General features: G+C 61.4%; 50 protein-coding genes, 4 pseudogenes and 1 other annotated feature (1 of these 55 cut by a window edge). Of the genes and pseudogenes, 32 read left to right on the top strand and 22 right to left on the bottom strand.

The features are described 5' to 3' along the window. The 5 genes from F7Q96_RS18250 to F7Q96_RS18230 form a co-directional block, all read left to right on the top strand. Positions 1-1,308, top strand: the final stretch of a protein-coding gene (locus F7Q96_RS18250) for a heavy metal translocating P-type ATPase (protein ID WP_170265910.1). 1,728 nt of this gene lie to the left of the window's left edge; only the last 1,308 of its 3,036 coding nucleotides appear in the window; its start codon lies off the left edge, out of view; its stop codon occupies positions 1,306-1,308. Continuing rightward, positions 1,298-1,792, top strand: a complete 495-nt coding sequence (gene lspA / locus F7Q96_RS18245) for a signal peptidase II (RefSeq protein WP_053821794.1) — start codon at positions 1,298-1,300, stop codon at positions 1,790-1,792. The genes F7Q96_RS18250 and lspA overlap by 11 nt, the downstream gene beginning before the upstream one ends. Beyond that, the gene (locus F7Q96_RS18240) at positions 1,749-2,612 is read left to right on the top strand and encodes a helix-turn-helix transcriptional regulator (protein WP_082371465.1); all 864 of its coding nucleotides are present in this window, start codon (positions 1,749-1,751) and stop codon (positions 2,610-2,612) included. Before lspA ends, F7Q96_RS18240 begins: the two co-directional genes overlap by 44 nt. After that, positions 2,609-3,034: a Cd(II)/Pb(II)-responsive transcriptional regulator gene (gene cadR, locus F7Q96_RS18235; protein ID WP_053821795.1), complete on the top strand. Its 426-nt coding sequence runs from the start codon at positions 2,609-2,611 to the stop codon at positions 3,032-3,034. The genes F7Q96_RS18240 and cadR overlap by 4 nt, the downstream gene beginning before the upstream one ends. A gap of 680 nt (positions 3,035-3,714) precedes the next feature. Beyond that, positions 3,715-4,233, top strand: coding sequence for an OmpH/Skp family outer membrane protein (locus F7Q96_RS18230; RefSeq protein WP_082371466.1), 519 nt, complete (start codon positions 3,715-3,717; stop codon positions 4,231-4,233). On the opposite strand, the gene F7Q96_RS18225 is transcribed toward F7Q96_RS18230, so the two are convergent. Together F7Q96_RS18225 and F7Q96_RS18220 are read right to left on the bottom strand one after the other, a co-directional pair. Further along, positions 4,124-5,373, bottom strand: a protein-coding gene (locus F7Q96_RS18225; RefSeq protein ID WP_085960508.1) for an IS3-like element ISRme15 family transposase whose coding sequence is annotated in 2 segments (ribosomal slippage) — positions 4,124-5,079 and positions 5,079-5,373 — 1,251 coding nt in all. Because the reading frame shifts where the segments join, the coding sequence is not laid out codon by codon here. The genes F7Q96_RS18230 and F7Q96_RS18225 overlap by 110 nt on opposite strands. Continuing rightward, positions 4,964-5,080, bottom strand: a sequence feature (AL1L pseudoknot). Its footprint overlaps the gene before it by 117 nt. A gap of 39 nt (positions 5,374-5,412) precedes the next feature. Then, positions 5,413-5,730: a hypothetical protein gene (locus F7Q96_RS18220; RefSeq protein ID WP_151023056.1), complete on the bottom strand. Its 318-nt coding sequence runs from the start codon at positions 5,728-5,730 to the stop codon at positions 5,413-5,415. A 417-nt stretch (positions 5,731-6,147) separates the two neighbouring features. Here F7Q96_RS18220 and F7Q96_RS18215 point away from each other — a divergent pair, with 417 nt between their 5' ends. After that, entirely contained in the window at positions 6,148-8,073 is a 1,926-nt protein-coding gene (locus tag F7Q96_RS18215) for a cytochrome c/FTR1 family iron permease (protein WP_053823089.1), read from the top strand. Between the two features lie 182 nt (positions 8,074-8,255). Continuing rightward, positions 8,256-8,432, top strand: a pseudogene (locus F7Q96_RS27225) (DoxX family membrane protein); the annotation flags it as partial. A 23-nt stretch (positions 8,433-8,455) separates the two neighbouring features. On the opposite strand, the gene F7Q96_RS18205 reads toward F7Q96_RS27225, so the two are convergent. Further along, complete coding sequence (locus F7Q96_RS18205; RefSeq protein WP_004635319.1) at positions 8,456-9,961, bottom strand: tyrosine-type recombinase/integrase; 1,506 nt, start codon at positions 9,959-9,961, stop codon at positions 8,456-8,458. Beyond that, positions 9,958-10,896: a DNA-binding protein gene (locus F7Q96_RS18200; RefSeq protein ID WP_004635320.1), complete on the bottom strand. Its 939-nt coding sequence runs from the start codon at positions 10,894-10,896 to the stop codon at positions 9,958-9,960. The genes F7Q96_RS18205 and F7Q96_RS18200 overlap by 4 nt, the downstream gene beginning before the upstream one ends. Before the next feature lie 598 nt (positions 10,897-11,494). Here F7Q96_RS18200 and F7Q96_RS26860 point away from each other — a divergent pair. Beyond that, positions 11,495-11,671: a hypothetical protein gene (locus F7Q96_RS26860; RefSeq protein ID WP_004635326.1), complete on the top strand. Its 177-nt coding sequence runs from the start codon at positions 11,495-11,497 to the stop codon at positions 11,669-11,671. An 87-nt stretch (positions 11,672-11,758) separates the two neighbouring features. Here the strand turns inward: F7Q96_RS26860 and F7Q96_RS18190 are convergent, their stop codons facing one another. Beyond that, positions 11,759-12,166, bottom strand: a complete 408-nt coding sequence (locus F7Q96_RS18190; protein WP_004635327.1) for a hypothetical protein — start codon at positions 12,164-12,166, stop codon at positions 11,759-11,761. 107 nt (positions 12,167-12,273) lie between these two features. Next, positions 12,274-12,732 carry an MgtC/SapB family protein gene (locus F7Q96_RS18185; RefSeq protein ID WP_004635330.1) on the bottom strand — a complete coding sequence of 153 codons (459 nt, stop codon included), beginning with the start codon at positions 12,730-12,732 and terminating at the stop codon, positions 12,274-12,276. A gap of 249 nt (positions 12,733-12,981) precedes the next feature. Here F7Q96_RS18185 and czcN point away from each other — a divergent pair, with 249 nt between their 5' ends. The 11 genes from czcN (at position 12,982) to F7Q96_RS18125 (ending at position 28,176) form a co-directional block, all read left to right on the top strand. Next, entirely contained in the window at positions 12,982-13,632 is a 651-nt protein-coding gene (gene czcN / locus F7Q96_RS18180; protein WP_020206397.1) for a heavy metal efflux RND transporter CzcN, read from the top strand. Between the two features lie 314 nt (positions 13,633-13,946). After that, entirely contained in the window at positions 13,947-14,294 is a 348-nt protein-coding gene (gene czcI / locus F7Q96_RS18170) for a CDF family cobalt-zinc-cadmium transporter CzcI (RefSeq protein ID WP_144425793.1), read from the top strand. 75 nt (positions 14,295-14,369) lie between these two features. Beyond that, positions 14,370-15,626 carry a heavy metal efflux RND transporter CzcC gene (gene czcC / locus F7Q96_RS18165; protein ID WP_004635338.1) on the top strand — a complete coding sequence of 419 codons (1,257 nt, stop codon included), beginning with the start codon at positions 14,370-14,372 and terminating at the stop codon, positions 15,624-15,626. 17 nt (positions 15,627-15,643) lie between these two features. Beyond that, entirely contained in the window at positions 15,644-17,206 is a 1,563-nt protein-coding gene (czcB, locus tag F7Q96_RS18160; RefSeq protein WP_004635340.1) for a heavy metal efflux RND transporter CzcB, read from the top strand. 16 nt (positions 17,207-17,222) lie between these two features. Continuing rightward, positions 17,223-20,414 (top strand): heavy metal efflux RND transporter CzcA, encoded by a 3,192-nt coding sequence (gene czcA / locus F7Q96_RS18155; RefSeq protein ID WP_004635342.1) that lies wholly within the window; start codon positions 17,223-17,225, stop codon positions 20,412-20,414. A 50-nt stretch (positions 20,415-20,464) separates the two neighbouring features. Beyond that, positions 20,465-21,415 (top strand): cation diffusion facilitator family transporter, encoded by a 951-nt coding sequence (locus F7Q96_RS18150; RefSeq protein ID WP_004635344.1) that lies wholly within the window; start codon positions 20,465-20,467, stop codon positions 21,413-21,415. 1 nt (position 21,416) lies between these two features. Next, on the top strand, positions 21,417-22,094 hold the full coding sequence (gene czcR / locus F7Q96_RS18145; protein WP_008646724.1) for a heavy metal homeostasis two-component system response regulator CzcR: 678 nt from the start codon (positions 21,417-21,419) through the stop codon (positions 22,092-22,094). A gap of 4 nt (positions 22,095-22,098) precedes the next feature. Then, positions 22,099-23,529 carry a sensor histidine kinase CzcS gene (czcS, locus tag F7Q96_RS18140; protein ID WP_011229349.1) on the top strand — a complete coding sequence of 477 codons (1,431 nt, stop codon included), beginning with the start codon at positions 22,099-22,101 and terminating at the stop codon, positions 23,527-23,529. Positions 23,530-23,637: 108 nt separating this feature from the next. Further along, positions 23,638-24,039 carry a copper-binding periplasmic protein CzcE gene (czcE, locus tag F7Q96_RS18135; RefSeq protein ID WP_011514820.1) on the top strand — a complete coding sequence of 134 codons (402 nt, stop codon included), beginning with the start codon at positions 23,638-23,640 and terminating at the stop codon, positions 24,037-24,039. A 725-nt stretch (positions 24,040-24,764) separates the two neighbouring features. Beyond that, entirely contained in the window at positions 24,765-25,187 is a 423-nt protein-coding gene (flgB, locus tag F7Q96_RS18130) for a flagellar basal body rod protein FlgB (RefSeq protein ID WP_008650726.1), read from the top strand. Between the two features lie 499 nt (positions 25,188-25,686). Next, on the top strand, positions 25,687-28,176 hold the full coding sequence (locus tag F7Q96_RS18125; protein WP_011514822.1) for a heavy metal translocating P-type ATPase: 2,490 nt from the start codon (positions 25,687-25,689) through the stop codon (positions 28,174-28,176). Between the two features lie 57 nt (positions 28,177-28,233). On the opposite strand, the gene F7Q96_RS18120 is transcribed toward F7Q96_RS18125, so the two are convergent. The 4 genes from F7Q96_RS18120 to F7Q96_RS18105 form a co-directional block, all read right to left on the bottom strand. Continuing rightward, positions 28,234-28,512: a zinc ribbon domain-containing protein gene (locus tag F7Q96_RS18120; protein ID WP_223277440.1), complete on the bottom strand. Its 279-nt coding sequence runs from the start codon at positions 28,510-28,512 to the stop codon at positions 28,234-28,236. Positions 28,513-28,768: 256 nt separating this feature from the next. Beyond that, positions 28,769-29,890, bottom strand: a complete 1,122-nt coding sequence (locus F7Q96_RS18115; RefSeq protein ID WP_008650723.1) for a glycosyltransferase family 2 protein — start codon at positions 29,888-29,890, stop codon at positions 28,769-28,771. Further along, on the bottom strand, positions 29,887-30,270 hold the full coding sequence (locus tag F7Q96_RS18110; RefSeq protein ID WP_008650722.1) for a GtrA family protein: 384 nt from the start codon (positions 30,268-30,270) through the stop codon (positions 29,887-29,889). Before F7Q96_RS18110 ends, F7Q96_RS18115 begins: the two co-directional genes overlap by 4 nt. Beyond that, positions 30,267-31,874, bottom strand: coding sequence for a glycosyltransferase family 39 protein (locus F7Q96_RS18105; protein ID WP_008650720.1), 1,608 nt, complete (start codon positions 31,872-31,874; stop codon positions 30,267-30,269). Before F7Q96_RS18105 ends, F7Q96_RS18110 begins: the two co-directional genes overlap by 4 nt. A gap of 849 nt (positions 31,875-32,723) precedes the next feature. Between F7Q96_RS18105 and F7Q96_RS18100 the strand changes: the two genes are divergently transcribed. Beyond that, positions 32,724-33,050 carry a helix-turn-helix transcriptional regulator gene (locus F7Q96_RS18100; protein WP_049768032.1) on the top strand — a complete coding sequence of 109 codons (327 nt, stop codon included), beginning with the start codon at positions 32,724-32,726 and terminating at the stop codon, positions 33,048-33,050. Between the two features lie 98 nt (positions 33,051-33,148). After that, positions 33,149-33,712 (top strand): mechanosensitive ion channel family protein, encoded by a 564-nt coding sequence (locus F7Q96_RS18095; protein ID WP_012435773.1) that lies wholly within the window; start codon positions 33,149-33,151, stop codon positions 33,710-33,712. Between the two features lie 145 nt (positions 33,713-33,857). On the opposite strand, the gene F7Q96_RS27220 is transcribed toward F7Q96_RS18095, so the two are convergent. Beyond that, positions 33,858-33,935 carry a YHYH domain-containing protein gene (locus F7Q96_RS27220; protein WP_223819874.1) on the bottom strand — a complete coding sequence of 26 codons (78 nt, stop codon included), beginning with the start codon at positions 33,933-33,935 and terminating at the stop codon, positions 33,858-33,860. 297 nt (positions 33,936-34,232) lie between these two features. Here F7Q96_RS27220 and F7Q96_RS18085 point away from each other — a divergent pair. After that, positions 34,233-35,645, top strand: a pseudogene (locus tag F7Q96_RS18085) (phage integrase family protein); the annotation flags it as partial. 21 nt (positions 35,646-35,666) lie between these two features. Here the strand turns inward: F7Q96_RS18085 and F7Q96_RS18080 are convergent. After that, entirely contained in the window at positions 35,667-36,836 is a 1,170-nt protein-coding gene (locus F7Q96_RS18080; RefSeq protein WP_151023054.1) for an NAD(P)/FAD-dependent oxidoreductase, read from the bottom strand. 625 nt (positions 36,837-37,461) lie between these two features. Between F7Q96_RS18080 and F7Q96_RS18075 the strand changes: the two genes are divergently transcribed. Both F7Q96_RS18075 and F7Q96_RS26855 read left to right on the top strand, forming a co-directional pair. After that, positions 37,462-37,788, top strand: coding sequence for a four-helix bundle copper-binding protein (locus F7Q96_RS18075; protein ID WP_012435770.1), 327 nt, complete (start codon positions 37,462-37,464; stop codon positions 37,786-37,788). Continuing rightward, positions 37,715-38,005: a hypothetical protein gene (locus tag F7Q96_RS26855; RefSeq protein WP_162491053.1), complete on the top strand. Its 291-nt coding sequence runs from the start codon at positions 37,715-37,717 to the stop codon at positions 38,003-38,005. Before F7Q96_RS18075 ends, F7Q96_RS26855 begins: the two co-directional genes overlap by 74 nt. A 281-nt stretch (positions 38,006-38,286) precedes the next feature. Here F7Q96_RS26855 and F7Q96_RS18070 read toward each other — a convergent pair whose 3' ends face one another. After that, the gene (locus F7Q96_RS18070) at positions 38,287-38,508 is read right to left on the bottom strand and encodes a hypothetical protein (RefSeq protein WP_144425794.1); all 222 of its coding nucleotides are present in this window, start codon (positions 38,506-38,508) and stop codon (positions 38,287-38,289) included. 135 nt (positions 38,509-38,643) lie between these two features. Continuing rightward, complete coding sequence (locus F7Q96_RS18065) at positions 38,644-39,009, bottom strand: hypothetical protein (protein WP_144425795.1); 366 nt, start codon at positions 39,007-39,009, stop codon at positions 38,644-38,646. 1,421 nt (positions 39,010-40,430) lie between these two features. Here F7Q96_RS18065 and F7Q96_RS18060 point away from each other — a divergent pair. Further along, on the top strand, positions 40,431-40,628 hold the full coding sequence (locus F7Q96_RS18060) for a hypothetical protein (RefSeq protein ID WP_151023052.1): 198 nt from the start codon (positions 40,431-40,433) through the stop codon (positions 40,626-40,628). Positions 40,629-41,366: 738 nt separating this feature from the next. Here F7Q96_RS18060 and F7Q96_RS18055 read toward each other — a convergent pair. The 3 genes and pseudogenes from F7Q96_RS18055 to F7Q96_RS27490 form a co-directional block, all read right to left on the bottom strand. Beyond that, positions 41,367-42,440, bottom strand: a complete 1,074-nt coding sequence (locus tag F7Q96_RS18055; protein WP_151023050.1) for a porin — start codon at positions 42,438-42,440, stop codon at positions 41,367-41,369. Positions 42,441-43,334: 894 nt separating this feature from the next. Next, the gene (gene copK / locus F7Q96_RS18050) at positions 43,335-43,619 is read right to left on the bottom strand and encodes a periplasmic Cu(I)/Cu(II)-binding protein CopK (RefSeq protein WP_053821801.1); all 285 of its coding nucleotides are present in this window, start codon (positions 43,617-43,619) and stop codon (positions 43,335-43,337) included. Positions 43,620-44,174: 555 nt separating this feature from the next. Next, positions 44,175-44,850 (bottom strand): annotated as a pseudogene (locus F7Q96_RS27490) (copper resistance protein B). A 320-nt stretch (positions 44,851-45,170) separates the two neighbouring features. On the opposite strand from F7Q96_RS27490, the gene F7Q96_RS18040 reads away from it, so the two are divergent. The 5 genes and pseudogenes from F7Q96_RS18040 (at position 45,171) to F7Q96_RS27215 (ending at position 48,606) form a co-directional block, all read left to right on the top strand. Then, complete coding sequence (locus F7Q96_RS18040) at positions 45,171-45,641, top strand: CzcE family metal-binding protein (protein WP_158507260.1); 471 nt, start codon at positions 45,171-45,173, stop codon at positions 45,639-45,641. 131 nt (positions 45,642-45,772) lie between these two features. After that, the gene (locus tag F7Q96_RS18035) at positions 45,773-46,009 is read left to right on the top strand and encodes a hypothetical protein (protein WP_151023048.1); all 237 of its coding nucleotides are present in this window, start codon (positions 45,773-45,775) and stop codon (positions 46,007-46,009) included. 663 nt (positions 46,010-46,672) lie between these two features. Next, positions 46,673-47,564 (top strand): annotated as a pseudogene (locus F7Q96_RS18030) (HAD-IC family P-type ATPase); the annotation flags it as partial. Positions 47,565-47,665: 101 nt separating this feature from the next. Beyond that, positions 47,666-48,043 carry a DUF411 domain-containing protein gene (locus F7Q96_RS18025; RefSeq protein ID WP_226994872.1) on the top strand — a complete coding sequence of 126 codons (378 nt, stop codon included), beginning with the start codon at positions 47,666-47,668 and terminating at the stop codon, positions 48,041-48,043. 230 nt (positions 48,044-48,273) lie between these two features. Beyond that, positions 48,274-48,606, top strand: coding sequence for a c-type cytochrome (locus tag F7Q96_RS27215; RefSeq protein WP_162491058.1), 333 nt, complete (start codon positions 48,274-48,276; stop codon positions 48,604-48,606). A gap of 138 nt (positions 48,607-48,744) precedes the next feature. Here the strand turns inward: F7Q96_RS27215 and F7Q96_RS18015 are convergent, their stop codons facing one another. From F7Q96_RS18015 to F7Q96_RS17995, 5 genes are all read right to left on the bottom strand, one after another. Continuing rightward, positions 48,745-49,221 carry a cupredoxin domain-containing protein gene (locus tag F7Q96_RS18015; protein WP_053821803.1) on the bottom strand — a complete coding sequence of 159 codons (477 nt, stop codon included), beginning with the start codon at positions 49,219-49,221 and terminating at the stop codon, positions 48,745-48,747. 69 nt (positions 49,222-49,290) lie between these two features. Further along, positions 49,291-50,208: a copper homeostasis membrane protein CopD gene (gene copD / locus F7Q96_RS18010; RefSeq protein ID WP_053821804.1), complete on the bottom strand. Its 918-nt coding sequence runs from the start codon at positions 50,206-50,208 to the stop codon at positions 49,291-49,293. Positions 50,209-50,215: 7 nt separating this feature from the next. After that, a complete protein-coding gene (gene copC, locus F7Q96_RS18005) occupies positions 50,216-50,602 on the bottom strand; it encodes a copper homeostasis periplasmic binding protein CopC (RefSeq protein ID WP_053821805.1) in 387 nt (128 codons plus the stop codon). Positions 50,603-50,636: 34 nt separating this feature from the next. Further along, positions 50,637-51,560 carry a copper resistance protein B gene (locus tag F7Q96_RS18000; RefSeq protein WP_053823090.1) on the bottom strand — a complete coding sequence of 308 codons (924 nt, stop codon included), beginning with the start codon at positions 51,558-51,560 and terminating at the stop codon, positions 50,637-50,639. 216 nt (positions 51,561-51,776) lie between these two features. Beyond that, complete coding sequence (locus F7Q96_RS17995) at positions 51,777-53,651, bottom strand: copper resistance system multicopper oxidase (protein ID WP_151023046.1); 1,875 nt, start codon at positions 53,649-53,651, stop codon at positions 51,777-51,779. 189 nt (positions 53,652-53,840) lie between these two features. Here F7Q96_RS17995 and F7Q96_RS17990 point away from each other — a divergent pair, with 189 nt between their 5' ends. Together F7Q96_RS17990 and F7Q96_RS17985 are read left to right on the top strand one after the other, a co-directional pair. Beyond that, complete coding sequence (locus F7Q96_RS17990; RefSeq protein WP_012435768.1) at positions 53,841-54,527, top strand: heavy metal response regulator transcription factor; 687 nt, start codon at positions 53,841-53,843, stop codon at positions 54,525-54,527. After that, the gene (locus tag F7Q96_RS17985; protein ID WP_012435767.1) at positions 54,524-55,909 is read left to right on the top strand and encodes a heavy metal sensor histidine kinase; all 1,386 of its coding nucleotides are present in this window, start codon (positions 54,524-54,526) and stop codon (positions 55,907-55,909) included. Before F7Q96_RS17990 ends, F7Q96_RS17985 begins: the two co-directional genes overlap by 4 nt. The last annotated feature ends 234 nt before the right edge of the window (positions 55,910-56,143 follow it).

Below are 56,143 nucleotides of genomic sequence, written 5' to 3'. Positions count from 1 at the left end.
TTGGAATTCGAAGTGCACTCGCGCAAGGGAGAGACCACGCTCGACCGTATCGCGCGCTCGGTCCAGGAAGCCCAAGGCCAGCGCGCGCCGACGCAGCGTTTCGTTGATCGTTTCGCGAGCGTCTATACCCCCTCTGTCTTTGCGCTGGCGATCGCCATTGCCGTGATCCCGCCGCTGTTCTTTGGGGCGCCTTGGTTCGAATGGGTCTACAAGGCGCTGGTGATGCTGGTGATTGCTTGTCCCTGCGCCCTGGTGATCTCGACACCGGTGACGGTCGTCAGCGGCCTGGCTGCGGCCGCGCGGCGTGGCATCCTCGTCAAGGGTGGCCTGTACCTGGAGCAAGGGCGTCTGCTGCGCGCGGTGGCACTGGACAAGACTGGCACCCTTACGCACGGCCGCCCGGCGCTGACCGATACGGTACCGACGGGCGCGCTCTCGGAGACGGAAGTGCTGCGCATTGCCGCCAGCCTGGATGCGTTGTCCGAACATCCAGTGGCCACAGCTATCGTCAACGCCTACGGCGACAAGCCGCACGCCTCAGTGCAACGCTTCGAGGCTCTGGCTGGCCGTGGCGTCAAGGGCGACATCGACGGCCAGACCTACTACGTCGGCAACCACCGCCTGGCAAATGAGCTTGGCGTGGCCAGCGAGCAGGTCCGCAAGCTGCTGGAGAGCCTGGAAGCGCAGGCCAAGACAGCAGTGGTGCTTGCCACCGATAAGCAGGCACTGGGTGTCCTGGCAGTTGCCGACACGGTCCGGGACAGCAGCAAGCGTGCGGTAGCGGCGCTCAAGCAGTTGGGCGTAGAGCCGGTGATGCTTACCGGCGACAACCGCAAGACCGCGGAAGCGGTGGCCGCCCAGGTGGGCATCACCGACGCGCGCGGCGACCTGCTGCCGCACGACAAGTTGGCTGCGATCGCAGAGCTTGGCGCGAAGGCGCCGGTAGGCATGGTCGGGGATGGCGTCAACGATGCGCCCGCGCTGGCCAAATCGAACATCGGCTTTGCGATGGGCGCTGCTGGCACCGACACCGCGATCGAGACCGCCGACGTGGCGCTGATGCAGGACGACCTGCGCAAGCTGCCTGAGTTCATCAAGCTGTCGCGCCGGGTGGGTGGCGTGCTGAAGGCAAACATCGCCTTCGCGATCGGTACCAAGGCGGTCTTCATGGTGCTGGCCTTCACCGGCCATGCCAGCCTGTGGCTCGCGATTCTTGCCGACATGGGCGCAAGCCTGGCCGTGGTGTTCAACGGACTGCGCCTGCTGGGGACCAGCCCCTCCACTGAGAGTGACCACCATGCGGGCTGATCGCAGCATTGGCCTGGGTTTCGTATTGGCGGCCCTTATCGTGGCGATGGATATCGGGACGAAAGTAGCCATCGTGGCCTGGGTCGACTACGGTGCAAGCCTCGACTGGCTGCCCGTCCTCAACGTCGTGCATGTGCTGAACCGAGGTGCCGCCTTCAGTTTTCTGCACGGCGCGGGGGGCTGGCAGCGATATTTTTTCATTGGAATTGCCTTGGCGGCCTCCGCGTTCCTTGTGTACATGATTCGGCGTACTGGTACCACCGATACCGAGCGGATCAGCTACGGACTGATCTTGGGCGGCGCGTTGGCCAATATGATCGACCGGGTCGCACGCGGAGCGGTGGTCGACTGGATCGATCTTCATTGGGGTTCGTACCATTGGCCGGCCTTCAATGTGGCTGACATCGGCATCACACTCGGTGCTGCCTTGATCGTGTTCCATGAGCTCTTCGGCAGAATGCAGGCACGCCCAGCCCGCGGATGAACACGAAGCATCCGACAGGCAGCCGCTGCTGACCATCGGCCGCGGCTGGGCCATTTACATCGGACCGATAGAGGCCGGTCGGTTGCACCGACATCAAGCAGCTCAGTTGGCATGGAGCAAACAGGGGATGTTGCTCCTCGAAGGGGCCTGGGGCGGATTGCAGGCCCCGGGACATTTTCTTGCGGCCGGGGTGCCGCATCGTCTCGTAGCGGCCGGCCCGGTGCGCATGGTGTTTCTCGACCCGACCATGCACAGCGTTTGCCCTACTGGCCGTCGGCCCGCAGCCACGATGGCGCCGAGCCCCGTGCAGGCGGATATGCTGGAACATGAGCTGGACCGCTGGCTGCGAGGCGCAATGCCGTCTGAAACAGCGAATGTGTCACAACCTGCCACGGAGGCTTCGCGTTGGGCTGCGGTCCTCCAGTGGCTGGAAACGTCGCTGGAGGGACCCGTGCATGTCGCACATGCCGCCGACGCCGTAGGCCTGTCGTCCTCCCGTTTCATGCATTGGTTCGCGGAGGCGAGCGGACTGTCGTTCCGGGCGTACGTGCGTTGGTTGCGCCTGCAGCGTGCGGTGCGCACCCTCTCCGATGGTTGTACGCTCACCGAGGCTGCTCATCTCGCCGGCTTCGCCGACAGCGCGCACCTGACGCGCACCTTCGTGTCCACATTCGGAGTCCGGCCAGCGCCGCTGCGTGGCGCTCGGATTGTCTGTACGGCACAGTCCAAACCTCCATTCACACTGCACGGACTTGAATTTGTCGACACCATCCGGCATGGAGGGCGTCAGACAGGAGCCCAACAAAGGGGAAAAGCATGAAGATCGGCAAACTTGCTCAAACCGCCGGCACCACGGTGGAGACTATTCGCTTCTACGAGCATGAAGGCTTACTGCCGGCGCCGGCTCGTTCCTCTGGAAACTACCGACTCTACGCTTCCCAGCACCTTGAGCGGTTGGCGTTCATCCGCCATTGCCGCTCGTTGGACATGACCCTGAACGAGATTCGGTCCTTGCTGCGTCTCAAGGATGCGCCCCACGAGGACTGTGGAGAGGTCAACGTCCTGCTAGAAGGCCACATTCGACACGTGGCGCGCCGCATACAAGAGTTGATGGCATTGGAACGTGACCTGAAGCAATTGCGCAGTCAATGCGGTCTGTCGCGAGAGGCCAAGGACTGCGGCATTCTGGAGGGCCTTACGAAAACAGCCCATCAGACACCACAGCTGTTGGGAGAAGAGTAGGGACGCGGATCCCACGAAGGACTACAGGCAGATCCGCCTTCAGCGAACGCTTTCCTGTCGCCGGCGCTAAGCGGCATGTGCGCCACCCCAAACAGCGCAGGCGGAAGCGTTCCCGACGCGCAAGGCAGCCTCTGCCATAGCCCCGCAGAAAGGCACAGACTCCCAAGTGCGCCTCCCAAGCCGCCAAAACGTCTGCCGGGAAATGCATGCCTGCGACCAGACGCGACCAGCCAACAAGGTCCACGCCAGTTTGGGCTAGCCCCTTCTAGTGCTTCATCTAGCACTGTGTAGCTGCCATAGGGTCAAGGAAAACGCTACGCGTTTGCCGAACTTTTCTCCTGAAGTGCGGCGCGGGTGCTTTGTTCGTAGCAGGCGGCATATATGCGTGCAGCCTTGTCTTGACCCTGTAGCCACTACATGGTGTCAAATCGCACCGACATATCAGCTGACAGGCTGCCAATGAGAGGCGCTGGGCTAAAGGCGACCGGCCATATCATTGGGGCATGCCTCGGCACTGCTCTATAACCTGCCGAGCGCGGGATCCAAGCCGACCGATCCAATGTGCTGCAACATCTTCGATTTCACTACACTCGAGCCCATGAATTTCTGCATGCCAAACGCCACTCCGAGAAGTAACCGGTAACCGCCATACACTCACAAAAGGTACGGCTCCGTCGCTCATGCAAACGCCAACCCCACATCCGAAAACTCTGATAGCGGCGGCGCTGTCCGCCGCCATGCTGTGCGCGGTAGGACCGGTGCTAGCGCAGCCAGCGCGCATTGCCGTAGTCAATTCCGAACTTATTCTGCCGGACTCGTTGCCAGCCAAGCAGGCCCACAACAGGCTTGCACAGGAGTTTTCCACGCGCGACCGTGAACTGCAGGACATGGACCGGAAGACCAGGGCCTTGGCTGACAAGCTCGAGAAGGAAGCGGCCGTGCTCACAGATCTTGACCATCAGCGCCGCCAGCACGAAGTGGCCGAGCTGACCCACGAATTCCAGCGCAAGCAGCGTGGATTCCGAGAGGACTTGCAACAGCGCCGCAACGAGGAACTGAATCGCCCCGGTTTTCGCGGAGGCTGTTTGGTTAAAGTAAAACGGCCTCGTCGGCGGTTTTGCCGAGTTGGTTGTAGTAGTTTGCCTCAGCCTCGGCGGGCGGGATATAGCCGATGGATGAGTGCAGGCGCTTATGGTTGAACCAAGCGACCCATTCCAGTGTTGCCAGTTCGACGGATTCCCTGGTTTTCCAAGGCGCGCGGCGATGGATCAGCTCGGCCTTGTACAAGCCATTGATCGTCTCGGCCAAGGCGTTGTCGTAACTGTCGCCACGGCTGCCGACCGACGGCTCGATGCCGGCTTCGGCCAGGCGTTCGCTATAGCGGATGCTGACGTACTGCGATCCCCTATCGGAGTGGTGGGTCAGAGAACCGTCGTTGCCAGGCTGGCGAGCGTATAGGGCCTGCTCCAGCGCATCGAGCACGAAGTCCGTCGTCATGGATTTGCTCACGCGCCAGCCGACGATGCGCCTGGCGTAGACGTCGACGACGAAGGCCACGTACAGCCAACCCTGCCATGTCGAGACGTAGGTGAAGTCCGAGACCCAGAGCTGATTGGGACGGTCGGCCCGGAACTGCCGGTTGACGCGATCCACCGGGCGACTGGCGGCGTCGTCAGCGATGGTCGTTCGCAGCCGCTTGCCGCGCCGCACACCTTGCAGTCCCTGGGCGCGCATCAATCGCTCGACCGTGCAGCGGGCAACCGTCACGCCCTCGCGGTTCAGTTGCCGCCAGACCTTGTCGGCGCCGTAGACGCGATGGTTCTCCTGCCACACTCGCTGGACTTGCGGCATGAGCCGTTCATCACGACGCGCACGGTCGCTGCGCCGTGACGGATCACGCAGCCGTGCGGCATGGCGCCGATAGGCCGACGAGGCAACCTGCAACACCTTGCAGATCGGCTCGACCCCGTAAACCTCCCGGTGCCGGTCGATGTAGGTGTTTACGACTTCAGCTTGCGGTCGAGCTCCGCCTGCGCGAAAAAAGCGCTGGCAGTGCGCAGGATGTCGTTGGCGCGGCGCAGCTCTCGGTTCTCCCGCTCCAACTCCTTGATGCGTTCTCGCTCGCTGGTGGTGACGCCTTCGCGCTGTCCGCTGTCGACTTCGTGGCGCTTGACCCAGGTCAGCAGCGTCTGCGCCGAGCAGCCGATCTTGGGCGCGATGGACTCGACCGCCACCCACAGCGACGGGTACTCGCCGCGCGACTCCTGCACCAGGCGCACGGCGCGCTCGCGCACTTCCGGGGAAAACTTGTTTGCGTTGTTCTTGCTCATGGCTCGCATTCTCTCAAGAGTGAGAGCCTCCGCAAAACCCGGGGCGATTCAGTGACCGAACACGGCAGCCGGCCGCGGGAAATCGAAGAGAAACTTTGATGCTCCAACTACAGCAAATGCCATACCGAATGCGACTACAAATCGTGCCAAGTGAGCCTGTAGCTCCAACGAACGATCTACATCCGAGGTTGTTCTTGACCAGACCCAAAAGCCTCCCATGACAACAGGCGCGGTCCAATAGTTGCCCAATAGGTAGCTAAACAGCTTGGCCAAAGGCAAGAACATTGCCGGCGTGCCTTCATTGACCAGTAGGAAGATCTCTCGATTCCAGCCGCTCCAGTCGTAGAGAACAAGTGCCCAACTCATCGGATCACCATCCTCCGCCCCTCGCATCCCACCATACGGTAAGGACTCGCGATATGGGAGCGTTGGGTTCTATTGTTCGCAATCGTGCGAACGCCTGAAAGCCGAGGCGGAGGGTCGCCCGAAGTTGTGCGCACCTCACGTAAGCGCATTGCACCCTCCCGCATCTTGCACGCGGCTGCACTTGGCTCGACCCCATACGAGCAATCCGCCGGAAGTCCCCATCGGTTTGTGTTGCGCTGACTCAAAGTAGGTCGCCAGTATTGACTAACGTTGTTATTTCTACGCCCTCTAGCGGCTATAGAGTCAAGCGCGATTCCCCATACTTCCATCACCAAGATGGGTCGCTCGCGCAAACGATATGAATTACAATCATTCGCATTTGTCCGCGAAAACTGCCGCCCGCCCGGCGTGTTCCTCATGCAAGCCCTGCGCATCCTCTCCCTCGTTCTAGTCTCCTTGGCGCTATCCGTCTCGACGGCTTTGGCCGAGCCTCTATCCACGCAAGACAAGGCCAAGCAAGTCTGGCAATTGCTGGACTACCTTGCCGTTGACTATGGCGGTTCAGTCAACGATGGCCGCATCACCAATGAGGCTGAATATGCCGAGATGCAAGAGTTCGCGCAGACGGTCGCGCGACAGCTAGGCGAATTGCCGCCAGGACCCGCCTCCGAACAACTAGGCAAGGAAGCTGGCGCATTGCGTTTGTCCATCGCAGCGAAGGCCTCGCCAGAAACTGTCGCCGAACTGGCTCGGAAGTTGGCCAGCGGCGTCCTCACAGCCTATCCGGTTCCTATGGCACCAAGCAAGGCGCCTGATTTGCAGAACGGGGCGAAGCTCTATCAAAGCCATTGTGCGTCCTGCCACGGCGTATCCGGTAACGCGGACGGCCCCCTCGCAGCGAAACTCAACCCGCCCCCGATTGCGCTGGCCGACCACGCGCGCGCGCAGGAACGCAGCGTCTTTGCCTTGCAACAGATCATCACGCGCGGCGTGGAGGGAACATCGATGCCGGGCTTTGCCCATCTCTCCGAAGACGACCGATGGGCTCTGGCCTATTTTGCTTCGACGCTGTCTTATTCAGATACTGACCGCCAGGCGGGCGCCAAGCTTTGGACTGCTGAACCGGGGCTGCGCGCGGCGGTTCCCACGCTCGACAAGCTTAGCCAGACCTCGGAGGCGGCACTTGCTAAATTCGTGGGTGCACAGACCTCTCGTGATGGTCTTGCATACCTGCGAAGCTCACCGGACGTACTGGCCGCATCGACCACCGATAGTCTCTCAATCGCCAAGGAAAAGCTGAAGGAAAGTGTCACTGCGCTTGACAAGGGAGACACGCGGGCCGCATCGCAACTGGCTTTGTCCGCATATCTTGATGGGTTCGAACCAGTTGAGCCTGCGTTGGCTGCCAAGAACCAGGCTCTCTTCCTGGACATCGAGAAGACGATGGGACTCTATCGAAATGCCGTCGCGAATGGCCAGGCAGAGCGCGCGCATGACATCGCAGCGCAACTGCAGTCAAGGCTGGACGAGGCGCAGGAAGCGCTCGCAGGCGCCAATGACGCATTCTCGACCTTCCTTGGCGCCTTTACGATCCTGCTTCGTGAAGGGCTTGAAGCGCTGTTGGTAGTCGTAGCCATGCTGGCGTTCCTCAAGAAGGCCAATCGCACTGACGTCCTTCCCTACGTTCACGCGGGTTGGGTCACTGCGCTGGGAGCCGGTGGATTGACGTGGGCGGTAGCTACCTACGTCGTTGATCTGAGCGGCGCTAGTCGCGAAATGACCGAAGGCTTCTCCGCGGTCTTCGCGGCGGTCGTCCTACTCGGCGTCGGCATGTGGATGCACCAGAAGAGTCTGGCGGGACGCTGGCAATCGTACGTGAAGGAAAAGCTGTCGTCGGCATTGAACAGGAAATCGGCGTTTATGCTCTTCCTGCTATCGTTCGTCACGGTCTACCGGGAAGTATTTGAGACCGTGCTCTTCTACGCGGCCCTGTGGTCCGATGGCAACGGTGCCTACATGCTCGCGGGACTCGGTTGCGGTATTGCTGTGCTGGCAGTGATTGCGTTTCTGCTCCTGCGATCGACGGCGCGTTTGCCGATTCGACAATTTTTCGCGTTCAGCTCCGCCTTGGTTGGCGTGCTTGCCGTGGTCCTGATTGGCAAGGGCGTGGCGGCACTGCAGAAAGTTGGCCTGTTGCAAGTGACGCCGCTCTCTATGCCGCGTATCGATGTCTTGGGCGTTTACCCCTCTGTGCAAACCATTGCCGCGCAAGTGGCTATTCTCCTCATCATCGTTGCCAGCGTGACCTATAACTTGCGATCGCAACGTACCGCGAGGGTGTGAGCCCCTGTCAGGCGCGAAGCTTTGTTCGTCGACCATTTCAAAGTCAGCGATTTGGCCCAAATGTGGCGGACTTTTTGCGACTACCTTCCATTCGCGGCAGGATCGATGGACGGCATGGACATGTAGGGCTGCCAAGGATGTCACGCAACTGTCGTGCTGTGCGGGCTGAGAAAAAGCCAACCTTCTGGAACTCGGCGATCGCCAAGCTGGCCAATTGGAATGCCGCCCTCGACCTGTTCCGCGAGGACTACCGGGTGCCGCTGGTGCCCTCGGAGTCTGCGGCCTGCCTGGCGGTGTCAATCGAGCTGACCGCCCCAGCTTTGCTGTTGCTGGGACTGGCGACCCGCGCCGTGGCGATGCGACAAGGCAACGCGCGCTGTCGCTACGGCCCATCATCCGCAAACGTGGCATCGACAAAGGCCCGCAACTGCGTCAGGTCGGTCCTGGCATAGGCCGCCGTGGTCTGCACCGAGGCGTGGCCGAGCAGCGCCTGGGCGGCCGGCAGCGGCACCTGGTGGTCGACCACCAGTGTGCGCGCATAGGCATGGCGCAGCCAGTGCGGGGAGGCCGCGCGCAGTAAGAGCGCCTGCGCCGGCTCGCGCGCCTGCAGACCATCGGCCACGGCCGCAAAGATCGCCTTGACCTCCCGGTACAGGCCTGCCGACTGTAGCGCTTCGCCCTTGTTGCCGTGGATTACAGGCAGCGCCTCGTGCGCCGGCGGCTCGGACGGCAGGCCGCGTGCTTGTCGGTAGGCGCGCAATACCGTCACGCACGGCACCGGCAGCGGAATGGCCCGTGCCTTGCGCCCCTTGCCGCAGACATAGAGCGTCCACCGCCCGGGCGCCTCGGCCTCCAGGCGGGGCAGTGCGATCTCTGTCGACCAGGCCAGTTCCGCCAGGCGCACGCCGGCGTAACGATACAGCGCCCAAATCGCGCGCCGCCGCTGCGCCGCCAGCGTGTTGGTCGTGTTGGCGGCGGCAAACTCCGGCGCCTCAAGCCAGGCATCGCACGCGGCCAGCAGCGCTGGCGGGATCAGCCGCGTCGGCGCGAAGCCGGCCCGGGTGCGGCTGCCGGCGGACAGGCCCGCGGCCGGATTGGCATGCAAGTAGCCGGTGTCGTACCAGTAGCCGTAGAGGCTTGCCACCACCGCCAGCGCGCGCGTGCGGGTCGCTTCTGACAAGGGCGGCGCGGCGTCCTCCCTGCCGGTCTCCCCGTGCTGCAGCGCGTGCCGGTAGCCGAGCAACCGCTGGCGCGTGAGGTCCGAGAGCGGCCCAAGCTCGTGCGCGCCGCACCAGCGCATCAGGCGGCGCAGTTCGGCGCCATAGGCGCGCAACGTGTGGGGCGAGCGCCCGGTTCGGTCGCGCAGGAAGAGCGCCAGCGCCTGTGCATCGTCGGCGGCGCCGAGCGTGTTGGCCGCCGCGTGCGGCTGGGCGAAGCGGCCGGCGCGCGTGAGCCACGCGTGGTCAGCAGGGCCGTAAGCGGCCAGCCACGGGTTCGCCGCGACAGCTCCCCTCGCTTCCGCGGCGGTCGGCACCGTTGCTTCGCTCGCTAAGGCGGCGGTGGACCGGATGCGGCGCCGGTGCGTGTGCAGCAGCCGCGCGAGGACCGTCTCCGGGCGGGGCGCCAGATCCGCCGTCACCGTGCGCAGGCGCCCGCGCTCCCAGTATTCGACTGCCCCATCGTGCGCCAGCAGCAGCTTGAGCACGGTCGGCTGCGCGGCCTTGGCGTCGGCCAGCGAGCCATAGCGGCGCTTGACGCGCGCCAGCGTCCAGTGCGCGTAGACCGGGTGCCCGAGTGCCTCCGCCAGGTAGGCGAGGGCCGCCGCGACGGTGGCCGGCAGTGGGCGCGGCGGCACCGCGCCCGTATCGATCCAGTCGGCCGGCTTCATGACTGGGCGGTCCGCTTGGCGGCCGCCTTGCCCGTCGATCTGGGCACGCGCGTCTTGGCCGCTGGTGGCGCCGCGGCCAGGGTCGCACGCAGCAGCTCGTCGAGCTGGGCGCGCTGGCTGGCGGTGACGGCCTTGAGTGCGCTCGCCTCGCCCGCGGCGGTCTGGCGCGCGGCCCGCTCGCTGGCCAGGTCGGCGTCGAGTCGTGCGCGCTCGTCTTCCAGCGCGGCGATGCGCCGCTCGGCGAATTTGAGTTGGGAGGCCAGTTGCGCGCGCTCGGCCCGCACCGCGTCGCGCTGGTGCGCGGTTTCCTGCAGGAGCTGCTTCGACAGCGCCTCGTAGCGCGCCTGGGTGGTGGCGATCGCCTCGGTGTGGGTGCGCTCGCCCGCCGTGGCGCGCTCCTGGGCGGTCGCCAGCGCCGCCTCGAGCTCGCCCCGGCGTGCGGCTTGCTCATCGGCGCGCGCGCACGCCGCCGCCTGGGCGGCGCACGCTACGGCCAGCGCGGTGTCGCGCGCGGCGAGCTGGCCGCGCACCTCGCTCAGTTCGGCCCGCAGCAGCTCGACCCGCAGTTCGGCCTCGGCGCGGGCGGCCTCGGCGGTGTCGGCTGTGGCTTGCGCCTCGCGCTTCAGGCGCACCACGTCGTCGAGCTGCACCGCGACCGCGGCCTGCCACAGCGCGCGCATCGCTTCGGCGATCTCGACCGGAATCTCGGGCAGGGCGAGGTCGGCCAGGCCCGAGCGCACCACCTCGGCCTCGATCGCGTTGAGCGTACGCGACAGCGTTGCAGGGTCACCGCCGCCCAGGCGGTCACGCAGCTTGCGCACCGACACCACGCGGCGAAAGCGTGCGGCCGTGGGCGGCGCCGCGTCGCCGGCCTCGGTGAGCATGGCCAGCACGGTGGCGCGGATCTGGTCGGGGGTGGCGGCGAGGCGGGGCATGGCAGTTTCCGGAGGCGCATTTCAGCCTATCTTACGCACATACCTAACGTTAGAAAAGCCATTTATGTGTTGCTTGGGAAAACCAAAGACGGATAAATCTAGTTATCTTGCGGAAACAATGGCTTCCAGCCACAGGGCGCGCTTGGCCGCGCGGCGGGGGCGGTCAACGTTCCAAAACCAAGGGGAAAAGGACCAGTCAGCAAGTGACTGATTTGACTAGGGTTTTAGGGTGGGCATCACCCTGGAACCCGCATGGCTGCTACGGGTGGCTACCCCGGTAAATTGCGGCGAAATCAAGGGGACCCCTGATCCAGACATTCGTCTATTCGCTGGCCTGGCCGCATATCCAGTGGGCGGCGATGCTGGTGGTGCGGCTGCGCCCGGGTGCGGGTAACTAGTCGCTGGACGAACTGTAGGGGGCGAGCACTAACCGTCTCGCGCGGCGGCTTGCGAACCATAGGTCGGCCCGCGGCCGGAAAAATGCTTGACCTTCCCTGCCGTGGGAACGTCCATATTAACCATGGGGGACAGAAGCCCCTGCGGCGTGGCAGGACCAAGTCGGCAGAGAGCATCGGATTTTCCGCCGGAGGTTAGTCAAATGGGCGTTCCGGGGCGCACGTTGTATGAAGAGGTCTTTGCGGTGTTCGAAAGGGCATGCCAGGAAAGCGATTTCGAGCTGGCCGAGGACCTCCTGCTCGCCCTAGAAGCGATGGATCGCCGGCAGGAAGCTCATCGGCAACTCGACCGCGCCTACCTGCTGCTAGCCGATCTCTGAGAACGGGAGTCCCCCGACTTTGGTTTCTACCTGCTTGCCATCGGCTGGCCAATGCCCCTGGGGACAGCAGTGGTCCTCTTCCATGCCTTAGCGTGCAATATTTTCCGTTTTCTGAAGTGACCCCTTCTTTACGGAGTCCCGCGTATACCAGTCGTTCTTCTCGACAACCGGCTCTTTGCGATAGTGCCGCATGACCCGAAGAAAGCACTCGAGAGGCTGTTCTTCTTTCGTAACCATCGGGCCTAACGTCGTCGGAGACAATTGCACGTTCCGGCTAATTCGAGAAACATCGTCTATTTTGCAGAAAGCGGCCGCTAACCGATCGAGCGGGGGAGTATCCGAAGGTCTTGCGAGCGCCGAGGCAATTTCTTCCATGTGCGCCGGGCTGCAAGGAAACTCATGTCGATCGGACAGTGCGCTCACTTTGGCTTGCAGAGCCGGGTTCGTGCCCTCGTGAAGGTACGCAAACAGGTTGTAATCCAGGTAAATTCTCATGCGATGGAGTTTGCGTATTGTTAAGCGCGCTCATACGTTTGGGAAATGCTGGCCGAACCTGAAGTTGGCGCATTCGCGCTGCACGTGGCTTGGGAGCACTGGGAGTCTTACTTCTTCGACATTTGAAGGATTCTGAGCACGATGAGTGCGAAGGCAGTCGCGACGATGGCCGTCACCGCATGGCCCATGCCGGCGGCCACGCCGATCGCGGCAGCAATCCAGATGCTCGCGGCAGTTGTGAGCCCCCTGACGTGTGTCTCATTGTCCGGCTTCAGGATCGCCCCTGCACAAAGGAATCCGATGCCTGACGTGAGACCCTGAAGCACGCGGCTCATGTCGGCAAGCTGCACGCCCGCCTGGAGGGGAACCACGACAAAAACGCATGCCCCCAGCGCGACGAGCATGTGAGTGCGCACGCCTGCGGATTTTCCCGAGCTCTCCCGCTCGTACCCCAGCAAGCCCCCCAAAACGATAGAGACGGTCATTCGAACGACGGCACGTACTGCCTCGGCAGCATTAGCGAGATCGGAGAATTCCGAGCTCAATGTGCGGATGATGTCGTTCATTGCGGAGCGTCTCTGGGTGTGTCCTGAAAATGGCCAAGACAGTCTATGTCGCAGAAGATGACTGTCAGATTGCCGAGCTATGACACAACCGGATTCGCTGGCCCGGGGGCAAGATTAACAACGTATTACATTTCGGCAATAAAGCCTGACAACGGAAGGGCAACCTTAGAATGCCGGCCATTAGTGCTCGTTTTCGCGCCAGTGTGTCCACTCGAAGTGCGCGACATTCTCCTCCAGCCCCCGAACCGCATGACCGATTCTTCAATCTCCCCGTCCCAACCCGCTGGTCTCTCGAGGGCGCTGGACAATTTCCTGACACGCCACCGCATCGGCGTTTGGCGTGTTGTCGTAACGTTTGTCCTGGCAAGTCTGGTCTTTGGCCATTCTCGCTGGGACGGTACCTGGGTGTCGCCGCTGCTGCTGACGCTGGGGATGTTGGGGGTGAGCCTGGCCACGGTCGGGCGGCTCTGGTGCGCGTTGTACATTTCCGGGCGCAAGAACAATACCTTGGTGACCTCGGGTCCATATTCACTGTGTCGCCATCCGCTCTATGTCTGCAACTTGCTAGGCATTATCGGACTAGGGGCGATGACCGAGTCGCTGGCGGTTACCGCAGTCCTGGCGCTCGCATTTGCGCTGATGTACCCGGCTGTCATCCGGACGGAAGACCGCTTTCTGGCTTCCGCCTTCCCGGAATTCGCCGAATACGCACGCCGTACACCAGCGTTCTTTCCCCGTCTGTCGCTGTATAGGGGGGAGTCGACATGGACGGTCCATGTGTCTTCCTTTCAACGCAATATTGCGGACTCGGTCTGGTTTCTCGGCCTGTCGGTGGTCGTGGAGTCGTTTGATTTGTTCCATGACGCCGGCGTCCTCCGGGCGGTCGTGACGCTTGCCTGATGCGGGCAACTCCGCATACACGTACAGCCATGCACTACGCTCACGTCTCCGATTCTGTTGTCGAGAGCATGCTCGTGATGCTGGTCGGCCTGATCGTCCTGTATGTGGGGTTCGCTGTCTATTTGCGGTGGAAGCATGGGCCCGCCCCCAAGCGTAAGACTGATGAGGGGCGAAAGCGGCACCCCAAAACGAGCAGGCGAAAGCGATAATCGTAATCTGCTCTTAATGCTGGTGATCGAGGATTCATGTAAACTTCGGCGACGGCCCAGCCGTTAGTACTTCAACCCCAAGCCCCCCGCACAGTCTCCCAAGGAATGCGACGTTTCGTTCTGATCTTCGTGCTGCTCATTTTGCCGTTCCAGTTTTCCTGGGCGGCAGCGGCACGCTATTGTCAGCACGAGAAAGCCACGGCCACTTGGCACCTTGGGCACCACGAGCATCGTCATCAGCAGCCGGAAGGTAAAACGGATGCCGAGAAAAAGCCATTCGTGGATACAGACTGCGGGGTATGCCATCTGGTCTCCCTCCCGTTCGCCTATGGACAGACGCAGGACGTGTTGATAGCGAATCGGGTAGAAGTGACCGATACTCAACATGCGTCCGAGTTCTCGTCTCTGAATGCCAGGGCTCCCGACCGTCCTCAGTGGCAGCGTCTCGCTTGATCGGCGAGACGACGACTCTTTTTCTCCTTTCGTCTCTCGCCGAATTCTCCTGGTCACATACCTTGGTGCAATTCGATGCGAAGACTATTTCTGCCGCTCGGGCTGGCGGTAGCATTTCTCAGCCCAAACTTTGCCGTAGCGCAATCTGACACCGGCACGTCCATGGTGCCCGTCTTCCCAAGGGAAGCGGCGGGACCGTTGACCCTCGAGGCCGCGTTGTCGCTGGCGGCAGGAAGCAATTTCAACCTGTCCGCCGCCGCCAAGGAACTCGATTCCACAGAAGGTGGGATCATGCAGGCCCGGGTTATTCCGAACCCGGAACTCCAGACGCTGGTCGAGGACACGCGGAAATCCACCCGTACATCCACCGCCCAGATGAATATCCCCATCGAACTGGGCGGCAAGCGCTCGGCTCGTATCAATGCCGCGGAAAGGACGCGCGAACTGGCGCAGGCAACGCTGGCTGGCGTTCGCGGTGACATTCGGGCGCAGGTAATCGAGAGCTTTTTTTCCGTCTTGATCGCACAGGAACGCGTCAAGCTGGCAACTGGCTCCGCGGATATCGCTGCGAGGGGCGCGCAAGCCGCTTCACGCCGCGTCGCGGCCGGCAAGATCTCCCCGGTTGACGAAACTAAGGCACGTGTCGAACAGGCCAACGCCGAACTTGAATTGGCCGAAGCAACGGCGAGCCTGCAGTCCGCCCGTCAGGCGTTGACGGCGTTGTGGGGCAATGCATCGCCGCAGTTTACCGAAGCACAGGGCAATCTGGACGCGCTGCCATCCAGGCCGGCGCCTGAACTCCTTCTGAAGGAGCTGGAAAACTCACCGCTGGTGGCCGCAAGCCGCGCTGAACTTGACCGCCGCCAGGCATTGGTGGGCGTTGAGCGCAGCCGCCAGTATCCGGATCTGACAGTCAGTCTGGGTGCCAAGCGAGATACAGAAGCCAACCGCAACATGGCGGTGATCGGTGTGGCGATCCCGTTGCCGATTTTTGACCGGAATCAGGGCAACTTGTATTCGGCCATTCGCCAGGCGGACAAGGCCCAGGATGAATATCTGGCCAATCGCATCAGCCTGACCCGAAATCTCCTGATGGCATCGAACCAGCTGTCGGTATCGCGCGCCTCGGCACAAACGCTGAAGCAGACCGTCTTGCCAGGCGCCGAGCAAGCCTTCAACGCGGCGACCATTGGCTTCGAGGCCGGCAAGTTCAATTATCTGGACGTCCTGGATGCCCAGCGCACGCTGTTCCAGGCACGCATCCGCTATCTCGGCGTGCTTGGACAAACCTATCAGGCGGCGACCACGATCGATCGCATTCTGGGACGTTAAGACGGGATTCATAAAACATGGCTATTTCGAACAAACAAAAGGCTGCCATTGCGGCCATCGTACTGGTGGGCGGCGTCGCGACTGGTGGCGTTCTGCTGAGCGGGCGCTCTGCGCCGGAAGAGCAGGGTGGGCACTCGGAATCCAAGGGGCATGGCGACACCGAGCACCATGGCAAGCAGGCGGCGGAAGCCGACCACAAGGATGACAAGTCACACGGCGACGGCGAGCATCACGAGGTCAAGAAGGGCCCCAATGGTGGCGCGCTCTTTTCGCGTGATGGCTATGACGTCGAAATTGGCACGGCCGAATCCAAGGGCGAGGCCCGTATTCGGCTCTGGGTTAGCAAGTCTGGGAAGGCGGTGGCAAATGGCGTGGCAGCGACAGGCCAGCTCGTGCGGGCTACGGGCGAGTCTCAAGCGCTCAAGTTCGTGGTGTCTGGCGACGCGCTGGAAAGCCAACAGCCAGTTGCCGAGCCCCATGTCTTTGACGTGACCGCAAATGTGACCTTGCCCGGTTCGTCTTCGCCACTCGCCGTGCGGCTCTCGAAAGAGGAAGGCAAGATTGAGTTGACAGCGGACCAGCTGGCCAAGACAGGGGTAGTGGTTCAAACCGCGGGCTCGGCAAAGGTCCAGGCTGGCGTCCAGTTCCCCGGCGAAATCCGTTTCAACGAAGACAAGACAGCCCACGTGGTGCCGCGACTGGCTGGCGTCGTAGAGAGCGTTCCGGCCAATATTGGGCAACAGGTTAAGAAGGGACAGGTTCTCGCGGTCATCGCGAGCACCGGACTTTCTGACCAGCGCAGCGAACTGCTCGCAGCACAGAAACGTCTGGATCTGGCGCGTGTCACTTATGACCGCGAGAAGAAGCTCTGGGAACAGAAGATCTCTGCGGAGCAAGATTATCTGAGCGCCCGCAACGCGCTGCAGGAAGCGCAGATCAGTGTCCAGAACGCGCAGCAGAAGCTGACCGCCATTGGCGCCAGCAACAGCTCGACGGCACTCAATCGCTACGAGCTGCGCGCACCGTTCGACGGCATGATCGTTGAAAAGCATATCTCGCTTGGGGAAGCGGTGGCGGACAACGCCAACGTGTTCACGCTGTCGGATCTGTCGTCCGTCTGGGCCGAGTTCGTGGTGTCTGCCAAGGATGTCGAGCGGGTGCGCATCGGCGAAAAGGCGTCGATCAATTCGGCATCGTCCGATGTGAAGGCAGATGGCACCGTTTCATACGTGGGTTCGCTGCTGGGCGAGCAGACGCGGACGGCGAAGGCCCGCGTAACATTGACCAATCCACAGATGGCTTGGCGACCGGGTCTCTTCGTCACGGTCGACGTATTCGGTGCTGATGTCGAGGTGCCCGTTGCGGTGAAGACCGAGGCCGTCCAGGACGTCAATGGCGAGAGCGTAGTCTTTGTCGCGGTTCAAGGTGGATTCGTGCCGCAGCCGGTGAAGGTCGGCCGGACAAACGGCAAGGTCATCGAGATTGTCGAGGGCCTGAAGCCGGGCGCACGTTACGCCGCCGCCAACAGTTTTGTTCTGAAGGCCGAACTTGGCAAATCCAGCGCCGAACACGGCCATTGATACGGGGGAAACAGCAATGTTTGAACGTATCATTAGTTTCGCCATCCAGCAGCGATGGCTGGTCCTGCTCGCCGTGTTTGGAATGGCCGGGTTAGGGATTTTCAGCTACAACCGACTACCGATCGACGCGGTCCCTGACATTACCAACGTTCAGGTTCAGGTCAATACCTCGGCACCAGGCTATTCACCGCTCGAAACCGAACAGCGTGTTACGTATCCGATCGAGGTCGTGATGGCCGGCCTGCCGGGACTCGAACAGACGCGTTCCCTGTCCCGCTATGGCTTGTCGCAGGTGACGGTCATCTTCAAGGATGGCACGGACGTCTATTTCGCGCGCCAACTCGTCAACCAGCGCATCCAGGAAGCCAAGGACAATCTGCCTGAAGGCGTTGTGCCGGCGATGGGGCCTATTTCGACCGGCCTCGGGGAGATCTATCTATGGACCGTTGAAGCCGAAGAGGGTGCTCGCAAAGCTGACGGGACTGCCTATACGCCGACAGATTTGCGCGAAATCCAGGATTGGGTGGTACGGCCGCAACTGCGTAACGTGCCCGGTGTCACCGAGATCAATACTATCGGTGGTTTCAACAAGCAGTACCTGGTCGCGCCGAGTCTTGAACGGCTAGCGTCGTACGGGCTGACGCTGACCGACGTCGTCAATGCGCTGAACAAGAACAACGACAACGTGGGTGCGGGCTACATCGAGCGTAGGGGCGAGCAGTATCTGGTTCGTGCGCCGGGTCAGGTTGCGTCCGAAGACGACATCCGCAACATTATTGTCGGTACAGCGCAGGGGCAGCCGATCCGCATTCGCGACATCGGGGATGTGGAGATTGGCAAGGAACTGCGTACCGGTGCGGCAACCGAGAATGGCAAGGAAGTTGTGCTGGGCACGGTATTCATGCTCATCGGCGAAAACAGCCGGGCTGTGTCAAAAGCGGTCGATGAAAAGGTCGCTTCCATTAACCGTACGATGCCGGAAGGTGTGAAGATCGTAACGGTATACGACCGGACACGTCTGGTCGACAAGGCCATTGCGACCGTCAAGAAGAACCTTCTTGAAGGCGCGGTGCTCGTCATCGTAATTCTGTTCCTTTTCCTGGGTAACATCCGCGCGGCGCTGATTACCGCGACGATCATTCCGCTGGCGATGTTGTTCACCTTCACGGGGATGGTGAACTACAAGATCAGTGCGAACCTGATGAGCTTGGGCGCGCTCGACTTCGGCATCATCATCGATGGCGCGGTGGTGATTGTCGAAAACTGTGTGAGGCGACTGGCGCATGCGCAGGAACACCATGGCCGGCCATTGACGCGCTCCGAGCGGTTCCATGAGGTGTTTGCCGCAGCGAAGGAGGCGCGTCGCCCACTGATCTTCGGTCAGCTCATCATTATGATCGTCTACCTGCCGATCTTTGCGCTGACGGGGGTGGAAGGCAAGATGTTCCACCCGATGGCGTTCACGGTCGTCCTGGCGCTGCTGGGCGCGATGATTCTGTCCGTGACGTTCGTTCCGGCTGCGGTCGCCTTGTTCATCGGCGAACGGGTGGCCGAGAAAGAAAATCGTCTCATGCTCTGGGCGAAGCGTCGCTACGAGCCGCTGCTGGAAAAGTCGCTCGCGAACACGGCCGTTGTATTGACGTTTGCCGCGGTGTCAATTGTTCTGTGCGTGGCCATTGCGGCCCGCCTGGGCAGCGAGTTCATCCCCAATCTGAACGAAGGCGACATTGCCATCCAGGCGCTGCGCATTCCTGGCACGAGCCTGTCGCAGTCCGTGGAGATGCAGAAGACGATCGAGACGACCCTCAAGGCAAAATTCCCCGAAATCGAGCGCGTGTTTGCGCGGACAGGTACGGCGGAGATTGCATCCGATCCGATGCCGCCGAATATTTCGGATGGCTACATCATGCTCAAGCCTGAGAAGGATTGGCCAGAGCCGAAGAAAACACATGCCGAACTGCTGTCCGCCATCCAGGAGGAAGCCGGCAAGATCCCCGGGAACAACTACGAGTTCTCCCAACCGATCCAGCTGCGGTTCAACGAGCTGATCTCCGGGGTCCGCTCGGACGTCGCAGTCAAGATCTTCGGCGATGACAACAACGTGCTCAGCGAGACGGCGAAGAAGGTATCGGCCGTGCTGCAGGGCATCCCCGGCGCGCAGGAGGTGAAGGTAGAACAGACCACCGGCTTGCCGATGCTGACGGTCAAGATCGATCGGGAGAAGGCGGCGCGATACGGGCTTAACATGAGCGACGTGCAAGACGCGGTGGCAACGGGCGTCGGAGGCCGTGATTCCGGAACCTTCTTCCAGGGCGATCGTCGTTTCGATATCGTGGTCCGCCTGCCCGAAGCTGTGCGCGGCGAGGTCGAGGCTCTGCGCCGATTGCCGATTCCGTTGCCAAAAGGAGTGGACGCGAGAACGACGTTTATCCCATTGAGCGAGGTGGCGACGCTGGAAATGGCGCCCGGCCCGAACCAGATCTCGCGCGAGAACGGCAAGCGCCGCATCGTGATCAGTGCCAACGTTCGTGGACGTGATATTGGTTCATTCGTGCCCGAGGCGGAAGCGGCTATCCAAAGCCAGGTCAAGATCCCGGCTGGCTACTGGATGACATGGGGTGGCACCTTTGAGCAACTGCAGTCCGCCACCACCCGCCTGCAGGTGGTAGTGCCGGTGGCGCTGTTGCTGGTCTTCGTACTGTTGTTTGCGATGTTCAACAACATCAAGGATGGCTTGCTAGTCTTCACGGGCATTCCCTTTGCGCTGACTGGCGGGATTCTTGCCCTGTGGATACGCGGCATTCCGATGTCCATTACTGCAGCGGTGGGCTTCATCGCGCTGTGCGGGGTGGCGGTGCTCAATGGTCTGGTGATGCTGTCGTTTATCCGATCGCTGCGCGAAGAAGGGCATTCCCTCGACAGCGCGGTCCGAGTTGGCGCCCTGACGCGACTGCGTCCGGTGCTGATGACGGCCCTGGTGGCATCCCTGGGTTTCGTGCCGATGGCCATCGCCACCGGTACGGGCGCTGAGGTGCAACGTCCCCTCGCAACGGTGGTAATCGGTGGCATCTTGTCGTCCACGGCGCTGACCCTACTGGTGTTGCCGGTGCTCTATCGACTTGCTCACCGCAAGGATGAGGACGCGGAAGATACTCGCGAGCCAGTCACTCAGACGCATCAACCGGATCAAGGCCGCCAGCCTGCATGACGTAAATCCTTGGGCGGTCATCGTACCGCCCAATTTTTATAGGAGTTTCTATGGGCGCAGGTCACTCACACGACCATCCCGGTGGCAACGAGCGATCGCTCAAGATCGCCCTTGCGCTGACCGGTACGTTCCTGATTGCCGAAGTGGTCGGTGGTGTCATGACGAAGAGCCTGGCGTTGATCTCCGACGCCGCGCACATGCTCACGGACACCGTCGCACTGGCCATCGCACTGGCTGCTATTGCGATCGCCAAGCGACCCGCGGACAAGAAGCGGACATTTGGCTACTACCGTTTTGAGATTCTTGCCGCGGCCTTTAACGCATTGCTGCTGTTCGGTGTGGCTATCTACATCCTGTACGAAGCCTACCTGCGGCTGAAATCGCCACCTCAGATTGAGTCAACCGGCATGTTCGTCGTGGCTGTGCTGGGCCTGATCATCAATCTCATCAGCATGCGCATGCTGTCCTCCGGGCAAAGCAGCAGCCTGAACGTGAAGGGTGCTTATCTGGAAGTCTGGAGCGATCTGCTCGGGTCGGTTGGCGTCATCGCCGGTGCGATCATCATCCGCTTCACGGGCTGGGCGTGGGTCGACTCCGCCATTGCGGTGCTGATCGGCCTCTGGGTACTGCCTCGCACGTGGATCCTGCTGAAGTCGAGCCTGAATGTGCTGCTCGAAGGCGTACCCGATGACGTGGATCTGGCAGAGGTTGAGAAGCAAATTCTGGCGACGCCCGGGGTAAAAAGCTTCCATGACCTCCACATCTGGGCACTTACCAGCGGCAAGGCGAGCTTGACGGTTCATGTCGTGAATGACACGGCCGTCAACCCGGAAATGGAAGTGCTACCGGAATTGAAGCAGATGCTGGCTGACAAATTCGATATCACGCACGTGACCATTCAGTTCGAACTGGCACCATGCGAACAAGCGGATGCAGCTCAGCATTTCAATGCATCGCCAGCACTGGTCGGATCGAAGTCGCTTGCTGCAGGAGGAAACTAAGGTGCGGGTACTTGTTGTAGAAGACGAACCGCGTACTGCGGAGTATTTGCAGAAGGGATTGTCGGAGTCGGGTTTCGTGGTCGACATCGCGAACAATGGTGGCGATGGGCTCCACATGGCGGAAGAGACCGACTACGACGTCATCATCCTGGACGTCATGCTGCCAGGTATGGACGGGTGGACGGTCATCAAGTCCATTCGATCCAAGTCCGAGACACCCGTACTGTTTCTGACGGCGCTGGATGATGTGGCGGATCGTGTCAGAGGCTTCGAGTTGGGGGCAGACGATTACCTGGTCAAGCCCTTCGCCTTTGCCGAGCTCCTTGCCCGTATCCGGCGTTGCTTGCGCCAAAGCACCTCGAAGGAGTCCGAGCGATTGCGCATTGCCGATCTGGACATCGACGTGCTTGGAAGGCGGGTATTCCGGGGAACTACCCGCATTGAATTGACGAATCAGGAGTTCTCGCTGTTGCACCTGCTCATGCGCCGGAGAGGGGAGGTGCTGTCGCGAACCACGATCGCGTCCCAGGTCTGGGACGTCAACTTCGACACGGATACCAATGTCGTTGACGTCGCGATCCGGCGCCTGAGATCCAAGGTGGATGATCCCTTCGATCAAAAGCTGATCCATACCGTACGGGGAATGGGCTATGTCCTCGACCCAGAGCGCGGCCGGTGACGGAATGAGGCCCGGGACTTCGATAACCCCGCTGTCACTGACGAGGCGGCTTGGGCTCTTCTTTGCATTGGTACTGTCTATCGCGCTGGCCAGCATGGGCGCCTTTGCTTACTACTCGCTCGCCGCGCAACTCGAGGCCAGAGACGATGAGGTTGTAAAGGGAAAACTCGAACAGGTCGAGCATTTCTTGCGCGAGGTGGACGGGGTGCAGGGCGTCCCGGCGGCGCAGCATCGCTTCGATGATCTGGTGCGAGGTTACTCGGACCTCATCGTTCGCGTCACGGCGCTGGATGGCCGGCTTTTGTTTCGCACGGGCAACGATGCATTGCTGGAAGGCACTGACCAAGCGGCGGTCACGGGAAAGTCATCGCTCATGTTCCAGTCCGCCGATGCGGTGTTGGGGCGAGACGGTACGCGGGCGACGGTGTTCGTGGCGAAGTCTGGCGAGGACAGGAAGCAGGTGACTGCGCGATTCCGGACGACGCTCGTGCTTGGTACCACCGTCGGTGTGATATTGACGGCCCTGGTGGGGGCGGCCATTACGCGCCGTGAGCTGGAGCCGGCGCACGTACTTATCAAGCAGATCAACCGGATCAGTGTGGAACGGCTGAGCTACCGGGTGGACATGCCACCCAAGCCCACCGAAGTGCGTGATATCGCCTCTGCGTTCAATGCGATGCTGCAACGCCTCGAGGATGGTTATCAGAAGCTGTCGCGGTTCTCCGCCGATCTTGCCCATGATTTGCGCACGCCGCTTAACAACCTCATTGGACATGCCGAGGTCGCCTTGTCACGAGACCGCACCGGGCCCGAGTATGTCGCCTTGGTGGAGGAAAGCCTGGTCGAATACCAGCGACTTGCGAGGATGATCGATGCGATGTTGTTCCTCGCGCGAGCTGACAGTGCCAATGTGGCGCTCGAGTTGACGGAACTCCAGTTGAATGCAGAACTTCGCAAGTTGTCCGCCTACTTTTCGGTGCTTGCAGAGGAGCGAAGCGTCGTAATCAGGGTAAGCGGGGATGCCACCCTGGTCGCTGATGCCATTCTGTTCCAGCGTGCGATCAACAATGTTCTGTCAAATGCGGTCCGTCATGCGTGGCCGAATTCGATGATAGATCTGGTGGTGCGCCGCGAAGCGGCACATTGTTGCATCGACATCACGAACGTTGGAGACCCAATCCCGGAGCGGGAACTTTCCCTCATCTTTGATCGGTTCTTCCGTGGGGATAGGGCGAGATCCAACTCGTCACAGTCCACGGGGCTGGGCCTGGCCATCGTCCTGTCGATCATGGAGCTCCATGGCGGCGACGCGTCAGCCGTGAGCGGCTTGGATGGGAAGACACGCTTTACATTGCGCTTCCCGCTCAACGGTGCTGAAGCCTCAGCGCGGGTTTCGGTGGGTAGGCCGAGTCAGGACCGACCAGTCGTTGGGTAGAGTGGTGCAATGAGCCCGATTGCCTATTTGTAATCGCCGGGCAAGGCTGCAGCATGCGTACAATTTATACACTCGTTTTCATAGATCAACGAAGTCTCTAGAAAGGAGATGACTATGAAAACGAAGAAACACGCCTTGCTGTTTGCGGCGTTGCTGTTGGGTGGGATGTCGGCTTCGTATGCTTTGGAAATGACCGGGTTGAAACCGGGCGTGCCTGCGTCGACGGCGACGGCGCAGGCGATGGCGAAGCGTCACGCGACCTTGTATGGCGATCCAGCCGGCCAATCTCAGGCCAGTCGCATTATCGACGTGAAGCCAGGGATGCGGTATGTCAACGTGGACTCTGGCGAGACGGTGGCGTTTCGGGCCGGCGAGAAGATCGTCGCATGGACCTTCGCCCAGATGGTCAGGGATACGAGTGTGGACCTTGGCTTGTTGATGCCGGATCTGCCGGGTAGCGCTGGCGTGCGCGTCTATATTGATAGAAGCGACCTCTTCACAGGTGGCTGAACGTTGCTGAACCGGTGAACTACAGGCCCCGCACAATGCGGGGCCTTTTTCATCGTCATTGGCGTCGGTTCTGCCGCTTAGCAATACACGAGGCGATGGGAAGTTGTAGCACGCGCCACCGCATCATGAACGGCACCGGATTGACGCCGATGGAGGGAAAAAAAGCTTGCCCTCCGGGGAGGGCAAGCTTCGGAAGCTTTCGCCATCGGGATAAAGCGAAAGAGCACCAAGAGCCAAGCAACTGACGGGTGCCTGGCTCCCCCACAGAGGTCGGTCTGAGTTTCAGGGACGGCTTGCGTCAAATTCCGCGTGCGCCATCGGTGAACACATCACGCGGCCCAATACGCGAGCCGTCGGTAAATACGTCACGCTGAATGCGGTTGTAGCGAACAGACCGAGGGATGCGACGGCAATGCGACTAATCTTCATGGATTCTCCTCATTAAGACCCGAAATTAATTTGGTGGGGGCGAGTATAGAAATCTGCAGATGACGGTCAGATTGCGAAGTAATTACGTGGGGTCACTTCGTCGCGTGATGACGACAAGGTGGAACGTACCGGGGTTATGTGGATTGACATGGCTTTCGCGCGGACGCGTCAACCTGTGTGCGCGCGAACATTGCGGGCCGGTAATGGGAAACTCACGAAAAGAGGTCGCTTCTCTCGAAGCAAGATCGACTGCCTTTGCAATACGCTGCGGGTTCCGATCTAGTTGGAGAGTAAGGATGGACACGCCATACGTCGCAAAATGGGCGCGTAGCGAAGACAGCGTTCATGAGCAAGCGCTGCGACTTCGCACACGGAGGTTCGAGCTGCTGTCTGCAAATATTGCAAATGCGGATACGCCGAACTACAAGGCGCGCGATATCGACTTCAGCGCCGAGTTGGATAGGGTGATGGGCAGTGGCCAGAATTTTGCGGGCATGACCATGACTTCGCCGCGACACATCGAGGCAAGCAAGCCCGCGCTGGAAGAGGATCTGATGTATCGCGTCCCCCTGCAGTCGAGTATGGACGGCAACACCGTGGAGATGGACGTCGAGCGTGTGGCGTTTGCAGAGAACGCGCTGCGGATGCGGTTCTCCATTCAAAAGACTGCCGACGAGTACAAGGACATGCTCAAGCTCTACCAGGACATGCGGCCCTAGCGGGGAAACCGCGACTACTGGCAGGGCGGCTTGGGTGCGGCGACAGCGCTGGACGCGTCTCTGGAAGACGGCTCCGGTGTGCTCGCTGCGGATTCCTGCTTCGACGGATGTTTGGCTGTGCGATGTCGCGGGTTGGCCGCCCAGGCAACCCGTTGGTCGCGGGAGGCGTATCCCGTGTCTGAATGTCCAATGGCGAGGGTGTGCCACTGGGTCGGCTTCTCGCTGAGTCGATCACCGGTCGCAGGAGCCGGCAAAGCGTAGGCCAGCAAGGCAGAGCATGCGACGGCGCTAATCATCTGTATGGTTCCTGGACGGATGACATGAGGATCCTGTCATCCGCAAGATAGTACGCTCAGATTGCGGGCACATTACCAACGCATTACGGCGGGGCATTGGGGCGCTGACTCGTTGAGCTTTGTTGTTGCAATGCGGGGCACACTAGTTGCTAATAGTGTGCAACGGCGTGAATGCCGATTCAGACTGACTGGAGCCCGCGACAATGACCGAAAAGCTGCGCCTGGACATTCCTGTCTTGCTTCCTGGCCTTCCCGATTCCTCTGATCCCTGTGTAGAACGGTTGCTGTCCGAACTGAGAGGGAAAGAGGGCGTCGAGGCGGCGCATATAAAAACTGCAAATGTTGATAGCGATTCACAGATATGTGTCCACTACGATCCCGCAGCGATTTCCCTTGCCCGCATCCGGGAGCTGGTGACAAGCACGGGTGCGGTGATTTCGTCGCGGTTTGGTCATGTGCTTTGGCAATTGAAGGGCGTCTGGCACGAACGACGAGCGCGAACCGTAGCTAGCCAACTGCGGGCCTTGCCCGGCGTCATCGAGGCCGAAGTCAGCGCCTCCGGCATAGCGCGCGTCGAATTCGACAACGATCGGATCTCCGCGGCAGGGATCGAGCAGGCCCTGTCAAAACGCGGGCTCGCGCCGGTTGAGATCGGTGCCCGGAAGAGCGGTCATGCAGACCATGAACACCGCGAAGGCGTCAAGGATCATGCACATGGGGAAGGCGAGGGGCATGAGGCCCACGCACACGGCAGCGTGTTTGGCCCGAATACTGAGCTAATCTTCTCCCTGATCTGTGGGGCCTTGCTTGGTCTCGGATTTGCCGTTGGTAAGCTGTTCGGCAGCCTGCCAGCATGGATTCCGGTTGCCTTCTTTGTCGGCGCGTATTTTTTTGGTGGTTTCTATACCGTTCGGGAAGCGATAGAGAACCTCCGGCTAAAGAAGTTCGAAATCGACACACTGATGCTGGTAGCCGCCGCAGGGGCGGCGGCGTTAGGCGCTTGGGCGGAAGGCGCGCTACTTCTCTTTTTGTTCAGTCTCGGCCACGGGCTCGAACACTACGCCATGGGGCGCGCCAAGCGGGCGATCGAAGCGTTGGCGGCGCTCGCACCGGCTACAGCAAGTGTGCGGCGTGAAGGCGAGGTACGAGAGGTCCCCGTCGAGGAATTGCAGGTGGGGGATGTGGTGGTGGTTCGGCCGAACGAACGCCTCCCCGCCGATGGTTTTCTGGTAAAGGGGGCTTCCGCAGTCAATCAAGCGCCGGTTACTGGCGAAAGCATCCCGGTCGACAAGCAGCCCGTGGATGACGCCGCCGCAGCCAGGAGGAAGCCCGATGCCGTAGGGGCCGTGTCCCGCGTGTTCGCCGGAACCATCAATGGCGCCGGCGCCATTGAAGTGGAAGTGACGCGCCTTTCCACGGACAGCGCCCTGGCGAAAGTCGTCAAGATGGTCAACGAGGCCGAAGCGCAAAAGTCACCGAGCCAGCGGTTCACTGAGAAGTTCGAACGGATCTTTGTTCCTGCAGTGCTTGTGCTGGCGGTATTGCTGCTGTTTGCAGGGCTAGTGATCAATGAGCCGTTCAGTGCGACCTTCTACCGCGCCATGGCGGTGCTGGTTGCCGCCAGCCCATGCGCGCTCGCCATCGCGACACCGAGCGCGGTGCTGTCGGGGGTAGCGCGCGCCGCTAGAGGGGGTGTACTGATCAAGGGCGGGGCGCCGCTCGAAAACCTGGGTTCACTGAAAGCCATTGCATTCGATAAGACGGGGACGCTGACGGAGGGGCGCCCCCGTATTACCGATGTGATGGTCGCCGAAGGAGTAGCTGAAGCGGAATTGTTGAGCGTAGCGGTCGCCGTGGAGTCGCTCAGCGACCACCCGTTGGCTGCGGCCATTGCCCGCGATGGCCGCAAGCGCCTGGAAGGCAGTTCCATCCCGGAAGCGTCTCATCTCCAAAGCTTGACCGGACGCGGGGTCACGGCGACGTTGTGCGGTAAGACCGTCTGGATTGGCAAGCCTGACATGTTCGGCGCCGACGGGATTGCACCGCTTAGCGAATCGATGGCGAGCGCAGTGCAGACGCTGCGCAGCACTGGCCGCACGACAATGATCGTCAGGCAGGGAGATCGGGACCTCGGCGCCATTGGGCTGATGGACACGCCGCGCGCCTCGGCGCGCGCTGCCCTCGAGGCACTGCGCAGGCTGGGTATCACACGCATGATCATGATCTCCGGCGATCACCAGCGCGCAGCCGAAGCCGTCGCCAAGGACGTAGGTATCGATGAAGCCTGGGGCGATCTGATGCCTGAGGACAAGGTCAAAGCCATCCAGACGTTGCGCGCGGAAGCCAAAGTGGCCATGGTCGGCGACGGCGTCAACGACGCGCCGGCAATGGCCAACGCCACGGTGGGCATCGCAATGGGTGCGGCAGGTTCAGATGTGGCACTGGAAACGGCGGATGTTGCGCTGATGGCCGACGACCTCCAACACCTGCCTTTTGTGGTCGGTTTAAGCCGACATACGCGGGCCATCATCCTTCAGAACGTGTATATCAGCCTCGGCGTCGTGGCGTTCCTTCTGCCAGCCACGATCCTCGGCCTCGGTATCGGGCCCGCCGTGGCCATGCATGAGGGGTCGACGCTGATCGTCGTGTTCAATGCGCTTCGACTGCTAGCCTATCGCGACAAATCCCCATGACGGGCCCCGGCCGCAATGATGGCGATGCCAGATGCGGCGGCAGCTATGGCCGCCGACTCATTTGGCGGCATTGCCGCAACTTCCACAGAACTTTGCGTCGCGTGGGAGTAAGGTGCCGCATCGACTGCACGGCGCCGGAGCCAGTGAACTGCCGCATTGCTGGCAGAAGCGCGCGCCCTGGGCGCTCACCGTGCCGCAGTTGGGGCAGTGGACGCCGGCGGGGCTTTGTGGTGGCAAAGGATTCCCATAGCCGTAGCTGCCGCCACCATCATGATGACCTCCTCGACGACCGTGCTCACTTCCGCCGCCGTGATGACCGCCGCTGTGACGGCCCATGAGCCTTTCCAAGAAACCCATCATTCCTCCTAAGTGGATGGATCGTCGCTGCGGCCCCGTGGTGTCGGGTGCTGCGACGACTTGCGCTGCTACGCGTCAGCCAATGCCTGTAGTAAATAGTCTGTAGTGACTACAGGGTCAATGGTCGGTGGATGCGAAGAACGGAATAAGTTGAATACGAGGCTCTTTCTTTCGAAAACGTCATGATCCCGATAGTTGCTGGCCATGTCGTGAGAGCGCATGGAAGGCGGGCTGTCTATCGGCTTGGCGCAAGGGTTTCCGTGAGGATGGCATCCCGCTGAGGAGCCTCGGGGAGGCCAGGAGCTTTGCCTTCCGGGCATCCGGGTGCGTGAAAGATTGCTGCAGGCGGGGTGCCACCCCGTGTCGCTGCGGCCACCTGCCCCGGCTCAGCGGTGGGGGTGCCGGGGCCGATCGGCGCCGTATAGCTTGCCACCAGATACACCGGCCGCCGCTTGACTTCATTGAACAGACGCCCAACATATTCCCCGAGCACGCCTAGGAAAACCAGTTGCAGGCCGCCCAGCAGAAGCAGGGCGGTCATCATGGATGGGTAGCCGTGTACGGGGTCGCCGTAGAGCAGCGTCTTGCCAACGATGAAGGCGGCCATGCCAAAGGCGGGAACGGCAACAAGCAGGCCGATCGAGGTTGCAAACTTGAGCGGCACGGTGGAAAAGGCAGTGATGCCATCCACGGCAAAACGCAACAGCTTGCGGTAGTTGAACTTGGTCGTCCCGGATGCCCGCGCGTCACGCCGATACAAGACGGCCGTCTGCCGGAATCCTATCCAGGCATACAGCCCCTTCATGAAGCGGTGCTGCTCCCGGAGTTGTCCGAGTGCGGCAACGGCACGACGGCTCATGACGCGGAAGTCGCCGGTGTCGGCCGGAATCTCCGTATCGCTGAGCTTGCCCATCAGGCGGTAAAACCAGTGCGCGGTGAACTTCTTGAGGAACGATTCGCCATCCCGGGAAGTGCGCGTGGCGTACACCACGTCGAACCCCTCGCGCCATTTCTCGATCAACGACGGAATCAGTTCGGGCGGATCCTGCAGATCGGCGTCGATGATCACAACGGCGTCGCCGCTTGCCACGTCGAGGCCCGCCGTTAGCGCGGCTTCCTTGCCGAAGTTGCGACTCAGCTCGACAATGCCGACGCGCGCTTCGGCCGCCTTGAGATTGTGTGCAACCGCCAGTGATCGATCGCGGCTGCCATCGTCCACGTAGATAATCTCGTAGTCCGATGCCAATCCATCCATCACGCGGAGAAGCCGAAAGTGAAACTGTGGCAGGACAGCTTCTTCATTGAAGAGCGGTACGACGACCGAGATCTTCTCTGGCAGCAGGCTGGCGGCATTCATCGCATCGCTCCATTCATGAACGTCCAATTTGCATGGAGTACGTAGTTGACCAACATGACGAAAATTGTCGAGAGGATTTGAGCAACCAGGTAGTGAAGCCCCAATGCTAGTCCAGCCCACATCAGAAGTGAGTTAAGAAAGAACGCCAGCGCGGAAACGAGAATGAACCGTCCGAAAGTGGCGCGTTGTGGTCGGACTGGTGTGAACACCCATCGGCTGCTGATGCAGTAGTGCGTCAGAAGGCCTGCAACACTGCCGGCGGCAGACGCCGGTAGCGCTGCAACCCCGAAACCGACCAGCGTGATCAGTGTTGCGTAGTGTGTAGCGGTTGCCGTCGCCCCCGCGCCCAGAAACCGTACAAATCGTGATGGGATGTTCATGGTTTTTGCACCAGAACGTTGACGCCATGTCGTCCGATCACAGTTGTGTTGCCGCCGAGCAGCGGTCTCAGTCGATGAAACGTCTCGTGCCGCATGACCGCGAGCTTGTGACCAGGGGTCAGCCATCGCTGCGCAAAAGCTTCTTCATTAGCAATCCACTTGTCGGGCTCGACCGAGAAGCCGAGATCCAGCTCGGATCTGGCCCCGACAATGATCGGTTCTCGTTCGGCGTAAAACGCCAGACCTCGGTCAATCTGGCCCACGTTGAACAGTTGTGTGTTGTCGCGGGACGCCGCCTTGGCTTCCAAGCCAAGTGGTTTGATGGAGAGGGACCCAAACGCCCGAGACGCCATCAAGCCAGCCTGAAGGCTGGCCAGCGTCGCCAGCGAAGCGACGGCAACCGCGCAGAGCCTGTGGCCGCGCAGGGCGATCCCAAAGGCCAGGAAGCCACCGATGACCAGAATGCCCATCGTGATGGCGCCCCAGGTATGCAATGAGGCCGGATTGCTGATATTGAGCTTCAGTACCGCATTCGACATTGTCGGATGCCATAGCAGCACGGCGATGGCAACGCCGAGCACAGGCATGGCAAGAAAGCTTGCCGCCAGTGTGGGGCGGGCTGCAGTCATGGATCTGTACGCGAGCAAGACGGCCACCGGTGGTAAGGCGGGCAGGATATAGAGCGGCAGCTTCGAGCGCGAAATCGAAAAGAAGGCAATGACAACGACTACCCACAGCGACAGAAACAGTCGTGCGTCGAAGCCAGGCGTTGCCTGTGCGCTGCGAGAGCGGAGTGCGATAGCACGGGGAATCAAGCCCATGAACGGCAGGACGCCTGCCGCACCAACGGCCAGGAAGAACCAGAATGGCTTGTCCCGCTCGTGAACCGAGGACGAGAATCTCGCGAAGTGTTCGTGGATGAAGAAGTAATTCAGAAATTCGGGGTTGCGCTGGGACACCACGACAAACCAAGGCATGGTGATGGCCACCGCAAGCAGGCTCCAGCGCCAGAATCTCGCGCTAAAAAATGCGGAAAATTGTCGAGTGACCGCCCCGTATAGCAGCAGCGTGATTCCTGGCAGTACCAGGGCAATCAGGCCTTTGGCAAGAAATGCCAGACCGACCAACAACCAGATCAGGGGGTATAAGCGAGGTTCCCGATTCTGGTAGGCCACGGCGAAAACGAGAGCGGCACTGCCGAGCAGTGCGCCGACACCAATGTCTGTTGTTGTCAGATTCGAGCCGAGAATCCAGAGGGGAGCGCCGATGAGCACCAGCGCTGAGGCGAGGCCTATGCGCGTGTCATAGAGCGATCGCGCCGCCCACCATGCGGCGAGTGCGCCCAGCAGTCCCACAAGCGCACTCCAGATCCTTGCTGTCCACTCGGACGGCCCGAAGAGCGTATAGGCGCTGGCGGTCGCCCAATACTGCAGGGGCGGCTTGTCGAAGAACTTGATGCCGTTCAACCGCGGCGTGACCCAATCGCCGGAGACGAACATCTCGCGCGGAACCTCGGCGTAACGACCCTCGTCGGGTTCATAGAGGGGACGCACGGATAGCGTGGACATCCAGAGGACCACCGTGAGTGCGATGGTCAAAGCCATGAAAATCTGTCGCTTCAAGAGACTGCCCGTCCAGGTGTGCGGTGGCCACTGCTACCGCGCTTGGTCAAATGCTCTCAGGGCGCAACGACATAGATGCCGGATGTGGTTCGTCGCCGTCGTGATGTTGGATCATGGAGCAGTTCACGCGGCGCCGCTTGACGCCCCACGAGCCGAGGATGCGATTCACGCGGGAGTCCGAAGGATGGCGACTTGGCCAGCAGAGAGCGAACAGCGGGATTCTAGGGCGCTCACCTGTCGGGGGGATTACGAGATGATGACGGCGCAGTCCGCCGTCGAGTGCTTTGCGGCAGAAGAAGTTGCCTGACGAAGCGTCAGCGTTAGCTCATGGTAACCCAAGTGCTTCGGAGAACGGGCGTCGGGTTCGATGCGTTGGTGCGTAACCATTCGGCAATGTCGCCGCAATGTTCTGCATAGTAAACTTGACGCCCCGCAGTTGTCAGCGGGCCTCATCACCCTTAGTGCTCAAGCCTAGGAAGTCGCTTTCCATCAGATGTTCTTAGGCGCAGCCTCTTTCGAAGGTGCTTGTCTTTCGCGCTGCGCTTAGATCCGGGGTGTTCGTTGTCAACCCCAAAAAGTCGCAAGGACTTCGCTGCTATGCGGTCGAGACTGACGGCACTTCTGATGGCAATCTCGACCTATCAGGCGTGGGATTTCTACCACCTTGCAACGCGAACACCGGACGCTCATGTCGTCGCCGACGCAGTCGCGTAGGTAGTGGGCGGCCTCGCGATCCTTTGGTTCGTGATTCGAAAACGGTGTCGTCGTGTCAGCCCAAACCGACCTGTTTCTGAGGCGCTACCTGGCGCAGCCAAGGTACGAGGGCAGGTGATGGCGGAACGAAACGAGGTGGCAATTCAGGCGACGCGGCAGTTGTTGCAGTCGATGCTGCTGCAGTTCGAGCGCTGGAAATATACGCCATCGGAAACGGAAGTGGCGATGCTTCTCATAAAAGGGTTGACCCTTGAAGAGTGCGCTCACTCGCTAGCGTGGCATGATGTGACGGTGCGGACAATTGCCGCGGGCGTATTCGCCAAGGCGAACCTCAGCAATCGCCATCAATTTGCCGCCTACTTTTTCGGTGATCTGTTGGTTGAGCCGATCGAGCCTGCACCTCGATCAAAAACCGGTGAGTGTAGGCACGACGCCGGCATGTAAGTTGTCGCGCTTGACCTTCAAGCAAAGACCGGAACGGTAAAAATCCGATTATTGGTATCTGTGCCACAGTACGGTGCTGTGGCTGTATCTCTATTTCGATGAACAAACTTCTTCAAGCTATACACGAAAGCTTGCCGCAGTGGCTGGCAGATTGGTTCGACATTCTTGTTCCCGCTATCGAGGTCGTGCTGATTGCGGCTGGCGCATGGTTAGCAGTGCGCATCGCGCGGCGGTTGCTTAGAAAGCTGACCAATACATATTCTCTGCCAGGAAAAGTTGCGGCGCTGTCTTTGCGTGTGGTCGCGACCATCGTGTACGTAGCTGCCACGCTCTGGGCTCTGGAGCGAATGGGCGTGTCTGGAACCGTCCTGTGGACCGCATTCACGGGATTTGCCACTGTCGGGGCGGTCGCGTTTTTCGCCGCGTGGAGTGTACTCTCGAACCTGTTCTGCGCGCTCCTGATATACGTCACCGGTGCGTTCCGCATTGGGGATGTTGTGGAGCTTCTTGAGAACGGGGAAAAGCCGGGAATTAAGGGCCGTGTGCTCGACGTAAATCTCGTCTATACCACCTTACTGGAAACAACAGTCGAAGGACAAGAGGTGGTGCTGCAGCTGCCGAACAGTCTGGTGTTTCAACGTGTGCTACGAAGGTGGAAGTAACCGCAAGGGTGGCGCGGTCAGGCAAGGACGGAGACCGGCGCAAGAAGGGAAGCCCCGCTTCGCTTTTTTGAGGCCGAGCAAACTACTCAAGACCTTAAGCCGCTGGCGTCCGCGATGTCGGCGGACGCCGCAATACTGCTTGACTTCAGTGGCAGTGACGAATGCCGGTCTTGTGGTCCATATGGCAGCCTTGGCTGTCAGTCCCACCACTATGCGCCCACACGCCGCCCGACGCACAGGCCAGAACGGCCGTGAGAATGATGGTGATCCGTTTCAAGAAAGGTCTCCCTGGAGTGTTGGTTAGCGGTCTCAGTCTGCCGCAAGTTCCACACTATCATCACTGCGATTGCCAGCCCTCCCCGCCGCGGTAGGGCTGTTGCGGCTGTGTCACAACTGTCTGCGCTCGCTACGGCCAACGCACCTCAGCAACTTAACGAAAATGCTGACGGCCGCTGGCGCCCAAGTTTGTAGGTGAATCGACGCATAGCGTCCCCGCAATCCCGATGGCCTCGCCGATGGCCAGGCCATCAGGGTTCTGCGTGCTCTGCCTGCGCCGCAGCCACAGGTCACCGACGACATTGAACTGTGGCTGGCACCGCGGGCCGTGCGCGCATTGCGAGCCCACGGCATTTCCACACTGGCGGACCTGACCGTGCGCGTGCCGCGCCGGCGCCGCTGGTGGGGCGCGATCCCGGGGCTGGGGCAAGCGAGCGCGCGGCACATCGAGGCCTTCTTCCACGCCCATCCGCGGTTGACGGAGCGTGCGCGTGCCCTGATCGTCGGCGCGCCGCCAGGCGAGGTGGTCCCGTGGGAGCGGCTGAAACTGCCCGACGAGGTGGACGGCTCGCGAGGCAGCTTCCGGGCACCGCGACAGGCCTGCACGCTCGACGCATCGAACGACTACGAAGCCGTGCAGGCCTGGCTCGCCCTGCACGAAACCCAGACCACGCAGCGCGCCTATCGCAAGGAGGCGGAACGCCTGATCCTGTGGGCGATTATCGAGCGCGGTCGGGCGCTGTCGTCGCTTACGACCGAGGACGCCATCGCCTACCGCGGGTTCCTGCGGCGACCAACTCCGCGTGAGCGCTGGATCGGGCCACCGCGGGCACGCAGCGCGCCCGACTGGCGCCCCTTCGCACGGGGGCTATCGGCACGTTCGACGGCCTACGCCCTCACGGTGCTGGGCGCCATGTTCCGATGGCTGATCGAGCAGCGCTATGTATTGGCCAACCCGTTTGCCGGCATCAAAGTCCGCGGCCGCACGCGGGTCGCGCCACTCGATACCACACGTGGCTTTACTGAGGGCGAATGGCTGCTGGTGCGCACCATTGCCGATGGCCTGGAATGGTCGTACGGGTGGGACGTGCCCGCAGCGCAGCGCTTGCGCTTCATTCTCGATTTTGCCTACGCGACCGGCCTGCGGGCCAGCGAACTGGTTGGCGCGACGCTGGGCGATATCCGCACTGACGAGCGCAACGACCGCTGGCTGCACCTGGTCGGCAAAGGTGGGCGCCCGGGAAAGGTGGCGCTACCGCCACTTGCGCGAACCGCACTCGATCAGCATCTTGTACAGCGCGGACTGCCGGTGACACCAGCCCGTTGGGACCCCAGGACACCCTTGATCGCCAGCCTGGAGCAGGACAGCGTCACTAACATCACCGGCACCCGGCTGTGGATGGTAATGCGGCGCTTCTTTGGCCAGGCCGCGGACATCATCGCCGGCGACCACCCGACACTCGCCGAAAAGCTGCGCCGAGCCAGTCCCCACTGGACGCGGCATACCCACGCTACACACGCCCTCGCTCGCGGCGCGGAACTGACCACCGTGCGCGATAACCTACGCCACGCGTCGGTGGCCACCACCTCGATTTACTTGCAAAGCGACGAAGTCAAGCGGGCACACCAAATAGGTCAGGCCTTTGCCGCTCGGTAGCCGACGTCCGTGCCGACTGGCTTAGCGTGCAATATTTTCCGTTCTCTGAAGCGACCCCAGGTACAGCGAACTCCAACGGCTCTGCGCGCCGATGATCTGATCAGTAATGATGTGGGCCGCGACTGTGCCGTACACCAGCCCGTCGGTGGAGAAACCAGTGGCGATGAAAGCCCCTGACTCGTCCCGGCCGATGTAGGGAAGGCCGTCCGGAGAATGAAAGTGTTGTGCCGACCAGCGCTGAACGGGTGAACCGACAGCCAGGTATTCCTGCGCGGCCCGTTCAAGTTGAGCGAGTGCCGCGGCTGCATCATGCCTTCCCGTTTCGTGGTGTTCACCGATGCAAAGCAAGTAATGCTTGCCGTTTGCCTCCAATCCGCGGACCGATAGCCTGGGATGGGCCTGCGCCCAGAAGATGCCAGCCGGAACGGCTTGTTCGTGGAAGGCCAAACCATATTCGCGGCGCACAGCCATGCCGGCTTGCACCAAGTGAAAACCCAGCGGGGAATGGGTGGCCAGCACAATATGGTGGCCGAAGGCGGTACCGGTCCGTGTGCGAACGACGCCGACTTCCAGGTCCAGCTCGAGGGCAGGGGAGTTTTCGAAGAGGCGGGCGCCGGCGTGTTCGGCTTGCAGGGCCAAGGCGTGCAGATAGCCGATCGGATGGAACTGCGCTTGTGCCGAAAGCAGAAGCACCGCGCCCTTTGCGGCGGGCAAGCCGGGGGGCATCTCAGAGGCCAACTGCGCGTCCAGACCTGCTGCGCGCAATGCCTTCAGCTCCCCCAGTATGGTCGGCTCGGCATCCGGGCTTAGCGGATACTGGTACATCGGGCAGCGGCGGAAGCCGCTGCTCGGCCCCATCGCCTGCGCTTGCTGCTCGATCCAGGCGATCGCTTCCCCGCGAGACGCTACGACGGCGCGGGCGGTGTCCGCTTCGCACTTAGCCGCCAGCGTTTCGAGGCCACCGGTGACGGTCTGATACAGGTTACCGGTGGAGCCGCCGCTATCACCCGCGCCTACGGCACGGGCTTCGATCGCCGCCACCGACCGGGCGGTCTTTGCGAGCAGCAGGGCGGCGGTCAGGCCCGTGATGCCGGCACCGACGATCACCACGTCGACGCGCAGGTCGCCCTCAAGGGCCGGTCGAGGCCGACGCGGGCGCGTGGCCGCCCAGATGGAGATCGAGCCCATCATGCCTCCTTGTACCGAGTTTCATGGCGGCACAGGTTATCGGCGCAGGCGTCCAGGACTTCCCGACATCGCGGGTCAACGCCATGGTGCTTGCGTGCGCCGGGCGCCGTCCCTTGGTGGCGCGGCGGCACTGGCAGCCCAACAGATAGCAAAGCAGATAGCAAAGCGCGTGCCGTGATTGGATAGCCCGCGCGTGAATGCTGGTCTCAAATTGAGCGCCGGGCATCGCGCGGGAGAACGCTCGTCGGCGAAGGCAACGCGAGAAGAGGCGCGTGTGCGGGACGAACTGGTCAGCCCGAGCAATGTTGGCATCGCCCCTCCCAAGGAAGCGAATCAAACGGAGTCATCCGCGCATGACCAGCGAAATACTAAGTCGCCATAAACTCGAAGTGCCGGCAGGCCACGACATTACCGGGCTGTAATCAACGCGCAAGCTTATTCCTGAAAGATATTCCTCGCCTTGTAATTTGGCCTCAATCTTTAAGCGGAAATGAGCGCGGTCATAGCACCGTCGCGAGCAAAGGGAGGGCAAAACGTGCGAGCGCTGCGGCCTCGCGGTGCGGCCGGTCCAAATATTGCTGTGACGATAGCGGCGCCGACGTGGCGTCATCACTTCAAGGAGCCGACCATGCCGCATCAGAATTTTCAACACTGTATCGACGAGTGCAATGCTTGCGCAGTGGCATGCGAGCACTGCGCCGCCTCGTGTCTAAGTGAGCCGAACGTACACGAGATGGCCGAGTGCATTCGCCTGGATCTCGATTGCGCCGCAATGTGCCGGATGGCCAGCGCCTATATGGCGCGGGGAAGTCGCTTCGCCAAGGATCTGTGCAACCTTTGCGCGACCGCTTGCGAAGCATGCGGTGCCGAGTGCGAGCGACATGCGGCTCAGCATTGCCAGGAATGCGCTCAAGCGTGCCGGCGTTGTGCGCAGGCATGCCGCGCCATGGCGTAGCACGATCGGCTGCCAACGGCAGAACGGCCATGACGCTAACTTTTTGGCTCTCTACGGTCACGCGAAAGCCCGCGCGGACTACAGGACTGCAACGTCGCTGTCATTAAACGCGTCGGTTCTTCCGGCCGCCACCAGCGGCGACGGGATGCCGTCTCAGCGTCCGGTCGAGCATGGCGAAGACATCCCTAGCGTCGATTCGTTGCGCCGTCACCGTTGACGAAGTCGCTCATTCGTGCCGGCGGCTGCGGCGTGCCACCCATCGCGGGTCCATCGGAAGAGCCGCCTCCGTGCGAGTTGTGTGCACAATCATCTGCGTGATTGCCATCCTGGCTGTGGTAGGCATGCTGTTGATGCATAAGCGCATGATGGGCGGGCTAAGTTGTTGCTGGACCGGCGGCCGCGTAGTGCGCCGGATAAGGGCGGTGGCCGCCTAGTTGATGCCCGCCCGGAGATCGCTCCGGCGACCGCGCGCACGCAGCGCACCGGAGAGCGGCTGGGTTACTTGGTCTGATCCATCATTTCGCGACACTTTTGCATCATGGCGTCATGGTGGCGCAACATCGCCTTGGAGTCGTCCGGCTTCTGTGGCTTGTGTTGCTGCGCTTCAGCCCGTTTGGCGGTACGAGCGCTTTCAATCACATCCCAGTTCGGCCCGGCGACGGCCGACAGGGAGACTCCAAGGGAGACGGCGCCCACGAGAGCGTGGAGTAGGGACTTCATGATTTTCCTCATTCGGTGTATGCAGCTCGCCGGCCAACCCAAGAGAGCGGCCGGCAACGCCGCTGATGTCCAAGTCAGACAGGAGCGTGCTGGTGAGACGCCACCAAGTGCGGCATCCCTGTGTGGCGGATCGCGCTACACACGGTTCCGTTTGGGCGGGCGCTCGAGACGGGGCGGAACGATGGAGCGATACGCGAATTCCGGATGCGCGACCAACACGCTGGCCCATGCATCCGTGGCCCATCCGCTGGCCCACGGCGTGCCTGCGAAGGCTGCACACGCGGAGGCCGGGCAGGGAAGACGACCGGCACAACTGGATTGACTGACGCAGTCATGTTGACTGCTGGTATCGACACTGGCTTGCCCCTCTTGAACAAGCATGTGTGTCAGCATTTGGGCGATGCCGGCGATACAGCAACTGTCCAATGGCCAGGCGTGCGCGCGCAGGGGCAAAGCCAGTGCCAAGGTCAGCAGCACGATGACACGCAAAAGCTGATTCATAGGCTTACGCATTGGGCCCTCCGAGCCGACGCGCGATAGCGTCGTCGCGGCGAGCAGGTGTCCCGCCACGGCGCGTGGTGCAGCCATGGCGTGATCGCCGACATGCCGTCCTCATTTGTACTATGGACCTTTTCACGGGGGTAAGGTTAAGCAGTGCGTGGGTCGCATTCGCGCAGCAATTGAAAAGAACCGGAAGCGGTAATGCAACGCGCAATTGCTACGCGTCGGGGCTGCGTGGGAAGCCAACTGACAGTGAGACGCCCCGTGGTACGGGGCGATCGGATTCAAAACCGTCGATGCATAGATGGTCCGCTTCCTGCACTGAGCCGTAACACGCAGTCACGCCACGGATCCGAGCCTTCGGATGTCCAAGCTTTTGCAAGCCGGTCCCCGAACCCGTAGTGAGATGTCCATGTCGCGCTGGGCTTGCGCGGTACGTTAGCCGACGGTCGCGCATCCACCCAACATGACCGTGATCAGCAATAGGATACGCATAATGTCCTCCTTGGTCGTACAGGGAGATACCAGCGGGCGAACCATGGGCGGGTCTGTGGCTCGACTGACAAACCAGCGAAGCGGTTTGCAAACGGCAATGCGCTACCGTGAATCTAGGTTTTTGCTGCGCTCACGCCAAGATTTCCTTTTCATAGAATGACGGCGCGGCGCCGGCGCTGATTCCGGGACCATCAGTCCAATCCTGATCGGCACTGCATTGGTCATCGGCTTCAAGTTGCGCCACGGCGCAGACGCAGCATGTCGGCGATTTCTCGCGTGTGAGGCCTGGAGAGAAGGTGCCGGTCGACGGCATCGCGAAGTAGGGACCAAGCAACCACCGCAAGCCGGCGCTCCAGGCACGCGGACCGACTTCAGTTACGGGGCCTAGGATGGGCTCCGCGGCGAACCTGCGCGGCCCCGTCGCGGTGTGCACGCCTGCGCCAGCAGCAGCGCGGTTTTCAAGCGGCCGGCTTGCTGGCATTCAGGCTTTTGCATCGCGGATAGGGATTTCCGTGCCGCTCCAGCAGGGTCCAGACTGGGACACGGCTGTGCGCCTTCAGCTGCGCACGCCGCCCAAACTGCGCTCCGAGATGGGTTGGGCATGCCGAAGCCTTGTCGTAGCCGAGATCGGCAAACGGTGCGCGGCAGCAATCGTTATGTCGCCCAGAAGAGGTAAGAAATGCCGCGCACGACTAGCGCCGCCCCCAAAGTCGTAGGGCATTCCATGCAGGGACTGGTCTGGATGGCCCAGCTGGTAAAGGGGGCCTCATAGCCGTCAAGGAAACTAGGCATCGCCTTATGGCAAACCCGCGACCAGTGTCTTACCTTGACGACTCTGCGCTGCCGGCATTGAATGAATACTGAAGCCCGTCGCTGCGAGAGCGGAATCATCCGCCGATTCAGTCCTGGGGGTTCTGGAGACAACGATGCTGACACCACATGAAGTTGCCACACTCATGCTGATCGAAGACGCAGCACCAAATGTCGCCGACCTCGATCGCGCGACGATCGAGGCATTGGTTGAGCGGCAGTTGGTGCATCTGGAAAATTTGGGTTACGGCGATCGTCTCCACATCACGACGCGGGGCAACGACATTTTGCATGTCCTCGCGCGACTGCATTAGCCACGCTATGCTGGCCTGCAACCGCGCATACGCAGCTAGGCCACGCGCCCGCGTTGCGCAGCAAACGCCGCGATATGGCTAGACCCTAGTTCCCCCCAATATCAGCGGCACGCGTGTAAGCGTCAGGGCCACCGCCCACAGCGAGTCGCTCGGCGGCCCGCGTGGGCCTGTTGGCGGCGTTGGGCATAGCCGCCGAAGTCGCCGTATGGTCAGGCACGCGCCGCCAGACGGCACGTCCTCAGCAGCCCGATACAGCAGGCTTGGCGCGATAACAGCCGTGATGCCTTTCGCTTCCGGTAGTTCCCGGAAATGGCCGCTCAACTCAACAGACGATCGTCCACCACCTGTCCCCATAGAGTCCAGGCAACTATCCAGGACGTCAGGCTACCAGATATCGATGGTCGGCGCGTTCGGCGGACGATATGCGCATTTATGCAGGCGTTTCGCCATTCCGTGGCACGCGCACCGAGTCCGAAAGCGTGGGGCTGGGGCTTTCCATCACGCAAGCCATATTGGTCGCATATGGTGGCCAGGGTTCGGCGGAATCGTCGGACGGCACAACGCGCTTCTGACGTTTCCTCCTGAGCGAAACACGGCGCGCAGCTAGGGGCGTTTGGCTTTAACCCCGTCGCTACGGTCCGGAAATTTTTTCATGAAGTAGCCACGGCGTTGCGGTCGGTGGCTGCTTGCCCTTCGCTAAAAGGACCGTTCGACTTTGAGTTCTTTGAACGGTTAGGCTCAAAACTTATGCCGCACTCCCAGCACGACGCCGGTTTGGTTATCGCCCGGCACGACGTTGACCGGGGCGCCACTGCTGGCGTTGAAGCCATTCAATCCCAGCTGCGAGCCACCCTTGTTTCGGACATAGCCGACATTGAAGTACACGTCGGTGCGCTTGGAAAACGCGTAGTCGGTCGAGGCGACGAACATCAGCGGATCAGCGTCGGAACCCCGCACATCCGTATAATACGCAGCGCCGGTGAGCGACAGCGCCGAGCTCAACTGATAGCGCACGCCTGCCCAATACAGATTGGAGCGCATCGCCGTCGCGGCGCTTGAGATATCACCGTTGAGCCAACGGTAGCCGGCATACAGCTTCGCCGGGCCGATCCCATAGCTGATCCCCACCAGCGCCCGCCGGTCCTTCCGCCCCTGTGACGCAACGGTCAGCCCTCGGTACTCGTCGTACAGTGCGCCAACGGAAAGCGGTCCGGTCGCATACATCAGACCGGCACTCATCTCCCGGTCTGCTTTCGGCTCGCCGGGGACCTCGCCGCCGCCAGTGCGGCCGAAGCTGTACAGTGCCATGGCGGTCAGCCCGCCGAATGTGCCTTTGTACTTGACGGAATTGTCCGCGCGACCAGCAATGGTATCGTCGCTCTTGAAGAGCGAATATCGCGGCGCGAAACCCATCGGGTCAAACTGAATGGCGGTGTCGTATAGCACCGTCGTCTGGCGACCAAGGGTGAGTTGACCATATTGACTGGACAGACCGACCAGCGCGCCCCGGTCGAACAAACGGCCAGCGCTGCTCGATTGGGCAGTATCGAGCGAGAATCCGCTCTCGAGTTCGAACACCGCTTTGAGGCCACCGCCGAGATCTTCCGTGCCCCGCAGGCCCCAGCGCGAGGTCGACATGTTGCCAGCCGACATGCGCACTTGGTTGCTGCCCCCGCTCGATGACGGTACATTCGACACATACTCGATCCCGACATCTGCGACGCCATATAGCGTGACACTCGTCTGGGCATAGGCGCCCAGCGACAGCGACCCAAGCAGCATGCCCGCGGCAGTAATTCCTTTTCTTTTCATAGTGTCTCCAGCCCGCCATGTTTTTTGGAATTTGGTAGGCCACTGAAGTCTAGTCAGACCAAGGTTACTGCGACATTGCAAGCCGGTTACATTGATCCGGGACGATGCAACTTCTGTCGACCGCAGCGGTCGCTGCAACGAGCAGCGCAGCCGGAAAGAACCTGGTTAAGAAGGGGAAGGGTGCGTGACGACGCGCCCCTTGATGTCGAGCGTTGTCAAAAATGACACTACTGCCATGTCTCATAGTTTTCCTGATAGGCCCGCCGCCTAGAATCGTGGGCGCTGCAGTAGGCAAACGCGACCGAGCAACCCTTGAGCATGTCACAGCGCGCGGCTTACCATTACATCGCGCGACGGGTCACATCCCACATCTTTGAGGGAGACTTCGATTGAATGGTATCCAAGCCGGCTTATGGGCGTTGCGGGTCGGTGCGAGGGCTTCGGCGTAGGCGCAAGCAGCCATCCTGGATCTTGATCGGCGCCTGCCGCTTTCACGCCGGGTGGCCCGGCCGAGTCGCCCCCCTGCTGAGTGGTTGATCGACGTCGGGGCCGGTCCAACGCAACATGGTGCCGAACGCTTGTCGCAGGAAGAGATTGTGTGCTGGTACTAGACAGTTCCGGGAATGAGCCGGCCCGGGTCCCAAGATAACGCCGGGCACGCAATGCGTTGTACGCGGCCGGTATCGCCGCGGGTTTATGGGTATGGTCGTCATGCCCAACACTGCAGGTGTCCCGGCCCCTCAGCGTGTCCGTCTACCCTGAGGCTAAATAGTGCATCCGCGCTCATCTTGGGAGAGGGCTGAGTAACGCTGACATTGGTAAGGCACGGACTAGCTCTAAAAAGCGGACGCCTCATGGGCGCCCGCTTGCGCTGGCCAATGTCAAGTCGCCCGGTTAGCCGCCTTCGCGGTGACCCTGAATCAGTGCGTCCTCGAGGCGGAACACCTCGTTGCCCTTCATCAGGATCTTGCTGCCGTCCTTAGTTTCCATGACCTTGCCTTGTGGCATGTTGACGGCCTTCCCGTACTTGTTCTCCATCCCCATCTTGCCGTCCTTGAAAACGTGGACTTTTGAACCGTCCTTGAGTTCATAGGTTTTCACGACAGTGCTCAGATCGGTCGCGGTCGCGGTAAGCGATACCGCGGCAATCAGACTTGCAACAACGAGTACGCTTTTCATCTTCAAGGTCTCCTTTCGCTCGATGGCCCAGGTTAAGACTGCGTTTGCACGTGCTGAAGCGCGTGTCGAAAGGGCGCGTCAAGATCACTGCGGTGTCGGCGGTCGGGGCTCGCCGCGGTCACGTTTTTGCCGCCTCGCATCTCGCAATGGCTTCGCTGGGTCCGAGTCGGCGCAGTCGCGGCGCCGTTGCCATGATTGAATAACCGGTGCCGCGGCAAGCGCGTATCGCCGGGTTTCCCTGTCCCGCTGCGCCGCACAGTACAGCAACCCAATTGCCCATTTCTGGTCCACGGTAGGCCACATCGCGGGCGGGGTAGCGGCCGGCCCGCCGTCGCACTGTTGCCACTAGCGGCTACTGAGATTTCGCGTGGACTTCCGACCGAGCTAAATGGCGCGGATCGAGCCGGGCGCGATCCTCATTGCTGTACCACCGAGCACGACTAGCAACCTTCCGACGTTCATGGATCATTCCTGGGTTGGCGACTCATGCCAAGCTGCGCAGGCATGGCAATGCAAACGGGACTCAGACTAACGCCACAAGCCGCCGCGCCCATATTAGGGCCGCCGCGTGACCATAGTCGCCATTCTATTTGCACGCGATTGGCCTTGGTAAGCTGGATACGAAATGTAATCACACGGCAAGCTGGCGGTTAACCACCCGCGGGCCAGCACCTGACCAGCGCCTGAAATGCGTTCAGAACCAGATGCGCCCGCTGGCAACGATTTGCTTGTCGGTGGTCCGCTCCCCGGCGCGAGCGCAAAATCGGCGGTATTGCCCAGCTTTTTGCCCCAAACCACGCCGAGGTCGGGGGCGAACTGCCGTCGGATTTCGTATCGCAGTCGCAAGCCAAGCTTGAACTCGGACACGCCGCTGCCTATGCCTCGCGCCGCAACCGGCTCGCCTGGAGTTCCGGCGTCAACCGCAGGCGTTGCGTGAGGCGGATATCGTAGGTAACACGCAGCCGGGCGACAGCGCGTCCGGCCGACCCTAGATAAGCCGTGGCTTCGATATCAACCAGTACGGTGCCCGACCTTGCACGCCAAAGGCGCCCCAAGTGCGCGGCGGCTCATTGCCAAAGTCTTGGCGCACCCCGAGTTATCAATCCCAGAATGTCGCAAAGGCGTGCCCCCACAATGCCTCAGCTTTTGCCTCCACCGTGTTGCCGTACATATGCGTGCCTTCCGATTTGACCCATAACCGGTTCAGATCCCGACCGACCCAGGCCAGCATGTCCTTAGGCTTGGCGTCGTCTAGACCACGACCGCCCGAGTGTTCGAGATGCTAGTAGCGCTTGTCTGTGCAAGCCACGCGTATCGGCCTGGGGCTCGATCGCCGACAAGTAAGGGAACTCTCAGTCCCTGTGGCCCATGCCAGACGGGCGTTGTCGGAGAACCCTCGCTACTTCACCATGGCACCAACCATTTATATCGGCGCCCGCGACAAGCCGCGCCACTTACGAGGATGTAATAGTCGAGTAACGCTTCGGAGAGGCGCCCCTGCCTACCATTGTGCTCAAGAGGTTCTACCTCGAGACGTCAATGGAGAGCTTCATGAAAACCAAAACAACTGCGCTCACCGCGCTGTCCATCGTTACCCTGATGGCCACTTCCACGGCATGGAGTGCGGACAAGGCCAGAACGAACGCCGGCGATAACTGGGCCGAGCACGTCCAGCGGCAAGCCGCCGAGCCGGTCGGCACGTCGCCCGCTCCGGGCGTGGCAGCGGCAACGGCTAGATCGGACGCCGCCACTTCGTTGGGACCTCAGGCGGCGCTTTTCGGCAGTCCCGCTCAGGCCAACACGGCATCACGGGCGGTCACGCTTACGCCAGGACTGAAATCCGTGCGCGTGGCCTCCGGCGACACGGTCACGTTCCGGAGCGGTGCTCAGGAGATGGCCTGGACGTTTGCCGAGTTCGTTCACGGCAGCACTGTCGATCTCAGCGTTCTCTTTCCGGCGTTGTCCAATGCAAAGGGCGTGCGGGTCTACATCGAACGCAGCCAAATCTTCACCGGTGGCTGATGAACTAAGGCAGCGCTGCAGCCAACGAGCGAGATGACGCGCTTGTAACGTCGCTGTCAGCTCTTGGTTCGGTGCTACGCGCTAGACTGAACTCATAGGCTCATCGAGCCCTTTCCAATAGGAGAAACATTATGCTGAAGTTGAAGAGAACCGCTCTTGTGGCACTGACCGTTACCACGCTTGGCAGCATTGCTGGCTTCGCCCATGCTGGTGTCAATTCGCCGCGCGATCCCTTTACCGAAGGGGCGCACGCGATGGGTACGCGCGATCCGTACACGCACGGGGGCCATACCACGGGGACGCGCGATCCGTTCACCGATGGCAACCATGCGGCCGGCGATCGTGACACCTTCACGGACGGCGCCTAATCTTGCTGCAGCGGGGCTGCTCATACCGGACTGGCCCCGAAGCGAGGCCCAGTATCGCGGAATCCCTTTCGCGACACCGGGCGTCGTTCGTTTCTAATGATGGCACCGCGGCCCTGCCGGATACTACCCTCTGCGCTGCCTCCTGGAATTTTTCTGGGTGCGACACTGCGCACTGCCCGTCAGTGTTGATTTCGGCCTCCCAAAATGCTTTCCTAAGGCTAGACCATCACCCCGTATGCGGTAGGGGGCGTATTTTGAGCCATCGTCCCACTTGACTTTCCCACGACGGGGACGCGTATGCTGCCCTGCTAAGGCAGTTACTCCGATCGAATACGCGAGTTTCGGGCTATGCGCGTGCGCCGACGGTTGCCACTGCAGATGACATCGGTCTGGCCGCCACGGTGCTTCGCGGCCGCTGCTGGGCGGCCGCAGCGGTTGATCGTGCATCAGTTTCACCGTATAACCGATGGCCTGCCTGGCGTTCTCCACGGAGCGGCTGGCCTGGCAGCGCCACGACAACAAGGAGTCAGTCAAGCGAGCGTGTCATCGGCGCGACGATGAATGCGGTTCGGCAGGCTAGTCATTCGGTCCGACAAGGTGGGCTCGCAAACGGTGCTGTCGCAGATCGTGCAAATGGTGGCTCAGGCGCAACGATGCTTCCGAGCGCGCATTGGGGCGAATGACTTTGCGGACGAGCAGGTTCTGCGTCTGGCGGCGAGTCTTGACCATGGCAGCGAACATCCGCTGGTTGCGGCCTTGGTGGAGGCTGGCCGCGCCCGTGGCCTGGCGCTGGTGAACGCGGAAGACGTTGAGCCGAACACCGGCATCGGCATGCGCGGCGGGGTAGCGGGCACGACGATGGCGATCGGCAATACCGCGCGGATGCAAACCGACGGCAGCGCAACTGAAGCGCTGCAGGGGCCGATGCATTGCCGGCGCAAGACACGAGTGTCATGTATCTCGCCGTCGATGGTCGCCTTGCCGGCCTGCTGGCCGTCTCGGATCCCATCCAGAGCTCCACGCCCGAAGCGCTAGCCACCCTCAAGGCCGAAGGCATCCGAGTAGTCATGGCAACCGGCGTCGGTGTGGCCACCGCGAAAGCGGTCGCGGCAAAGCCGGATATTGCCAAGGTTCACGGCGACGTTAAGCCGGCAGACAAATTGGAACTAGTCACCGGGCTGCAGCAGGGCGGCGCCGTCGTTGCCATGGCCGGTGATGGCATCAATGATGGGCCGGCGCTCGCCAAGTTTGATGTCGGCATCGCCATGGGAACCGGTACCGATGTCGCCATGCACAATGCGCAAGTGACGCTGATCAAAGGCGACCTGCGCGGAATTGCGCGGGCCCGGCCGCTATCGAAAGCCACCATCCGAAACATGAAGCAAAACTTGGGCTTCGCGTTCCTCTACAAAGCGCTCGGCGTGCCGTTGGCGGCCGGGGTACTGTACCCGTTTACCGGGTGGCTGCTCTCGCCTATGATTGCCGCGCTGGCGATGAGTTTGAGTTCCGCGTCTGTGATTCAAACGCGTTGCGGCTAAGGCAGACCAATATTTGATAGCGCAGTGGGTGCCGCGTCGCGCTACCAGCCACGCATCGCCATCGTTTTCTTGGGAGTATCGATGAAACGTATCCTGGCTGTCGCGTTGCTCGCCGTCGGTGCAAGCTTGCTATGCTGCATCGCCGACGCTGACGGTCTATAAAGACCCCGACTGCGGTTGCTGTGAAGAGTGGATCAAGCATGTCAACCAGGCAGGGATCCGAACCAAGGTGGTCAATTCGCCCGACGTTGCGGCAACGAAGAACAAGCTCGGTGTCCCGGCACACTTCGCCTCTTGCCATACCGCCGTAATCGACGCTAGCGGCCAAGTGGTGGAGGGCCACGTTCCGGCAACGACGATCCAAAAACTCGCTGCCAAGCCATCGATGAAAGGCGTCGCGGTACCCGGCATGCCAGCCAACTCCCCTGGAATGGGGCAGATGGACGGTAAGCTGGTGACCGTCGATTTTGCTGGCAGGCCGTTTTCCAAAGACTGATGGCCGAACTGGCGGCGCGCCAGGCGCTGCCGGTCAACCGATATGGCACAGTCAGAAAATTCGCGCTGGCGCATCGCCGCATGGTTGGCGTTAGGCGCTGCCGCCGCCGTCGCCGTTGCACTGCAGACCAAACGTTACCTGGAGGCCGCAATCGCCGATAAGCGGCCCGCCTCGGCCCGGCAGCTACGCATCGATGCGTCGGACGCCGTACGCGTGCGCGCGGCAAGCAGCTGTATGCGCAGGCATGCGCGTCCTGCCATGGCGCAAAGCTCCAAGGCCGGGCCAACTGGCGCGAGCGACTTTCCAATGGCCGCATGCCAGCGCCCCCGCACGATGCTTCCGGGCATACCTGGCACCATGCCGACGCGGTGCTCTTTGCGATCACCAAGCATGGACTGGTTCCAGGCGTCACCGCGCCCGCAGGCTATGTGAGCGACATGCCGGCATTCGATCGGTCTGATGACGACATTGTGGCGGTGCTGGCCTACATCAAGAGCACGTGGCCGGACAAGGTGGAAGCGGCGCAGCGCGAAGTCACCGATCAGCATGCGAGCCAGCCATAGCGCCGCGCCCGGAGTCCGCTATACCAGTTAGAGAGCCGAGCAAACCTTGGGCCCAGCTGGCAGCTGGCAGCTGGCAGTTGGCCGCTGGCAGCGGGGGAGCGGGGCCGGCCACGCGCTCGTGTCGAGGATGCTCGATTGTTATCTGACGACGATCTTGCCCACCATGCCGGCCTCGAAGTGACCGGGCACCAAGCAGGCGAAGTCCACCGTCTCAGGCCGAGCGAACTGCCAGACGAGCGTGCCTTGCTGTCCGGGTGCCAGCGTGACCTGATTCGGGCCAGCATGCTTGTCTGCCGGCATGTTGCGCATCATCTGCGCGTGTGCCTGCAACTCGCTGGCAGTGCCGATGATCATTTCATGGTCGACTTTGCCGAGGTTACGCACGACAAAGCGTACCGTCTCGCCGGCCTTTACGACAATCGCCTCGGGCGTAAAGCGCATCGTGTCGCGCATTGCCACGTTCACTGTACGCGTTACCTTGTCGGAATCGCCAGGCTGGCCTGCAGCGGATTTGATTGCGGCGTCATGATGGGCATGATTGCCCTCCATACCGGCGGCAGTCGCCAGCATCGGAGACATGCTCAACGCCAACAGTAATGATTTGATCGTCTTCATGACCTCTCCTTGGCGGTGGACGGAGGAAGGGGACGCAGGTCGTGCAGTGCATCGGGCAACCTTGGCATGCTACGCGCCAGCGGGCGACAGGATGCCGAGCGAGGCAACCAAGGCCAGAATCAGGGTGGCGGCACTGGTTTCGAACATCAGGCTGCGCCGAAGGGCCCGAACGGCGCCGGCCTGGTCGCCCCCTTGCATGGCGCGCTCGAGCCGCGGGCTCAAATGAATGCGATTGGCCGCGGCCAGCGCGAGCATTGCACCGAATAGCGCCAGCTTCATCACGAGCAGCCCACCGTACGACGTCAGCGACAGTTCGGGCAACACTGGCCCCACGATGAGCCCGTAGTTGACCGCGCCGGTGATGGCCAGGGTGACGACGACGAGAGTCCCAATGCGGGCGAATCCGTTGGAGGTGCGGCTCAGAAGGACCACATTCTGAGGCGCGCTAGAGGTGTGCGACAACAGAACGAAGGCGAGAAGGGCGCCGACCCAGGCTCCGGCGGCGATCAAATGGGCAATATCGGACGCAAGATGGACGTAGCGGCGAACGCCATCGTCCATGGCACCATGACCGCCCCAGGCCAGGGTGGACAACGCCACGCCGCCCGCCGCAGTTAACACCGCAAACTGAAGCGTCGGCCACCGGCGGCCAAACAAGGCTATCGCCACGCACAGGAGCAGCGCAATGAGCCGCATCGCCCAGGCCGCACCAAAATCGGTGCCGGTCACGATCATTTCGAAGACATGGCTTTGCAGCTCCGAGTACGCCGATGCGCCGGTCATGCCTTTGGCCATGATGGCAATATTAGCCAATGAGAAGACGACGCCAATGGCAGCGAGCGCCGTGCAAATAGCGACAAAGCTCGTGCCAAGTCGTGACGCCATCTCGTCACGGCGCAAGGCGTACAGCCCGAACAGCGGCAGTCCGAACAGCGCCGCTAGATCGACATAGAGCGCGAAGCGCACCGCAACCGTTGTCCAGTCCATCAGTGGATCACTTAACGGTGAAAGCGATATTACCGGTGATCGGATGCGTGTCGGACGACACGGCGCGCCATTCCACCCGGTAGCTGCCCGGCGCCAGAGACTGCGCTGGGGTGATGACCATCGTCTTGGGATCGTCGCTGCCAGACACCTTGGCCGCAACTTTCATCGGCGCATGGTTGGCCATGCCCGGCATGCCGGGCATGACGAGATTGGCGCCGGAAAATTGGGTCGCCAGGTTCTCCGAAAACTTCAGCTCGATCTTCTGCGGAGCCGACACCTCTGCCTTGTCCGCCGGTGTGGATGAAACGAGCTTGGGGTGCGCGAAAGCAGCAGAACTAGCCAGTACGGCAGCGGCAGCCAGCGTGGCACGAAGGGTAAAGCGGGGCGCTTGCATGATGAACTCCGATTACAGATTTATAGATAGTTGCTTAGAACCACATCCGGACACCCGCCACAAAGCGAGTTTCGCCACTACGGCCGCCTGAGGCGCGAACCATGTCGGCGGTATTGCTGAAGGTCTGATACCGCTCGATACCGATGTACGGCGCGAACTGGCGACTGAACTCGTAACGCAGGCGCACGCCGACCGCGCCGCTGGAAAGCCCGCTGCCGACGCCGATCTCCCGGTCGTTCTTGCCATACAAGTTTGCCTCGATTCTCGGTTGCAGAATCAGACGCTGGGTAATGAGCAACTCATACTCCGCGGATAGGCGCAGCGCGGTGCGACCCTCCGTGCCGACATAGCCGGTAGCGTCCAATTCGAACCAATACGGTGCCAGGCCCTGCACGCCGAATGCCAACCAATTCCGGCTTGGTCGTCCGTAGCCGGCATCGTTACGGACACCGAGCTGGGTGTCCCAATACGTTGCGATCGAATGACCCCAGAGCAGTTCGGTGCGGGCCTCGTGGATCTTGCGCTTTTCCGCCTCGCCCTCGGCCTTGATGACGAGCTTGTTATACGTGCCGCCGATCCACGCCTGTGCCTCGTAAGCAGCGGCATTGCTCTCGTTGCCTTTGACCCATTCGAGCCGGTCGACCAACACCGAAGCGAACACGTGCTCGTCTGCCATATGGAGCGATCGCGCGGGTCCGATGGCGTATTTCCCTACCCCGAGCTGGTAGCCACCGGAATATGCATGCGGATCGCGTGCGTCAGCCGGGGGGCTGCCGCCTTGCATCTGCATGTCGCCATGATCCATGTCTGCCGCCTGGCCGTGGTCCATGCCTTGCATCTTGCTGTGGTCCATGCCCTGCATCTGGCCGTGGTCCATGCCTTGCATCTTGCTATGGTCCATGCCTTGCATCTGGCCGTGATCCATGCCCTGCATCTTGCTATGGTCCATGCCCTGCATCTGGCTGTCATCCACGCCTTGCGTGCCGGTAGGCTCCCTTTGCGGGCCTGCTTTCGGCGCCGGGCCAGCGCTCTCAGCGACACCGCGCGCAGTCGGCTCTGCTTGACTGTTCGGTGTGTGGGCGTGCTGAGCCCAAGCGGTGCTCATGCCTGCCGTGGCGAGTAGAGCGGCCAGTATCGTGCTTATTCTGTTGTGCATGTTCTTAGTCGGTTAAGGTCAGGCCACCACCACTTCGCGGAACATCCCCGCGTCCATATGCAACATCAAGTGGCAGTGCCAAGCCCATCGTCCCAAGGCGTCGGCGGTGACCAGGAAGCTGATTCGTTGCGCAGGTTGCACGGCAATGGTGTGCCGGCGCGCTTGGAACGCACCATCCGGCGCCTCCAATTCGCTCCACATGCCATGCAGATGCATCGGGTGCGTCATCATCGTGTCGTTATGCAAGATGACGCGCAGCCGTTCGCCATACTTGAAGTAGACCGGGGTGGATTTACCAAACTCGACACCGTCGAAGGACCACGAATAACGCTCCATATTGCCGGTCAGGTGCAATTCGACTTCGCGCCCTGGGCCGCGCTGGTCCAGCGGACCGCCGATGGTATGTTGGTCGGCCAGCGTCAGCACGCGACGGCCGTTGTTGCGCAGGCCGATGCCGGGGTCGTCCAGGTTGGTGCGCGCCATGTCGACCCGCATATCCGTGCTGGCGCCGTATTCGGTCCTCGCGTGCCGCGCCTTGGTGCTCGGGACCTTGAGCGATGCGTCAGCGCCCATGCTGTTCATGCCGCCCATGCCGTGCTGGCTGTGGTCCATGGCCATTGCGCCGTGTCCCATTGCTTGCATGCCCATGGAGCCATGGTCCATGCCGGCGTGGTCCATGCCCTGCATGGCCATACCACCATGATTCATGCCGCCCATTCCACCCATGCTACCCATCATGTCGGCCATGGTGAGCCACTTGGGCTTGTCCAGCGCAGGCACCGCGGCCACCAGGCCCTCTCGCGTGGCCAGCGTGCCACGGGCGTAGCCGGTGCGGTCCATCGCCTGCGAAAAGATGGTATAGGCCTCGTCCCGCGGCTCCACGATGACGTCGCAAGTCTCGCCAGCGCCGAAACGGAACTCGTCGACCGTCACCGGCTCGATGTTCTGCCCGTCAACCTGGAACACCTTAAGCTTCAGGCCAGGAATGCGTACATCGTAGAAGGTATTGCCTGAGCCGTTGATGAAGCGCAACCGCACCTTCTCGCCGGGCTGGAACAGACCGGTCCAGTTGCCGGCCGGCGTAACGCCATTGGTCAGATAGGTCAGGGTGGCACCGGAGAGATCTGCCAGATCGGTCGGATTCATCCGCATCTGCTGCCACATCTTGCGCTTGGCGAGCGCACTCTTGATCCCGTCGTTCGAGACGTCGCGGAAGAAGTCGATCGCCGTGGGCTGGTTATAGTTGTAGTAGTCGCTCTGGACTTTCAGTTTGGAGAGGACGCGCATCGGATCCTCATCGGTCCAATCCGACAGCAGCACCGTGTAATCGCGATCAGCCCGGACGCCGTCCACGCCGCTGGCCGGGTCGATGACAATGCCGCCATACACGCCGGTCATCTCCTGAAAGCCCGAATGGGAGTGATACCAATAGCTGCCAGTCTGCTCTACCTTGAACCGGTAGGTGAAGCTCTCGCCCGGCGCGATACCGGGAAAGCTGATGCCTGGTACGCCATCCATCTCGAACGGCAAAATGATCCCGTGCCAGTGAATCGAGGTCGGCTCGCGCAGCCGATTGGTGACCCGGATCGTTACCGTGTCGCCCTGCCGCCAGCGTAGCGTCGGCCCGGGCAACATCCCGTTAATGGTGGTTGCCACCCGCGGGCTGCCCGTAAAGTTAACCACCGACTCGCCAATCACGAGGTCGAATTCGGTCCCCCGCAGCACCGGCGCCGTCCCCGACGCGGCACCTTGCGGCTTGTCTGATGCTTGGGCCCACGCGATGCCCCCAAGACCGGACAATCCTGCCATCACACCCCCCGCAGCCAGACCCTGCACGAAGCGGCGGCGCGGTAGGTTGGCCAGCACAATGCCAGACTGTCGATCACGTCCCATGAAATAGTCCTTTTTGCTTGAATGGCCGCATCGGACAGCGGCAAAGAGAGAGTAACGAGGACGAGGCTACCGACAACTTACCTGAACATTACATTCCGGTAATGTCCGGGCCACTCGGAGCAGGGCTGCGTAGACTCGCCATGGGCTGACCCAAGCGCAGCCATACAATCGGAAAAAGGAAGCTCGAACATGAAACTGCTCGTCGTAGAGGACGAATCCAAGACAGGCCAGTACCTGCGCCAGGGATTGACCGAGGCCGGATTCGTTGTCGACCTGGTTGGCAACGGGCTTGATGGACAACACCTGGCGCTCAACGAGTCTTACGATCTGATTATTCTCGACGTCATGCTGCCGGACCTCGATGGCTGGAGAATTCTGCTGAGCCTGCGCGCGGCCGAGAGCGCGGTTCCGGTCTTGTTCCTTACTGCCCGCGACAGCGTCGCTGATCGGGTCAAGGGACTGGAGCTCGGCGCGGACGATTACCTGGTAAAGCCATTTGCATTCTCCGAACTGTTGGCTCGCGTCCGGACGCTGCTGCGCCGCGGCACTGTGCAGATGGGGCTGGACCGCATTCAGGTGGGCGACCTGGTTCTTGATCTTAGTCGACGTCGCGCTTCGCGCGGAGGTCGCCGGATAGCGCTGACCAGCAAGGAGTTTGCGCTGCTCGAACTGCTCGCCCGCAGGCGGGGAGAAGTTCTGCCCCGCTCGTTGATTGCGTCCCAGGTGTGGGATATGAACTTCGACAGCGACAGCAATGTGATCGACGTTGCGATTCGCCGCTTGCGAGCCAAGATCGACGACGACTTCGACGCCAAGCTGATTCAGACGGTGCGAGGCATGGGGTACGTGCTGGAAGCGCCCGAGGGGCAAGAATGAAGCGCCGTATGTCGCTGACCATGCGGCTGACGTTGTTGTTTTCTCTGACGTCGGCATTGGTGCTACTTGGCCTCGGAATACTGATCTGGCTTTCCATGGACCGGCATTTTGCCGACGAAGATTATGTGGTGCTTGGGGACAACGTTCGTCTGATTCAAAAGATCGCTCAGGAGCAATCCAGCACGCACCTGCCGAGCCGTCTTGCGGAAATGGTGGAACATCACCCCGGTTTTGTCGCCCATGTGAGCACCGCGAAAGGTGACGTCATTTACCGCACCAATGGGTTCGATTTTGGCGCCATGCTCAACGTTATTGGCCGGCTTGGACCGGATGAGACGACCTTGAGCTGGCAGCAGGGAGACAAGGAATACCGAGGTATGCGCGCGCACGCGACAGTGCCCGGCGAGTCGGTGCCCTTGGCGGTGATGGTCGGCATGGACACCGAAATCCATGCCCACTTTATGCACGCGTTTCGTCGCTCGCTGGCCTTCTATACCACGTTGGCGGTGCTCGCCAGCGGCTTGTTCGGCTGGTGGGCAGCCAGGCGCGGTCTGGCGCCGTTGCGAACGATGGCCTCTCGCGCCAAGGGTGTCACGTCGAATCACCTTGACGCCCGCATGCCCGTGGAGACCGTGCCGGTGGAGATGGCCGATCTGGCGGCGACGCTGAATGCCATGCTCGAGCGCTTGCAGGACGATTTCCGGCGATTGTCCGAATTCTCGTCCGACCTGGCTCACGAATTGCGCACGCCGATCACCAACCTGATGACCCAGACCCATGTCGTGTTGTCGCAGCCGCGCGAGGCCGCCAAGTACCGCGACGTGTTGGCCTCCAACGCCGAGGAGCTGCTGCGCCTTGGCCGCATGGTGTCCGATATGCTTTACTTGGCCAAGATGGAGCACGGCATCACGCTGCCCAACGAGGAGTCGATCCATGTCGGCGACGAGGCCCGCGCGCTGTTTGATTTCTACGACGCCTTGGCCGAGGACAAGGGTGTGCAGCTGCGCCTGCAGGGCGACGCCAGCATCGTGGGCGATCGCCTGATGTTGCGCCGCGCACTGAGCAATCTGCTGTCGAACGCACTGCGGTATACGCCCAGCGGCAAAGCGATTGTGATCAAGGCATGCGAGCAAGACGGCGGCGCCACCATCGTGGTCGAGAACCAGGGCGAGGGGATCGATCCCGAGCTGTTGCCGTCGTTGTTCGACCGGTTCTTTCGGGCCGACAAGTCCAGGGCGCGCGCTGATTCGGACAGCGTGGGGCTTGGCTTGTCGATCACGCAAGCCATCATGGTGGCGCACCGCGGTGGAATCTCGGCTGAGTCGTCAGGCGGTCTCACCCGCTTTATTCTGACCTTCCCGCGGCGCCAGCCACGAGCTTAGGGAGGCCGGTCCCCCATGGCGAGCTGCGAGGCACGTGCTGATGCCAGCAAGATCGGCATACTGTTAGGCCATGTGCCGGATCCCGCTGCCAATAGCGACGCTATTGAGATAAGTATCCTTATCGTAATAGCCAGTTCGCTGCGCTAAACTGGCCCCCATGAAATCACGCCTGACCCTACCTAACTCCACATCATCCGCCAGCACGGGTATGGATACGGCCCCGACCGATGCCTC

The organism is Cupriavidus gilardii, assembly GCF_008801915.1.
In the GTDB taxonomy this organism is placed as follows: Bacteria; Pseudomonadota; Gammaproteobacteria; order Burkholderiales; family Burkholderiaceae; genus Cupriavidus; species Cupriavidus gilardii.
Note: the sequence above shows the minus strand (reverse complement) of the source record. Positions and strands in the feature narration are given on the sequence as shown.

What these genes read in the sequence shown, in the direction of transcription:
- lspA (WP_053821794.1), top strand. Translation starts at nt 1,298, where the DNA reads ATGCGGGCTGATCGCAGCATTGGCCTGGGTTTCGTATTGGCGGCCCTT.
- F7Q96_RS18240 (WP_082371465.1), top strand. Translation starts at nt 1,749, where the DNA reads ATGAGCTCTTCGGCAGAATGCAGGCACGCCCAGCCCGCGGATGAACAC.
- cadR (WP_053821795.1), top strand. Translation starts at nt 2,609, where the DNA reads ATGAAGATCGGCAAACTTGCTCAAACCGCCGGCACCACGGTGGAGACT.
- F7Q96_RS18230 (WP_082371466.1), top strand. Translation starts at nt 3,715, where the DNA reads ATGCAAACGCCAACCCCACATCCGAAAACTCTGATAGCGGCGGCGCTG.
- F7Q96_RS18220 (WP_151023056.1), bottom strand. Translation starts at nt 5,730, where the DNA reads ATGAGTTGGGCACTTGTTCTCTACGACTGGAGCGGCTGGAATCGAGAG.
- F7Q96_RS18215 (WP_053823089.1), top strand. Translation starts at nt 6,148, where the DNA reads ATGCAAGCCCTGCGCATCCTCTCCCTCGTTCTAGTCTCCTTGGCGCTA.
- F7Q96_RS18205 (WP_004635319.1), bottom strand. Translation starts at nt 9,961, where the DNA reads ATGAAGCCGGCCGACTGGATCGATACGGGCGCGGTGCCGCCGCGCCCA.
- F7Q96_RS18200 (WP_004635320.1), bottom strand. Translation starts at nt 10,896, where the DNA reads ATGCCCCGCCTCGCCGCCACCCCCGACCAGATCCGCGCCACCGTGCTG.
- F7Q96_RS26860 (WP_004635326.1), top strand. Translation starts at nt 11,495, where the DNA reads ATGGGCGTTCCGGGGCGCACGTTGTATGAAGAGGTCTTTGCGGTGTTC.
- F7Q96_RS18190 (WP_004635327.1), bottom strand. Translation starts at nt 12,166, where the DNA reads ATGAGAATTTACCTGGATTACAACCTGTTTGCGTACCTTCACGAGGGC.
- F7Q96_RS18185 (WP_004635330.1), bottom strand. Translation starts at nt 12,732, where the DNA reads ATGAACGACATCATCCGCACATTGAGCTCGGAATTCTCCGATCTCGCT.
- czcN (WP_020206397.1), top strand. Translation starts at nt 12,982, where the DNA reads ATGACCGATTCTTCAATCTCCCCGTCCCAACCCGCTGGTCTCTCGAGG.
- czcI (WP_144425793.1), top strand. Translation starts at nt 13,947, where the DNA reads ATGCGACGTTTCGTTCTGATCTTCGTGCTGCTCATTTTGCCGTTCCAG.
- czcC (WP_004635338.1), top strand. Translation starts at nt 14,370, where the DNA reads ATGCGAAGACTATTTCTGCCGCTCGGGCTGGCGGTAGCATTTCTCAGC.
- czcB (WP_004635340.1), top strand. Translation starts at nt 15,644, where the DNA reads ATGGCTATTTCGAACAAACAAAAGGCTGCCATTGCGGCCATCGTACTG.
- czcA (WP_004635342.1), top strand. Translation starts at nt 17,223, where the DNA reads ATGTTTGAACGTATCATTAGTTTCGCCATCCAGCAGCGATGGCTGGTC.
- F7Q96_RS18150 (WP_004635344.1), top strand. Translation starts at nt 20,465, where the DNA reads ATGGGCGCAGGTCACTCACACGACCATCCCGGTGGCAACGAGCGATCG.
- czcS (WP_011229349.1), top strand. Translation starts at nt 22,099, where the DNA reads ATGAGGCCCGGGACTTCGATAACCCCGCTGTCACTGACGAGGCGGCTT.
- czcE (WP_011514820.1), top strand. Translation starts at nt 23,638, where the DNA reads ATGACTATGAAAACGAAGAAACACGCCTTGCTGTTTGCGGCGTTGCTG.
- flgB (WP_008650726.1), top strand. Translation starts at nt 24,765, where the DNA reads ATGGACACGCCATACGTCGCAAAATGGGCGCGTAGCGAAGACAGCGTT.
- F7Q96_RS18125 (WP_011514822.1), top strand. Translation starts at nt 25,687, where the DNA reads ATGACCGAAAAGCTGCGCCTGGACATTCCTGTCTTGCTTCCTGGCCTT.
- F7Q96_RS18120 (WP_223277440.1), bottom strand. Translation starts at nt 28,512, where the DNA reads ATGGGCCGTCACAGCGGCGGTCATCACGGCGGCGGAAGTGAGCACGGT.
- F7Q96_RS18115 (WP_008650723.1), bottom strand. Translation starts at nt 29,890, where the DNA reads ATGAATGCCGCCAGCCTGCTGCCAGAGAAGATCTCGGTCGTCGTACCG.
- F7Q96_RS18110 (WP_008650722.1), bottom strand. Translation starts at nt 30,270, where the DNA reads ATGAACATCCCATCACGATTTGTACGGTTTCTGGGCGCGGGGGCGACG.
- F7Q96_RS18105 (WP_008650720.1), bottom strand. Translation starts at nt 31,874, where the DNA reads ATGGCTTTGACCATCGCACTCACGGTGGTCCTCTGGATGTCCACGCTA.
- F7Q96_RS18100 (WP_049768032.1), top strand. Translation starts at nt 32,724, where the DNA reads ATGGCGGAACGAAACGAGGTGGCAATTCAGGCGACGCGGCAGTTGTTG.
- F7Q96_RS18095 (WP_012435773.1), top strand. Translation starts at nt 33,149, where the DNA reads ATGAACAAACTTCTTCAAGCTATACACGAAAGCTTGCCGCAGTGGCTG.
- F7Q96_RS18080 (WP_151023054.1), bottom strand. Translation starts at nt 36,836, where the DNA reads ATGATGGGCTCGATCTCCATCTGGGCGGCCACGCGCCCGCGTCGGCCT.
- F7Q96_RS18075 (WP_012435770.1), top strand. Translation starts at nt 37,462, where the DNA reads ATGCCGCATCAGAATTTTCAACACTGTATCGACGAGTGCAATGCTTGC.
- F7Q96_RS26855 (WP_162491053.1), top strand. Translation starts at nt 37,715, where the DNA reads ATGCGGCTCAGCATTGCCAGGAATGCGCTCAAGCGTGCCGGCGTTGTG.
- F7Q96_RS18070 (WP_144425794.1), bottom strand. Translation starts at nt 38,508, where the DNA reads ATGAAGTCCCTACTCCACGCTCTCGTGGGCGCCGTCTCCCTTGGAGTC.
- F7Q96_RS18065 (WP_144425795.1), bottom strand. Translation starts at nt 39,009, where the DNA reads ATGAATCAGCTTTTGCGTGTCATCGTGCTGCTGACCTTGGCACTGGCT.
- F7Q96_RS18060 (WP_151023052.1), top strand. Translation starts at nt 40,431, where the DNA reads ATGCTGACACCACATGAAGTTGCCACACTCATGCTGATCGAAGACGCA.
- F7Q96_RS18055 (WP_151023050.1), bottom strand. Translation starts at nt 42,440, where the DNA reads ATGAAAAGAAAAGGAATTACTGCCGCGGGCATGCTGCTTGGGTCGCTG.
- copK (WP_053821801.1), bottom strand. Translation starts at nt 43,619, where the DNA reads ATGAAAAGCGTACTCGTTGTTGCAAGTCTGATTGCCGCGGTATCGCTT.
- F7Q96_RS18040 (WP_158507260.1), top strand. Translation starts at nt 45,171, where the DNA reads ATGAAAACCAAAACAACTGCGCTCACCGCGCTGTCCATCGTTACCCTG.
- F7Q96_RS18035 (WP_151023048.1), top strand. Translation starts at nt 45,773, where the DNA reads ATGCTGAAGTTGAAGAGAACCGCTCTTGTGGCACTGACCGTTACCACG.
- F7Q96_RS18015 (WP_053821803.1), bottom strand. Translation starts at nt 49,221, where the DNA reads ATGAAGACGATCAAATCATTACTGTTGGCGTTGAGCATGTCTCCGATG.
- copD (WP_053821804.1), bottom strand. Translation starts at nt 50,208, where the DNA reads ATGGACTGGACAACGGTTGCGGTGCGCTTCGCGCTCTATGTCGATCTA.
- copC (WP_053821805.1), bottom strand. Translation starts at nt 50,602, where the DNA reads ATGCAAGCGCCCCGCTTTACCCTTCGTGCCACGCTGGCTGCCGCTGCC.
- F7Q96_RS18000 (WP_053823090.1), bottom strand. Translation starts at nt 51,560, where the DNA reads ATGCAGGGCATGGACCATAGCAAGATGCAGGGCATGGATCACGGCCAG.
- F7Q96_RS17995 (WP_151023046.1), bottom strand. Translation starts at nt 53,651, where the DNA reads ATGGGACGTGATCGACAGTCTGGCATTGTGCTGGCCAACCTACCGCGC.
- F7Q96_RS17990 (WP_012435768.1), top strand. Translation starts at nt 53,841, where the DNA reads ATGAAACTGCTCGTCGTAGAGGACGAATCCAAGACAGGCCAGTACCTG.
- F7Q96_RS17985 (WP_012435767.1), top strand. Translation starts at nt 54,524, where the DNA reads ATGAAGCGCCGTATGTCGCTGACCATGCGGCTGACGTTGTTGTTTTCT.